At 53.6% G+C, this 55,839-nt stretch carries 52 protein-coding genes, 1 tRNA gene, 1 pseudogene and 1 other annotated feature (1 of these 55 cut by a window edge); of the genes and pseudogenes, 29 read left to right on the top strand and 25 right to left on the bottom strand.

Annotation, left to right across the window (positions count from 1 at the left end):
• Both CUN67_RS30345 and CUN67_RS30340 read left to right on the top strand, forming a co-directional pair.
• A pseudogene (locus tag CUN67_RS30345) lies at positions 1-804 on the top strand (primase-helicase zinc-binding domain-containing protein); the annotation flags it as partial.
• An 81-nt stretch (positions 805-885) separates the two neighbouring features.
• Positions 886-1,953, top strand: coding sequence for a helicase RepA family protein (locus tag CUN67_RS30340; RefSeq protein WP_439332279.1), 1,068 nt, complete (start codon positions 886-888; stop codon positions 1,951-1,953).
• 333 nt (positions 1,954-2,286) lie between these two features.
• On the opposite strand, the gene CUN67_RS04960 is transcribed toward CUN67_RS30340, so the two are convergent.
• From CUN67_RS04960 to CUN67_RS04935, 6 genes are all read right to left on the bottom strand, one after another.
• On the bottom strand, positions 2,287-2,781 hold the full coding sequence (locus CUN67_RS04960) for a hypothetical protein (protein WP_208714256.1): 495 nt from the start codon (positions 2,779-2,781) through the stop codon (positions 2,287-2,289).
• A gap of 1,527 nt (positions 2,782-4,308) precedes the next feature.
• A complete protein-coding gene (locus CUN67_RS04955) occupies positions 4,309-6,042 on the bottom strand; it encodes a hypothetical protein (protein ID WP_208714255.1) in 1,734 nt (577 codons plus the stop codon).
• 59 nt (positions 6,043-6,101) lie between these two features.
• On the bottom strand, positions 6,102-7,187 hold the full coding sequence (locus CUN67_RS04950) for a DUF4297 domain-containing protein (protein ID WP_208714254.1): 1,086 nt from the start codon (positions 7,185-7,187) through the stop codon (positions 6,102-6,104).
• A gap of 529 nt (positions 7,188-7,716) precedes the next feature.
• The gene (locus CUN67_RS04945; RefSeq protein WP_208714253.1) at positions 7,717-7,941 is read right to left on the bottom strand and encodes a DUF2442 domain-containing protein; all 225 of its coding nucleotides are present in this window, start codon (positions 7,939-7,941) and stop codon (positions 7,717-7,719) included.
• 17 nt (positions 7,942-7,958) lie between these two features.
• On the bottom strand, positions 7,959-9,140 hold the full coding sequence (locus tag CUN67_RS04940) for a tyrosine-type recombinase/integrase (protein WP_208714252.1): 1,182 nt from the start codon (positions 9,138-9,140) through the stop codon (positions 7,959-7,961).
• Positions 9,141-9,305: 165 nt separating this feature from the next.
• Positions 9,306-9,382 (bottom strand) — tRNA-Arg (locus tag CUN67_RS04935).
• Positions 9,383-9,896: 514 nt separating this feature from the next.
• On the opposite strand from CUN67_RS04935, the gene CUN67_RS04930 reads away from it, so the two are divergent.
• Together CUN67_RS04930 and CUN67_RS04925 are read left to right on the top strand one after the other, a co-directional pair.
• Entirely contained in the window at positions 9,897-11,180 is a 1,284-nt protein-coding gene (locus tag CUN67_RS04930; RefSeq protein WP_208714251.1) for an ATP-grasp domain-containing protein, read from the top strand.
• A 2-nt stretch (positions 11,181-11,182) separates the two neighbouring features.
• Entirely contained in the window at positions 11,183-12,283 is a 1,101-nt protein-coding gene (locus tag CUN67_RS04925; RefSeq protein WP_208714250.1) for a phosphoserine transaminase, read from the top strand.
• A 79-nt stretch (positions 12,284-12,362) separates the two neighbouring features.
• Here the strand turns inward: CUN67_RS04925 and CUN67_RS04920 are convergent, their stop codons facing one another.
• On the bottom strand, positions 12,363-12,863 hold the full coding sequence (locus tag CUN67_RS04920) for a DUF1198 family protein (RefSeq protein ID WP_208714249.1): 501 nt from the start codon (positions 12,861-12,863) through the stop codon (positions 12,363-12,365).
• A 165-nt stretch (positions 12,864-13,028) separates the two neighbouring features.
• Between CUN67_RS04920 and folD the strand changes: the two genes are divergently transcribed.
• Together folD and ybcJ are read left to right on the top strand one after the other, a co-directional pair.
• The gene (gene folD, locus CUN67_RS04915; RefSeq protein WP_208714248.1) at positions 13,029-13,895 is read left to right on the top strand and encodes a bifunctional methylenetetrahydrofolate dehydrogenase/methenyltetrahydrofolate cyclohydrolase FolD; all 867 of its coding nucleotides are present in this window, start codon (positions 13,029-13,031) and stop codon (positions 13,893-13,895) included.
• Entirely contained in the window at positions 13,895-14,107 is a 213-nt protein-coding gene (gene ybcJ / locus CUN67_RS04910) for a ribosome-associated protein YbcJ (RefSeq protein WP_208714247.1), read from the top strand. The genes folD and ybcJ overlap by 1 nt, the downstream gene beginning before the upstream one ends.
• A gap of 34 nt (positions 14,108-14,141) precedes the next feature.
• Here ybcJ and cysS read toward each other — a convergent pair whose 3' ends face one another.
• Positions 14,142-15,527, bottom strand: coding sequence for a cysteine--tRNA ligase (gene cysS, locus CUN67_RS04905; protein ID WP_208714246.1), 1,386 nt, complete (start codon positions 15,525-15,527; stop codon positions 14,142-14,144).
• Between the two features lie 201 nt (positions 15,528-15,728).
• On the opposite strand from cysS, the gene ppiB reads away from it, so the two are divergent.
• From ppiB to purK, 4 genes are all read left to right on the top strand, one after another.
• Positions 15,729-16,223, top strand: a complete 495-nt coding sequence (gene ppiB / locus CUN67_RS04900) for a peptidylprolyl isomerase B (RefSeq protein ID WP_084873276.1) — start codon at positions 15,729-15,731, stop codon at positions 16,221-16,223.
• Positions 16,223-16,939 (top strand): UDP-2,3-diacylglucosamine diphosphatase, encoded by a 717-nt coding sequence (gene lpxH / locus CUN67_RS04895; RefSeq protein WP_208714245.1) that lies wholly within the window; start codon positions 16,223-16,225, stop codon positions 16,937-16,939. Before ppiB ends, lpxH begins: the two co-directional genes overlap by 1 nt.
• Before the next feature lie 131 nt (positions 16,940-17,070).
• On the top strand, positions 17,071-17,580 hold the full coding sequence (gene purE / locus CUN67_RS04890) for a 5-(carboxyamino)imidazole ribonucleotide mutase (RefSeq protein ID WP_208714244.1): 510 nt from the start codon (positions 17,071-17,073) through the stop codon (positions 17,578-17,580).
• Positions 17,577-18,641, top strand: a complete 1,065-nt coding sequence (purK, locus tag CUN67_RS04885) for a 5-(carboxyamino)imidazole ribonucleotide synthase (protein ID WP_208714243.1) — start codon at positions 17,577-17,579, stop codon at positions 18,639-18,641. The genes purE and purK overlap by 4 nt, the downstream gene beginning before the upstream one ends.
• 104 nt (positions 18,642-18,745) lie before the next feature.
• Here the strand turns inward: purK and ybbP are convergent, their stop codons facing one another.
• Together ybbP and ybbA are read right to left on the bottom strand one after the other, a co-directional pair.
• Positions 18,746-21,163, bottom strand: coding sequence for a putative ABC transporter permease subunit YbbP (gene ybbP / locus CUN67_RS04880; protein ID WP_208714242.1), 2,418 nt, complete (start codon positions 21,161-21,163; stop codon positions 18,746-18,748).
• Positions 21,160-21,846, bottom strand: a complete 687-nt coding sequence (gene ybbA / locus CUN67_RS04875) for a putative ABC transporter ATP-binding protein YbbA (protein WP_208714241.1) — start codon at positions 21,844-21,846, stop codon at positions 21,160-21,162. The genes ybbP and ybbA overlap by 4 nt, the downstream gene beginning before the upstream one ends.
• Between ybbA and tesA the strand changes: the two genes are divergently transcribed.
• The 5 genes from tesA (at position 21,814) to CUN67_RS04850 (ending at position 25,616) form a co-directional block, all read left to right on the top strand.
• Positions 21,814-22,440, top strand: coding sequence for a multifunctional acyl-CoA thioesterase I/protease I/lysophospholipase L1 (tesA, locus tag CUN67_RS04870; RefSeq protein ID WP_208714240.1), 627 nt, complete (start codon positions 21,814-21,816; stop codon positions 22,438-22,440). The two genes, ybbA and tesA, sit on opposite strands and share 33 nt — an antisense overlap.
• A 31-nt stretch (positions 22,441-22,471) precedes the next feature.
• On the top strand, positions 22,472-23,245 hold the full coding sequence (locus tag CUN67_RS04865; RefSeq protein WP_084873265.1) for an SDR family oxidoreductase: 774 nt from the start codon (positions 22,472-22,474) through the stop codon (positions 23,243-23,245).
• A gap of 79 nt (positions 23,246-23,324) precedes the next feature.
• Positions 23,325-24,179 (top strand): thioredoxin family protein, encoded by an 855-nt coding sequence (locus CUN67_RS04860; RefSeq protein ID WP_208714239.1) that lies wholly within the window; start codon positions 23,325-23,327, stop codon positions 24,177-24,179.
• A gap of 64 nt (positions 24,180-24,243) precedes the next feature.
• On the top strand, positions 24,244-25,158 hold the full coding sequence (locus tag CUN67_RS04855; protein ID WP_084873260.1) for an SPFH domain-containing protein: 915 nt from the start codon (positions 24,244-24,246) through the stop codon (positions 25,156-25,158).
• Entirely contained in the window at positions 25,158-25,616 is a 459-nt protein-coding gene (locus CUN67_RS04850; RefSeq protein WP_208717065.1) for an NfeD family protein, read from the top strand. Before CUN67_RS04855 ends, CUN67_RS04850 begins: the two co-directional genes overlap by 1 nt.
• Here CUN67_RS04850 and cueR read toward each other — a convergent pair.
• A complete protein-coding gene (gene cueR, locus CUN67_RS04845; RefSeq protein WP_208714238.1) occupies positions 25,592-26,008 on the bottom strand; it encodes a Cu(I)-responsive transcriptional regulator in 417 nt (138 codons plus the stop codon). The genes CUN67_RS04850 and cueR overlap by 25 nt on opposite strands.
• 96 nt (positions 26,009-26,104) lie before the next feature.
• Between cueR and copA the strand changes: the two genes are divergently transcribed.
• From copA to ybaK, 3 genes are all read left to right on the top strand, one after another.
• Positions 26,105-28,612 (top strand): copper-exporting P-type ATPase CopA, encoded by a 2,508-nt coding sequence (gene copA, locus CUN67_RS04840; RefSeq protein WP_208714237.1) that lies wholly within the window; start codon positions 26,105-26,107, stop codon positions 28,610-28,612.
• Positions 28,613-28,682: 70 nt separating this feature from the next.
• Entirely contained in the window at positions 28,683-29,486 is an 804-nt protein-coding gene (locus CUN67_RS04835; protein WP_208714236.1) for a TraB/GumN family protein, read from the top strand.
• A gap of 172 nt (positions 29,487-29,658) precedes the next feature.
• Complete coding sequence (gene ybaK / locus CUN67_RS04830; protein ID WP_208714235.1) at positions 29,659-30,138, top strand: Cys-tRNA(Pro)/Cys-tRNA(Cys) deacylase YbaK; 480 nt, start codon at positions 29,659-29,661, stop codon at positions 30,136-30,138.
• Here the strand turns inward: ybaK and CUN67_RS04825 are convergent.
• On the bottom strand, positions 30,135-31,004 hold the full coding sequence (locus CUN67_RS04825; protein ID WP_208714234.1) for a LysR family transcriptional regulator: 870 nt from the start codon (positions 31,002-31,004) through the stop codon (positions 30,135-30,137). The genes ybaK and CUN67_RS04825 overlap by 4 nt on opposite strands.
• A gap of 90 nt (positions 31,005-31,094) precedes the next feature.
• Between CUN67_RS04825 and CUN67_RS04820 the strand changes: the two genes are divergently transcribed.
• A complete protein-coding gene (locus tag CUN67_RS04820) occupies positions 31,095-31,529 on the top strand; it encodes a multidrug/biocide efflux PACE transporter (RefSeq protein WP_208714233.1) in 435 nt (144 codons plus the stop codon).
• Positions 31,530-31,651: 122 nt separating this feature from the next.
• Here CUN67_RS04820 and ushA read toward each other — a convergent pair whose 3' ends face one another.
• Positions 31,652-33,418 carry a bifunctional UDP-sugar hydrolase/5'-nucleotidase UshA gene (ushA, locus tag CUN67_RS04815; protein WP_208714232.1) on the bottom strand — a complete coding sequence of 589 codons (1,767 nt, stop codon included), beginning with the start codon at positions 33,416-33,418 and terminating at the stop codon, positions 31,652-31,654.
• A 164-nt stretch (positions 33,419-33,582) separates the two neighbouring features.
• Here ushA and CUN67_RS04810 point away from each other — a divergent pair, with 164 nt between their 5' ends.
• Both CUN67_RS04810 and ybaL read left to right on the top strand, forming a co-directional pair.
• The gene (locus tag CUN67_RS04810; protein ID WP_208714231.1) at positions 33,583-34,785 is read left to right on the top strand and encodes an MFS transporter; all 1,203 of its coding nucleotides are present in this window, start codon (positions 33,583-33,585) and stop codon (positions 34,783-34,785) included.
• A 207-nt stretch (positions 34,786-34,992) separates the two neighbouring features.
• On the top strand, positions 34,993-36,681 hold the full coding sequence (ybaL, locus tag CUN67_RS04805) for a YbaL family putative K(+) efflux transporter (RefSeq protein WP_208714230.1): 1,689 nt from the start codon (positions 34,993-34,995) through the stop codon (positions 36,679-36,681).
• Between the two features lie 86 nt (positions 36,682-36,767).
• Here ybaL and CUN67_RS04800 read toward each other — a convergent pair whose 3' ends face one another.
• The 4 genes from CUN67_RS04800 to CUN67_RS04785 form a co-directional block, all read right to left on the bottom strand.
• On the bottom strand, positions 36,768-38,069 hold the full coding sequence (locus tag CUN67_RS04800; RefSeq protein WP_208714229.1) for an inosine/guanosine kinase: 1,302 nt from the start codon (positions 38,067-38,069) through the stop codon (positions 36,768-36,770).
• A 57-nt stretch (positions 38,070-38,126) separates the two neighbouring features.
• The gene (gene hemH / locus CUN67_RS04795; protein ID WP_208714228.1) at positions 38,127-39,086 is read right to left on the bottom strand and encodes a ferrochelatase; all 960 of its coding nucleotides are present in this window, start codon (positions 39,084-39,086) and stop codon (positions 38,127-38,129) included.
• A 114-nt stretch (positions 39,087-39,200) separates the two neighbouring features.
• A complete protein-coding gene (gene adk / locus CUN67_RS04790) occupies positions 39,201-39,845 on the bottom strand; it encodes an adenylate kinase (RefSeq protein ID WP_208714227.1) in 645 nt (214 codons plus the stop codon).
• Between the two features lie 98 nt (positions 39,846-39,943).
• Positions 39,944-40,834, bottom strand: coding sequence for a DUF6024 family protein (locus CUN67_RS04785; RefSeq protein WP_208714226.1), 891 nt, complete (start codon positions 40,832-40,834; stop codon positions 39,944-39,946).
• Between the two features lie 198 nt (positions 40,835-41,032).
• Between CUN67_RS04785 and CUN67_RS04780 the strand changes: the two genes are divergently transcribed.
• Positions 41,033-41,902, top strand: a complete 870-nt coding sequence (locus CUN67_RS04780) for a LysR substrate-binding domain-containing protein (protein WP_084873227.1) — start codon at positions 41,033-41,035, stop codon at positions 41,900-41,902.
• Between the two features lie 79 nt (positions 41,903-41,981).
• On the opposite strand, the gene htpG is transcribed toward CUN67_RS04780, so the two are convergent.
• The 6 genes from htpG to CUN67_RS04750 form a co-directional block, all read right to left on the bottom strand.
• On the bottom strand, positions 41,982-43,856 hold the full coding sequence (gene htpG, locus CUN67_RS04775; RefSeq protein WP_208714225.1) for a molecular chaperone HtpG: 1,875 nt from the start codon (positions 43,854-43,856) through the stop codon (positions 41,982-41,984).
• Between the two features lie 98 nt (positions 43,857-43,954).
• Positions 43,955-44,560: a recombination mediator RecR gene (recR, locus tag CUN67_RS04770; RefSeq protein WP_208714224.1), complete on the bottom strand. Its 606-nt coding sequence runs from the start codon at positions 44,558-44,560 to the stop codon at positions 43,955-43,957.
• A complete protein-coding gene (locus CUN67_RS04765; protein ID WP_021182290.1) occupies positions 44,560-44,889 on the bottom strand; it encodes a YbaB/EbfC family nucleoid-associated protein in 330 nt (109 codons plus the stop codon). Before CUN67_RS04765 ends, recR begins: the two co-directional genes overlap by 1 nt.
• A gap of 53 nt (positions 44,890-44,942) precedes the next feature.
• A complete protein-coding gene (gene dnaX, locus CUN67_RS04760; RefSeq protein WP_208714223.1) occupies positions 44,943-46,904 on the bottom strand; it encodes a DNA polymerase III subunit gamma/tau in 1,962 nt (653 codons plus the stop codon).
• Positions 45,537-45,598 (bottom strand) — a sequence feature (DnaX frameshifting element). (Overlaps the previous gene by 62 nt.)
• A 194-nt stretch (positions 46,905-47,098) precedes the next feature.
• Positions 47,099-47,650 (bottom strand): adenine phosphoribosyltransferase, encoded by a 552-nt coding sequence (gene apt, locus CUN67_RS04755; RefSeq protein WP_208714222.1) that lies wholly within the window; start codon positions 47,648-47,650, stop codon positions 47,099-47,101.
• A 146-nt stretch (positions 47,651-47,796) separates the two neighbouring features.
• On the bottom strand, positions 47,797-48,183 hold the full coding sequence (locus CUN67_RS04750) for a DUF454 family protein (protein WP_084873217.1): 387 nt from the start codon (positions 48,181-48,183) through the stop codon (positions 47,797-47,799).
• Positions 48,184-48,240: 57 nt separating this feature from the next.
• On the opposite strand from CUN67_RS04750, the gene priC reads away from it, so the two are divergent.
• Genes priC through rsmS form a run of 3 tightly spaced genes read left to right on the top strand, consistent with a single transcriptional unit; the run spans position 48,241 to position 49,226 of the window.
• On the top strand, positions 48,241-48,753 hold the full coding sequence (gene priC, locus CUN67_RS04745; protein WP_208714221.1) for a primosomal replication protein PriC: 513 nt from the start codon (positions 48,241-48,243) through the stop codon (positions 48,751-48,753).
• A 51-nt stretch (positions 48,754-48,804) separates the two neighbouring features.
• On the top strand, positions 48,805-49,050 hold the full coding sequence (locus CUN67_RS04740; RefSeq protein ID WP_208714220.1) for a GlsB/YeaQ/YmgE family stress response membrane protein: 246 nt from the start codon (positions 48,805-48,807) through the stop codon (positions 49,048-49,050).
• An 8-nt stretch (positions 49,051-49,058) separates the two neighbouring features.
• Complete coding sequence (gene rsmS, locus CUN67_RS04735) at positions 49,059-49,226, top strand: pleiotropic regulatory protein RsmS (RefSeq protein WP_208714219.1); 168 nt, start codon at positions 49,059-49,061, stop codon at positions 49,224-49,226.
• Between the two features lie 20 nt (positions 49,227-49,246).
• On the opposite strand, the gene acrR is transcribed toward rsmS, so the two are convergent.
• Positions 49,247-49,888: a multidrug efflux transporter transcriptional repressor AcrR gene (acrR, locus tag CUN67_RS04730; RefSeq protein WP_208714218.1), complete on the bottom strand. Its 642-nt coding sequence runs from the start codon at positions 49,886-49,888 to the stop codon at positions 49,247-49,249.
• Positions 49,889-50,030: 142 nt separating this feature from the next.
• On the opposite strand from acrR, the gene CUN67_RS04725 reads away from it, so the two are divergent.
• The 4 genes from CUN67_RS04725 (at position 50,031) to ykgO (ending at position 54,956) form a co-directional block, all read left to right on the top strand.
• Positions 50,031-51,227, top strand: a complete 1,197-nt coding sequence (locus CUN67_RS04725) for an efflux RND transporter periplasmic adaptor subunit (RefSeq protein WP_208714217.1) — start codon at positions 50,031-50,033, stop codon at positions 51,225-51,227.
• 17 nt (positions 51,228-51,244) lie between these two features.
• Positions 51,245-54,388: an efflux RND transporter permease subunit gene (locus tag CUN67_RS04720; RefSeq protein WP_208714216.1), complete on the top strand. Its 3,144-nt coding sequence runs from the start codon at positions 51,245-51,247 to the stop codon at positions 54,386-54,388.
• Positions 54,389-54,543: 155 nt separating this feature from the next.
• Entirely contained in the window at positions 54,544-54,804 is a 261-nt protein-coding gene (locus CUN67_RS04715) for a type B 50S ribosomal protein L31 (RefSeq protein WP_208714215.1), read from the top strand.
• 11 nt (positions 54,805-54,815) lie between these two features.
• Positions 54,816-54,956: a type B 50S ribosomal protein L36 gene (gene ykgO / locus CUN67_RS04710; protein WP_008103894.1), complete on the top strand. Its 141-nt coding sequence runs from the start codon at positions 54,816-54,818 to the stop codon at positions 54,954-54,956.
• Positions 54,957-55,000: 44 nt separating this feature from the next.
• On the opposite strand, the gene CUN67_RS04705 is transcribed toward ykgO, so the two are convergent.
• On the bottom strand, positions 55,001-55,839 hold the 3' portion of the coding sequence (locus CUN67_RS04705; RefSeq protein ID WP_208714214.1) for a metal ABC transporter substrate-binding protein. 40 nt of this gene lie beyond the right edge of the window; the window shows 839 of its 879 coding nt (coding positions 41-879); its start codon lies beyond the right edge, outside the window; its stop codon occupies positions 55,001-55,003.

The raw sequence follows: 55,839 nt of genomic DNA, 5'->3' as shown, positions 1-55,839 counted from the left end.
CCTGAGAACAATAAGCATGGCCCCTGTCCCATCTGCGGCGGTAAAGATCGTTTCCGCTTCGATGACAAACAGGGTCGTGGCACCTGGATTTGTAATCAGTGCCGTCACGGTGATGGACTCGATCTGGTTGCAAAGGCCAATGCTTGTGATTTGTTATCTGCTGCCAGGTTAGTTGCCGGATTGACCTTAGCCCCATCAACTACGCCCGCCAGGGAAAAAGCGCCGCTTCGCCCGATTGGGGAGCGAGCGCAACGATTACTCTCGGCAGCCCGCGAGGGTAAAAGTCCTTACCTGGCAGGCAAAGGACACCTCCACAATGCCACGATGCTTAACGCCCAAAGCCCCCTGACCGTGGGGGGAGCTACGTTTGGCCATGACGCATTGATTCTGCCTGTTCAAAACATCACTGGCGAACTTGTGGGTGCACAGCTGATCAATGCAGGAGGAGAAAAACGGTTGTTGCCAGGTACGCAGATGAAAGGTGCGTTTATCGCACTCAACACATCCCATGAAACCACAACCATCGTCATTACCGAGGGTTACGCCACGGCATTAACCCTCAGCCTGGTGGCGAACAATATGGTGGTTGCTGCGATGTCGGCCAATAACCTGCGTAATGTCGCTCTGGCCCTGAAAAAACGTTATCCCGATAGCTGCATTATCCTAGCTGGCGATCATGACCTGAATTCAGATGGCTCGGCAAATACCGGTATGGAGCAGGCAGTGCTGGCAGCTCAGGCGGTGAATGGCTGGGTGTCTTTTCCTCCCGGTGATATTGCCTGCGATTGGGATGATTATCGCCAACAGTATGGAATTGATGCCGTCAAAACTGCCTTTCAGGAACAGATGTATCAACCTGATTGTACTGAAATCCCACTCACCCGCATGGAGCAAACATACATGGAGTTAAGTACCGTGTTGCCACTGCGCAAGGGTTCTGATGGCTTTGATACCCGTCAGGATTATTTGATTAAAGGCTACCTGCCAAGCTCATCTGTCACCAGCGCCTATGGTGCCAGCGGGTCTTATAAATCGTTCCTCGCTGTATCCTGGGGATGCCATATCGCCACCGGGAAACCCTGGGCAGGCAAACCGGTGACGCAAGGCGCGGTGATTTACGTAGTAGGCGAAGGCGGTATCGGTGTTCCCCGCCGTATCCGGGCATGGGAAGAAACGCTGAATGGTGGAAGCCCTATCGATTCGCTGTATCGTGTCGATTGCCCTATCTTCCCGGCCAGCCCGGAGAGCGTGCAGCAGGTGATCAAAGCGGCCAATGACGTGAAAGCAGCGACCGGCATGCCAGTGCGGTTGATTATCCTCGACACCCTCGCCCGCTGCTTTGGTGGTTCTGATGAAAACGCGGCCAAAGATATGGGCGCATTTATTCAGGGCTGTGATTACATCAAGGCAGCAACTCAGGCCACCGTACTGATTATTCATCATTCCGGGAAAGATCAGGAGAGAGGCGCGCGTGGTTCCAGTGCGTTCCGGGCTGCATTAGATGTTGAATTCAATGTGCGTCGGGAGGGTGAAGGCGGTGCGCTGATCCTCAGCTGCACCAAGATGAAGGATGCAGAGGAGCCGCCCCGCCAGGCTTACGATCTTTTCCCTGTAGATCTCTATATCGACAACGATGGCGACCAGGTCAGTTCTCTGGTCCTGAAAGATGAAGGAAGGCCAGTTAGTGAGGCAGATGATGACAGCAATCCAGAATTGGCCGGAATTTCACGTCTGACTGAAAATCATCTGGCGCTCTGGCAAGCGATCCGTAAACGCACGGCCAACGGTGAACCATGCACTCGTGCTTTGCTTCGTGATGATATGAGGAAAATGGGATTCGATGTTTCCAAAAAATTTAACCGCTGGCTGGAAAAACTGGTAAGAGAAGGTCTGGTAATTTGCGACGGTGAACATGTCAGACCACTTCGTCAGGATCTTAAAGTGGGGGATTAAATGGGAGGTAAGTGGGGGAATCAGTATCAGTAACCGCTTTTGGGGCTGATTTCCCCCACACCCCATTTGTATATATACGCCAAGTGGTGGAAGTCTTGAAAAGTTCTTATAAACAACAAGTTATGGAAATATGGAAAAATGAAGTGGGGGAAAGGTGGAGCGCCTACAAAGCGGGTTCAAAATGGGGGAAATACTGGCCTTGCCCCAAAGAGCGGGATTCGCTCTTACTGTCACTATAAAAAGCTTTCCGAGCACCTCAGGGCGGAGAAGTGGGCGCTCGCGTCACCTACATAGGTGCAAGGAGCTGTCCATTTTATTACCTAATTGATTTAGTCAGAATGAGAGGGACAAACTTTCATTACTTACGATCATTCTTCTGTGGTTGATGACCAGCAATGAAGTAGTACCTACACCTGTAAAAATTGCATCTCCCTTAAAATAAGTCTGATTCTGATTCCCTGTTAAGTATCTGGCCATTTCCAAATCTTTTCCCTGTAAAATTACAGTTATGTTGGATTTTCGTACTCCAATGAAACTCATTCCTGCATCACTGAGCAGAGGAGGCATACCGGAGAGAATAAAAAATAAAAATATAATAAAGGCACTAATTGATAATGCGTACTTTTTTTTGTTCTCTTTCCTAACCTTTCTATCGAAATAAATATTTGGAATTAATGTAATTAAAAACGCCGTCATAAACACTGACAAAAAAACAGACTGAGCCTCAACCTTTCCAGACTTAATTGCTGAAAAAATGACAAACCCTCCAATGAGTGAGACTAAAAGATGACCCAATAGAGGGTCATAAATGCTCAACTTTCTTGCCATTCTATATGTTCCTTTCATGCTGTAAAATAACCTCCCACTTTTAGTCTTTTTGCTGCTGAGAATCAGTAAAATACTCCTCATAAAAAGATTGGAAGCGACAACCGACATGGAATACCAGAGCAACAGAAAAAATCCCAAGAACAGTGAAAATGAAGTTATTACCATAAGGAAGAAAATCACGTCTGACAGAGATAACCCGGTAGGGAAAAAGTCTATTCGCATACAATAGAACATAAAAACAACTACCCCTGATCCTGTCAGGAAAAGATAGATATTCTTTGCCATACTCATGGTTAAAATGTGTTTTAATGAAACCAATTTACGTCCTCTTTTATATGTTGTCATAATGTGATAACTTGACTGCCCTCCTCTGGCAGAGCGCCTATACTATATACTCTAGGAAATTTTTCCGTCATAGGCACACTATATTTTTTACGAGTTCGAGGACAACCCGGTCAAGCATAGATGATATCTATGCCTTTGGTGTCTGATACTTCACACAATGGGTAGTTATTCGCCTTTCTTGTGATAATGTTCTTTTAGATGGGAGGTTGAGATTTTTTTCAAGTATGACACGTTGTCGTTTATCTTCTTTTCCTATTGATTTAGCAATCGGATTCGGACTTGGTTTAATACCTATAAAATTCCCCTTGAAGTTTCCGATAAATTTAAACCTGTATACTGTGATAGTGGCACTAAGGATGTAATAGAGGCATAAGAAATAAAATCCAAAGCCTAGAATGCAGAAACCTGCTGTTCATCATATTATCAGCCTATAAATTTTTCTGTAGATGTTCAGGGAGAGTGAGCTGCCTCTTAGCTAATTAATGTACCGTGATGCCAGCATCACCAAGTTTTGAGGAAAATCACTCACAGCAAGATCTTGGGCTATCTTTGAGCGATAATCTGACATTGATACTTTACGGCTGATAATAAAGTTGTCTGATTACCCGATTATATTTATCCATATTATCTGAGTACTGGCCTCGCAAAAACCATCTGATGTATGTTGTGTCAGTCAAAAAAGATGAGAACAATGACCGCCCCCCCTACCGGAACTGAACCCGTATACCCTGTTAGCTGAAGACGATTTCTAAGGAGTAAAGAACTATGAAGCGATACAAAGTGAAGTCCAAGAAGGACACCAAAAAAAGCAGCAAGGAAAAAATATCACCCAGTTTAACATCACATCGATAGTGAGTTAAAGATCCTCAAGCATAGTCCTGTGCTGACCAAACGAGCCAAATCTATTGGGATAGACCGTAGATGATTATGCAGAAATCATTGGAACGTTGCAGCACTATATGGCAACACAGATTACAGAGTACGATATAAAGGTATTTATAGTTCTAAGTTCTAAGTTCTAAGTTCTAAGTTCTAAGTTAATTAAATATTTCCGTGAATCGACAGGACGATTAGTGAATATTTACTTAGCGCCACCTTATTATTTTCGGACAACGCTAAGCATATTACATATAGTTGACAGCATATCACAAGCTAAAATGAAGATTAAGTGAGCAACTTGATTTACTCCTCCTCATTTTGGTCCGCAACTCTCGCTTGAATGGATTTATATTCAGCTCTCAAAGAATCATATTGTGAAGCATTTAAAATCCTATTTGAATTTAACTCAATAACATTAGCATCATGTTTGAATTCATTTAATGCATCATTCTCCATTGCACACAGTATTATCTGATAATCCTGAGGGACACTACGCATTAGTTCTTTAATGACGGTTTCATAACGGTGTCCCGCCTGCTCTTGCTGGTTAGGCGTATCAATGACGAAAGGAGGCACTATGCAAGTTTTAGCACCATGTATTTGTTGCAGCACAGAGAGTTGATAAGCAAGTAATCCTCTGGCGGCCTCAGCAGCACCACCACCAAGCAACTTTTTGTAATCAGTGGGCGATTTTACTTTGCTAAGATCTATTCCTGTTGAACCTAGCGCTTCAATGTTTCCCAGCAGTTTTGACATAAAGGAAGAGTTCAGTTCTTCCTTTTCTTTAGTTGTAAGAAGTTTTCTCTGGTCTTTTTTTAATTCCGTGATGGAGATGTTGGCTTTGCTGATTTTGAGATCTTCACTATCAATTTTAACTTGAATGTTTCTTGAGACGTTTTCAGTGGATATAGTATCTATTACTTGCGCAATGAGACCTTTTTCACTCGAATTGTCATCGGTAATGTACTTCTTATTTATTCTTTCAATTTCATTACTAGCAAACTGAGCACCCTCATTTAATTTAGCTAATGATGATTTAAGTTCAGATATTTTATATGCTATTGAGTGTGCCTCATCAAGTAGCGAATCCTTTTCTGATAGAAGCAAAGCTCTGTTAGGCAGTGAGTTATCATGAAGAGTACCACACAATGGGCACTCTAAATTATCCGTAGGAATGGACTCTACCGCAAATTTATAATCCTCTTCAAGTTCGCTTGCAGAACTGGTAGCTAACTCATACTGCCTTTCGAGATCATAAATATTTGAAGTGATCGTAGCCTGAGCATCATAAAGCTTAGTTTGGTAGTCGATCAATTCGTGAAGCTCGGTGTTTATCTCTTCCTGAATTCTACTGAATTCCTCATTATCTAGGGCTATGGGAGCATCGGCTGAATTATCAACTATAACTTCAACTGCGCTTTGGAGTTTCTCTATTTTTTCTGCTGATTCCTTTTTGACCTCACTGTATTCATGAATATTTTCTTCAATGTCAAAATGCTCTGGCTTAAGATAACCAGTAAAGTATTTTATTAACGAATTTTTCCAGTTGGCGTACTGACCTAGTTTTTCGAATGAATCCCAAGGTGAACTCCAGCTTTTTATCTGATCGATATAGAATGGTAAAAAGTAATAGGCTGGTGGAGGCGTTTCTAAGTTTCCATCACTACGATTTGGAAGTTTCATTTTAAAGCTAACAAGACCTGATAGGTCTTTTGAAAAATCACCAGTTACATGCATATATCTTCTCGCTTCACCACCGATCGCACCCAAAATTATTGAGTGGCCTCCTCGGCAAGAAAAGTATTCTTTTTTATTTATAGTGAAATATAAGATAGATTTAATATCATTTGATTTCCATTCTTCATCGATAACAGGGTCGCATCCTAGAGACCACAGTAAGCTCTTGGCTAGGGTGGACTTACCAATACTGTTATCTTTTCCGGTAATTAGATTCAATCTCTTCGGGAACGTGAACTGATTCGCAAGTCTTTTCGAATCTGATATCAGAACCAATCGTTGAAATGTCAAGCTTCTCATTTTTCTTGTTCCTTAAGTTTCGAATTAATAATTTATAGTGATCTTTTGTGTTTCTTATATTATTCATGTATCACCTTTAAAAAACAGTAAATTATCTCGCAAAGTATATCGTCATATTCTGGAATTTGAGCTTCAATATTCAGTTCTTTAGCTTTCACGATAACTGACTCTATGTAATCCCTAGTTTCTGTAAAGCCTTGCTCTGGAACACTACTGAGCGCCCGCTGAGCTATTCTCATTATATTCATATCAAAAGCTGAAGCATGCCCGACTCGGCGTAAGAAGAGTTTTTTTATTCTTTTATTAATTTTTAGATAGGTTAAGGTGTTCCATTTCATGTCATTTTTAGCCAAATACTCAAAGTCTTTCTCAAAGTCTTCAAATTTTGGGCTTGTTGTGTTAACTGCTATGACATCCTTTACCTTATGAGATGTGAGAGACTTATCCTCTACCATTTTTTCCCATACAGTAAAGTCATAAGTATTCTGCCCTTTGCGATGAATCTCATCGATGATTGCCCTATAAATATTGACGGCATTACAATGACTATTTGGGAATATTTCATTTACTAATTCAGCAAACCTGCCAATAACAAATTCTTCTTGATTCTCGAGCTTTATTTTTGGGACGATGAATTTCAGATGTTCTGGCAGGATGTCTATCCCAAGCTCAGCTTTTAATTTCTTAGTCAATCCCGATAGACAATCTACGCTAAGGTCACCTGAAGTTATAATATCTAGCTTTAACTTATTATCTTTTTGATCTAACGAGAAACCACTTGAGGATACAAGACCTATTTCCGTAATTCGTGTTTCATAATCAGTACCTATGCATGAGCTTAATAGCTTGCCTAAAATGGAACTCTTAGGCCCATTAGCACCTTTTTCTCGTTTAGTTAGGGCGTCAGAAGTATAGGGATTCCCAGTGTTCTTTACTTGAAATAATTCAAATCTTGCCAAATTCCCATACAATGAATCTGCTATAACAACATCCTCATGATGTTCAATTAATAATGCATAGTCAGAATTGGACTTATGCTTTTCAATTATTCTGCATAAAGCCCAATGATATTGGAAATTATATTTCCCAAATGTAGTTGCCCCTGAAGTTTCTCTTTGAGCATGACCTAAAATATTACTTCCCATTGATAAGCCCATCCTTCTAGTGGAGATGACTCGAATCACTATTAATTTTTCTTACCAATTTAATTTAGGACGGACCCAAAGTCTATGAAATCGTTCGCTCAACCACCCCGAAGCAGGTACATGGCGCGAGCGTACCGAAGCTCAGAAAGTCCAACCGTGTTGCCCCCAATGACCAGCTCACATAGAAGTAATGACCGTAAGGGATTTCTCTGCCTCCCTGCACTCCCTATTCTGATGCACTTGGCTTTAGCATAATGCTAAGAAGTAGCAATCCAGATATTGCATATATCTGTCTCGGCAAGGCGCAACTAATACTTGAGCAGTAACATGAGGAAGAATGGAGTACGGCAAAACTCGTCAGACCGCTGGGTTGCAGTGTTAACCTCCACATAGAAGTAGAAAATATTAATAATATAATTTAACCATATATATTCAGTGAAAATTCATGGAAAATGTCGTCCATAACACCAGAAAAAATCATATATACAATATTAGTTACTGCAAATAAAACCATCCATTTTTATAAGTCTCATCCTCGCTTCTTCCCCTCATACAGCCCCGGAACATAAACATCCTCATCCAGCTCAGGCCAGTGAATCCCCTGTCCTGCTCCCGCTATTTGCCATTTATCCCTCTGCTCAGGCGTTCCAGCCGCCAAACGAGGAAAGTTCTCCAGCGGAATCGCCAACCTTTCTTTCCCCTCAGCCTGCACATACATAAAACCCCATGAAAAATAAACAGTTACCCCAGCCATAACCCTATTCCTTTTAATTAAACCCCATCCCTCAACCCATCCAAATAATCCGCATACCACTGAAGCATCACCCTCCTCCCATCCAGATACTTCGCATGGTTGTACGTCCCGCGGATCGTATTCTTATCCGCGTGCGCCAGTTGGGTTTCAATCCACGCCGAGTTATACCCCTGCTCATGCAAAATCGTGCTCATGGTATGCCGGAACCCATGCCCGGTAGCCCTGCCATCATAGCCAACCCGTTTGATCACCTGATTAATCGTGGCCTCGCTCATCGGCTTACCGGCGTCATTGCGCCCTGCAAACACATACTTACCTCGCCCGGTCAGCGGATGAATCTCTTCCAGCAACTCAATAGCCTGCCGGGATAGCGGCACAACATGCTTGCGACGCATCTTCATGCGCTCCTCGGGGATCTGCCAGATGCCTTTATGTAAATCGAACTCGACCCACTCGGCGGCGCGTAGCTCAATGGTACGCGTCCCTGTCAGCATCAGCAGCCGCGTGGCGTATTGGGTAACCATGCTGCCACCATAACCACACAGCGCCCTTAAAAATTCACCAAGCTCATTGTGCAGCAGATAAGGGAAATGCTTTTGCTTCGGGGATTTCAGCGCACCGGCCAGATCAGACACCGGGTTGTACTCTGCCCTGCCAGTTATGATGGCGTAGGCATAAATCTGCTTACACGCCTGACGGGTTTTCTTCAGCTTATCCAGCACGCCGCGCCGCTCCATTTTCTGCAGCACTTCGAGCATTCGGGTCGGTTTGATTTCAGTGACCGGCATCTTGCCAACATGGGGAAAGATATCTTTGCGCAGGTATTCAAGAATGTCGTTTGCATAGCCCTTTGACCAGCCCACGCGCTTGTACTCATGCCACTCCCGTGCCAGCGCTTCAAAGTTATTACAGGCCGCGAGGATTTTCGCCTGCTTCTCTTCCTGCTTCCGCGCGCCGGGGTCGCCACCGGCTGCCAGTATCCTTTTCGCATCTTCGCGTTTGCCCCTCGCCTGAGCGAGCGACACCGCAGGATAGAGGCCGAAGACCACGCGCTTCTCTTTTCCTGCATAACGGTATTTAAGCCGCCAGCTTTTGCCACCGCTGGGGAAGATTTCCAGGTACAGACCGCCGCCGTCAGCCAGTTTCCAGGCTTTCTCTTTCGGTTTGGCGGCCTCGATTTGACGGACGTTGAGCTTCATGTGGGGGCATCTCACTCCATTGAACAGGCCAGTGCCCCCAATGATGCCCCCTTAAAAGTAAAGTTTTTAACGGTACTGAATAGAAATTAAAAGACCGGGGATGCAGCAATGACAAGGGTTGCCAGGGGATTCACAGACTAAAAAGGAGATAAGAAGAAGAGGAGATGGCACGCCCTACAGGATTCGAACCTGTGACCTACGGCTTAGAAGGCCGGTGCTCTATCCAGCTGAGCTAAGGGCGCATATGCGGTTGCGTCGAATTATACGTTGGCACGTTGTCGCGTCAACGTTTTTGCACCCGCTAAGTGCAGAGTGATGATCATATAACCAATCGCCCCTTAGTGACTATTGCGATATTCGCTCAGCGACATCAGATTACTCTCCCCTGTCGTCTCATCTTCCAGTTCGATTCCACATGGATTGAAAACAGTTGCAACCGTTTGCTGGGCATCTGTGCCGCATCGCGATAACAATGCCAGATGTGATGATGACGGGCAGAAAAGAAAGTAATGTCTGAACGCGGGCTGCCACTGAGGCTGCCTTTTTCTTTTTTATCAGCCAGAAGCATACCAACATTAATTTTTTCGTTCAGATATATCCAACCTGTTTAAGACAGGTAAAAAAACCTTAATCAGTATTAGTCGACGAATAATTTAGCGATTTTCTGGCGATTGGAGCCCTCTCTGATTCGTTATCCTACGGACAGAAACCGATGCAGTATTCGATGCACCCTACGGCCAAAAGAGACGACTTCATTTGCAAACACTATCCCCCCTCTCTCCGGACCACAACTCAACGCCCAGGGCTTTTGACGCGACACAGTTCCTTGGGCTGGCACCGTTTTTACGCATGAGTATTGCGGGCGATGAATGTACTCAGATCGCACAGGAACTGGTCAAGCGCGCTGAGAAAAGTCCTGATGACGCGGTATTGTGGATGAATCTTTCCACCGTCATGCAGTGCCTGCAATGCACTGACCTGGGACTGACGATTCAGAATCAGGCCCTGGCGATGCAACAGGTTTACACCCTCAGGGCTGCGCAACAACCAGCCAGGCTGCGTTTACTGATGCTGATGGTTCCCGGCACGCTTTCCGTCAATGTCCCCCTCGACTGCCTGCTGGAAAACAGCGATATCGAGCTGATTTATTACTACATTACGCCAGAAGCCCCGTTTGAATCCCCGATCCCTGAACACGATCTACTGATGATTGGCATCAGTGCCACCACCGAAAATCTGTTCCTGCTGCAACAGCTTGAAAGCATCGCAAATCAGTGGCCGGTACCGGTGATCAATGCACCGCAACACATTCCGAGTTCTGAGCGCCATACAGCCAGCAGGATGTTGCAGAACAAACCAGGTTTAACCATCGCGCAGGCACATCCGGTGACATTTTCAACACTGGCCGCAGTTGCTGCCGGAAAAATGACACTGCGCGATGCCCTGCCCGACAGTGACTTCCCGGTGATCCTGCGCCCGGCAGGGTCACATGGCGGTCATGGTCTGGAGAAAATAACCAGCCAGGACGAACTGGCCGGATATCTGACGCGCGTTAAGGTTGAAGACTATTTCCTGTCTCGTTTTATTGATTACAGCAATGAAGATGGTCAGTTCCGCAAGTACCGTATTTCGCTGATCGACGGTGTGCCTTATGCCTGCCACATGGCGATTTCATCACACTGGATGGTGCATTACGTCAATGCGTCCATGTACGAAGATCCGCAAAAACGTGAAGAAGAAGCGGCTTTTCTCGATCACTTCCAGGATTTTGCAGACCGTCACCAGCAGGCGCTGAAAGCGATTTACGACACCACGCAGCTCGATTATCTGGGAATTGATTGCAGTGAAACACCGGAAGGCACACTGCTGGTGTTTGAAATTGACCCGGCAATGGTCGTCCATGCAATGGATCTGGAAGAGATGTTCCCGCATAAACAAATCCACATGAACAAAGTTAAAACAGCATGCCGCGATTTGCTGTTATCCCGTGCCTTTGCGCACACCGACACATCTGATGATGCGTTAAAAGGACAAAAATAAACATGATTTCACGTAACGCCCTGAATTTCTCCGGTGGCCCTGGGGCATTACCGGAAACGGTTCTCGCACAGGTTGAAGCTGCAATAAAAGAAGTGCCAGAAGTTGGCCTGTCCATCCTCGGTATCAGCCATCGTTCTGACTGGTTTGCTGCAGTTGTTGAAGAAACTGAAAACAACATTCGCACCCTGCTGGGACTGTCGAAAGATTTCCACATCTTGTTCCTGCAAGGCGGTGCCACGCAGCAGTTCTCTATGGTGCCGATGACACTACTGCGTGGTCAGAAACACGCCGCTGAATATCTTGATACCGGTTACTGGAGCAGTAAGGTTGTCACTGAAGCTCGCCGCGAAGGCCCGGTTAAAGTGCTCTGGAGCGGTGAATCTTGCGGATTTAACCGCCTGCCCGCTGATGATGAACTCGATTTTTCACCGGACGCACCTTATCTGCATTATGTGTCGAACGAGACGGTTGAAGGGCTGCAATTCCAGCGCATACTGGGCCGCGATGATGTTCCGCGTGTTTGCGATATGTCCTCTGATTTCCTGTCAAAACCTTGCGATGCCAATAAATTCTCGGTGATTTACGCCCATGCCCAGAAAAACATCGGTCCGGCAGGCGTCACCATCGTGCTGGTACATGACACCGTGGTAAAAGCCTCTTCTGAGGAGCTGCCCTCGTTCCTCAACTACCGCCGTCAGGTGGAATCACATTCCAATCTCAACACCCCCCCGGTGTTTGCAATTTACGTTGTACTGCTGGTCACCCGCTGGTTACTTAATGATGTTGGTGGTCTGGAAAATATGGCGCGAACCAACCGCCATAAAGCTGAGTTGCTGTACGCCATGCTGGATAACAGTGATGGTTTCTACAATGGCTGGAGCAGCGTCGAAGACCGCTCACAAATGAATGTCGCGTTTAAACTGCCTGATGAAACGCTGGTGAAAAAATTCCTGGCTGAAAGCCATGAAGCAGGCTTCTCAGGCCTGGCAGGCCATCGCGCCATCGGAGGTATCCGTGCATCTATCTATAATGCACTGTCACTGCCTGCGGCTGAAAAACTGACCAACTTTATGGATGATTTCATGCGTAAAAACCGCAAATAATCATCGGTGTCAGCAATAAAAATGCCCCCGTCTGTTACCAGCCGGGGGCATTTTTTTGCGTCCGCTAACCCATCGCCCCTCAATGACGATTGCGATATTCGCTCAGTGAGATTAGATTTGTTTCTTCTTTTGCCTCACCTTCCAGTTCAATCCCCTGGGCAAAACCGCCATTAAATCGTTCACGCAGGGCATTCATCTCCTGCCTGTCCGGTTCCAGCTCGCGCAGAAAACCCATCGCCAGCAACAGTTGCTGCTGCGTGATCACCGGAGAAAAATGTGCACGCAGCAAAATCTGGTGCCAGCGCTGCATATTCGCGTCCCCGCTATCGACGATAAACACCTGCCAGATCAGCAGCACCGCTGCGGCATTTTGCAGATGGCTTTCGTTGTCACCGGTGATGTAGTCAGTAAATTCCTTTGCCGCCTCTTTACCCATCAGCGACAGCATCGATTCCACATGGACCGGGGGCAGTTGCAGCCGTTTACTGAGCGCCTGTGCAGCATGGCGTGAACCGGCAGTCAGCAGGCGGAAACCCACCACAAACACCACCACTAAAGTCGCAAGGATTAACCAGATCATATGCATTCCACTAAATTCATTGCCGGGCATGATAAGGGTTAACGCTGACGATCTGAAGTGACAAAAGCAGACCTCAGGATCAATCTGTGCCTGACAGCGCGGCGCGCTTCTGACAGAATAGGCGCCTTTCCCCGATTCAACATTACACAGTGGATTTCCTCTCTGATGGCAGCAAAAATTATTGACGGTAAAACGATTGCGCAGCAGGTGCGCCTTGAGGTTGCGGAAAAAGTGCAGCAGCGTCTGGCCGCTGGAAAACGCGCGCCGGGCCTGGCAGTCGTTCTGGTGGGTGAAAACCCCGCTTCACAGATCTATGTCGCCAGCAAACGTCGCGCCTGTGAAGAAGTGGGCTTCATATCCCGTTCATATGATTTGCCTGCCACCACCAGCGAAGCCGATCTGCTGGATTTAATCGATGCCCTGAATAACGATCATGAGATCGATGGCATTCTGGTGCAGCTGCCGCTACCGGCGGGTATTGATAACGTCAAAGTGCTGGAACGTATCGTGCCGGACAAAGACGTCGATGGCTTCCATCCGTATAACGTCGGTCGCCTGTGCCAGCGCGCACCGAAACTGCGTCCCTGCACCCCGCGCGGTATCGTGACGCTGCTGGAACGCTACAACATCGATACTTACGGCCTGAACGCCGTTGTGGTCGGCGCATCCAATATCGTCGGCCGTCCAATGAGCATGGAGTTGCTGCTGGCGGGTTGCACCACCACCGTCACCCATCGCTTCACCAAAGATCTGCGTCACCACATTGAGCACGCTGACCTGCTGATCGTTGCCGTCGGTAAACCAAACTTTATTCCGGGTGACTGGATCAAACCGGGCGCGATTGTGATCGATGTGGGCATCAACCGTCTGGAAAGCGGTAAAGTTGTCGGTGATGTGGATTACGCTGCCGCTGCAGAACGCGCTTCCTACATCACGCCAGTGCCAGGTGGTGTTGGCCCGATGACGGTCGCCACCCTGATTCAGAACACGCTGCAGGCGTGCGAAGAGTACCATGATGAGGAGAACGCATAATGGCAAGTTTTTCTCTGGGTAAACACCCCCATGTTGATCTGTGCGATCTGCTGAAACTTGAAGGCTGGGTGGAGAGTGGCGCTCAGGCCAAAGCGGTAATCGACGAAGGTGAAGTGCGCGTTGATGGCGCAGTGGAAACACGTAAACGCTGTAAGATTTTCGCGGGTCAGACAGTGGAATTTGCCGGTCAACGCATTACCGTTGTGGCATAAACAATAAGGGCGAACCGAAGTTCGCCCTTGTTAATTACTTACGACGCCATGTCGTGCCCTGCGGACCATCTTCCAGCACGATCCCCAACGCATTCAGCTTGTCGCGCGCGACATCAGCCTGCGCCCAGTCTTTCGCTTTACGCGCATCGTTGCGCATCTTGATCAGCGCTTCAATCTCCGCCACTTCATCATCGTTGGCCTGAGCACCGCTTTGCAGGAACTGCTCCGGGTCCTGCTGCAGAATGCCCAGCACATTCGCCAGCTGACGCAGTTTCGCCGCCAGTGCATCGGCAGCCGCTTTTTCTTCCGTTTTCAGACGGTTCACTTCACGCGCCATATCAAACAGCACCGAGTAAGCTTCCGGCGTGTTGAAGTCATCATCCATTGCGGTACGGAAACGCGTTTCGAACTCTTCACCACCCGCCGCCACAGCAGCGGCATCGGTGTGGCGCAGCGCAGTATAGAGACGCTCCAGCGCCGCACGTGCCTGATTAAGGTTATCTTCGCCATAGTTCAGCTGGCTGCGATAGTGGCCCGACATCAGGAAATAACGCACGGTTTCCGCATCGTAATGTTGCAGTACATCACGCACGGTAAAGAAGTTGCCGAGGGATTTTGACATCTTCTCGCGATCAACCATCACCATGCCGGAGTGCATCCAGTAGTTAACATACGGGCCGTCATGCGCACAGGTAGACTGCGCCACTTCGTTTTCATGATGCGGGAACATCAGATCAGAACCGCCGCCGTGAATATCGAAATGGGTACCCAGTTGTTTGCAGTTCATCGCCGAACATTCAATGTGCCAGCCCGGACGACCATTGCCCCAGGGTGAACTCCATGCCGGTTCATCCGCTTTGGACATTTTCCACAACACGAAATCCATCGGATTGCGCTTCACTTCCGCCACTTCCACGCGCGCACCGGCCTGTAATTGCTCCAGATCCTGGCGTGACAGGGCACCGTAATCTTTGTCGCTGAGAACATCAAACATCACGTCGCCGTTGTCGGCTACATAGGCATGACCACGCTCAATCAGCAGGCCAACCAGTTCGATAATCTCGTCGATATGACGCGTGGCGCGCGGTTCCAGATTCGGCGGCAGGATACCCAGCGCGGCGAAATCTTTGTGCATTTCACCGATCATACGATTGGTCAGGGTTTCAATGCTTTCGCCATTTTCGTTGGCACGTTTGATAATTTTGTCGTCAATATCGGTGATGTTACGCACATACTTCAGCGTATAACCGACATAACGCAGGTAGCGCGCCACCACATCAAACGCAACGAAGGTACGTCCGTGGCCGATATGACAGAGGTCGTACACCGTGATGCCGCACACGTACATGCCGATTTCGCCAGCATGGATGGGTTTGAATTCCTCTTTCTGTCGACTCAGGGTGTTATAAATCTTTAACATTGAAAGGTTCCGTATAAACGTGTGCGAAGAAGGCCATTTCCGGCTAGCTGCATATTGTGCCGTATTTTTCCAGCTTAGCAACAGCCGCCACCTTGCTGACGCGTCATCACAATTTGTGATATAAGGAGCGTCTACAAAAAGGCCCGCTGCTTTGTATGCGCGGCTATCGACACCGACGACAACCTTTACAGGACGAGAATGATGGTCACTTTCCAGACGAACCATGGCGATATCGTAATTAAAACTTTCGATGATAAAGCGCCGGCAACCGTAAAGAACTTCCTGGATTACTGCCGTGATGGTTTCTACGACAACACCATTTTCCACCGTGTCATCAATGGCTTTATGATCCAGGGCGGCGGTTTTGAGCCTGGCATGAAACAGAAAGCCACCAAAGAAGAAATCCGTAACGAAGCCAACAACGGTCTGAAAAACACCCGTGGCACCCTGGCGATGGCGCGTACTCAGGCCCCGCACTCGGCCACTGCGCAGTTCTTCATCAACGTAGCCGACAACGACTTCCTGAACTTCCGTGACGAAAGCCTGCAGGGCTGGGGTTACTGCGTGTTTGCTGAAGTGGTTGAAGGTATGGACGTGGTCGAAAAAATCAAAGCGGTAGCCACTGGCCGCAGCGGCATGCACCAGGATGTGCCGAAAGATGACGTGATCATCCAGAAAGTGACCGTTAGCGAGTAATGTCGCGCACGCTGTTTATCGCAGATCTTCATCTGTGTCAGGACGAACCGGCAATCACTGCCGGTTTTCTGCATTTTTTGCAGCGTGAAGCGCATCTGTGCGATGCGCTTTACATCCTCGGCGACCTGTTTGAAGCCTGGATCGGTGATGACGATCCCAATCCGCTGCATCAGCAAATCGCCGCCGCGCTCAACGCGTTGCCGGTGCCGAAATACTTTATTCACGGTAACCGCGATTTCCTGCTCGGCCAGCGCTTTGCCCGCGCCAGCGGCATGACGCTGCTGCCGGAAGAACAGGTGTTAACCTTGTACGGTCAGCGTCTGCTGATTATGCACGGCGACACCCTCTGCACCGACGATGAAGGCTATCAGCGTTTCCGCGCCAAAGTGCATCAGCGCTGGCTGCAAAAGCTGTTTCTCGCCTTACCGCTGCGTCTGCGCATGCGGATTGCCGCCAGAATGCGCGCCAACAGTAAACAGGCCAATCAGCATAAATCGCTGAGCATTATGGATGTCAATCAACAGGCGGTGATCGAGGCCATGACGCGCCAGCAGGTCCGGCTATTGATTCACGGCCATACCCATCGCCCGGCTATCCATGAGATTGTTTTGCAGGGTGAAAACGCACAACGCGTGGTGCTCGGTGCCTGGCATCAACAGGGATCGATGGTTCAGGTCGATGCCGATGGCGTCAGGCTGATCGAATTTCCGTTCTGACTCACGGGCAATCTTGCCCGTTTTCCGGCCACGCAACCGTTTTCCTTGCTGCCATCTCATGCTATTCTCTGTGCCCTTCTTCACCTGCCCGCCCGGCCAGGTTCGTTTGTATATTCACAGGAGTTGACCGCATGTCATCCAACGCCGCCCCGGCTCGTATCGCCATCGTCATGGGTTCCAAAAGTGACTGGGCTACCATGCAGTTCGCCGAGGAAATTCTTAACAGCCTGGATGTCCCCTTCCACGTTGAAGTGGTCTCTGCTCACCGCACGCCGGACAAACTGTTCAGCTTTGCCGAAAACGCCGCACAGAATGGTTTTCAGGTGATTATCGCCGGTGCTGGCGGTGCCGCACATCTGCCGGGCATGCTGGCAGCCAAAACCCTGGTGCCGGTACTGGGTGTACCGGTACAAAGCGCCGCGTTGAGCGGGGTTGATAGCCTTTACTCCATCGTGCAAATGCCGCGTGGTATCCCGGTTGGTACGCTGGCAATCGGCAAAGCCGGTGCCGCTAACGCCGCACTGCTGGCCGCACAGATTCTGGCGATTCACGACAGCGCGCTGGCCACTCGCCTGGCAACCTGGCGTCAGGCCCAGACCGATGAAGTGCTGAACAACCCGGACCCGCGGGGGGATGCATGAAGCCGGTTTGCGTACTGGGAAATGGTCAGCTAGGCCGGATGCTGCGTCAGGCGGGTGAACCGCTGGGGATTGCTGTTTACCCGGTGGGACTGGACGCCGAACCGTCTGCACTGCCGATCGCGCAGAGCGTTATCACCGCCGAAATTGAACGCTGGCCGGAAACCGCGCTGACGCGCGAACTGGCAAGCCATCCGGCGTTTGTGAATCGCGATATATTCCCACGTCTGGCCGATCGCCTGACGCAAAAACAGCTGCTCGATCAGCTCAACCTCGCCACCGCGCCGTGGCAGTTGCTGGCGGATAAAGGCGAGTGGCCGCAGGTGTTCAGTGCGCTGGGCGAACTTGCCATCGTCAAACGCCGCACCGGTGGTTATGACGGACGTGGTCAGTGGCGTCTGCGCGCCAATGAAACCGACAGCCTGCCGGATGAATGCTACGGTGAATGCATCGTTGAACAGGGCATCAACTTCAGCGGCGAAGTTTCACTGGTGGGTGCACGTGGGCAGGACGGCAGCACCGTTTTCTATCCCCTCACCCATAACCTGCATCAGGACGGCATTCTGCGTACCAGCGTAGCCTTCCCGCAGGCGGATGTCGCCCAGCAGCAACAGGCCGAAGCGATGCTCAGCGCCATCATGCATGAGCTGAACTACGTGGGCGTAATGGCGATGGAGTGTTTCGTTACGCCGCAGGGCCTGCTGATCAACGAGCTGGCTCCGCGCGTACACAATAGCGGGCACTGGACACAGAATGGTGCGTCCATCAGCCAGTTCGAGCTGCATTTACGCGCCGTACTGGGTTTGCCGCTGCCACAGCCGGTGGTATACGCACCTTCCGTCATGGTCAATCTGATCGGTACTGATGTGAATCTGGCGTGGCTGCATCAGCCGCTGGTGCATCTGCACTGGTACGAAAAAGAAGTGCGTCCGGGACGTAAAGTGGGCCACCTGAATCTCACCGACAGCGACCAGGCCCGACTGGCTGACGCGCTGAACGCGCTGGTGCCCTTGCTGCCGCCTGAGTACGCCAGTGGTATCGCCTGGGCGGTAGAGAAGCTGTAACCGGATCGGTTATCCCGTAGCGGCGCGATTTATCGCGCGTTTTTTCCGATAAAATACACGGAATTGCGCAATAAATTGCGCCGCTACGGTCAGGTGCCTTCAAATCACGCCGCTTCAAACTTTCTGAACAACGCCTTCCCTTTCAGCAAACGTACCCCCAGCCAGCCGCCGCACAACGACAGCAAAACCGCGCCGGTGATCGGTAACGCCAGCCATAAGCTCCAGTCCGGTTCCCACGGGAAATCAAAGATCTTACGTTGTAATCCCCACAGCGCTGCTTCCGCCCCCAGCGCCGCCGCCACGCCCGATACCAGGCCAAGCAGCGCGAACTCGCACCATAACGTCCCACGCAGCAGGCGCTTACTCGCCCCCAGCGTGCGATAAACCACCAGTTCCTGGCGGCGCTGGCGCATACCGACCTGGATTTGTGCCAGCAACAGCAACACACCGCAAATCGTCACCAGCACCACCATGATTTCCAGCGCCTGGCTGACCTGCGCCAGCACCTGACCAATCTGGCGCAGTATGCTGCCAATATCCAGCAGACTCAGGGTGGGGAAGCTGCGATTCAGTTGCGCCAGTAATGCCGGATTGCTTGCCATCCGGAAGCTGGTCAGCCACGTCTGCGGCTGCTCATCCAGTGCGCCCGGCGGGAAGATAAAGAAGAAGTTCGGTCGCATGCTTTCCCAGTCAACTTTACGCAGGCTGGTAATTTTGGCACTGAACTGCTGGGTATCGCCGCTAAAAGTCAGGGTATCGCCCAGCTTCACGCCCAGACGAGCCGCCAGTTCAGTTTCGACTGAAACCTCTCCGGCATGCGGTGGCCAGGTGCCCGCCACCAGCGGGTTGTGATCCGGTCGATCCGCCTGCCACGTCAGATTCAGCTCACGATTCAGAGCATTATCCATATTGGGATCGGCATCCTTGCCGTTCAGCTGCGTCAGACGGGCGCGGATAATGGGGTAGAAAGTTTCTGCTTTGATGTGATGCGAACTGAGGAAATCACGCACCTGTGGCACCTGTTCCTGCGTCATATTCAGCAGGAAATAGTTGGGGCTATCCGGTGGCAATTGTTGTTGCCAGCGATCCAGCAGATCACCGCGCATCACCAGCAATAACGCCAGCAGCATAAAGGAGAGCGAAAAGGCCGCCAGCTGGCTTAATGTCATGGCAGGCTGGCGTAGCAGGCGATTAATTGCCAGCCGCATCGCCAGATTGCGCACCACCAGACGCCGCAACAGCAGCAGCGCGCCCCAGCCAAGTAAGGCCAGTAATAACGCCAGCATCACTACGCCCGCCAGCAGCGCCCATAACATTTTGCTGCCGCCCATCAGCAGCGCCAGCAGACCAATCACCACCAGCGCCATCACCGGCAGATAGATGCGCAGCGGCCAGACATCCGCCACCGCATCCCGCCGTAAAACCCGTAGCGGCTGGGTTGCCAGTAATAAACGGTAAGGTCGCAGCCCCACCAGCAGCGAAATGACAAACATCGCCCCCAGTGCCCACAACCAGGGCCACAAACTGGCGGCGGGTAGCGCGGCAGGCAGGACCGGTTTCAGCATCACCATCAGGATGACTTCAATCCCCTGCCCCAGCACACTACCCGCCAGCGCCGCCAGCAATAGCACTGCCAGCCACTGGCCGATGATTAACCGTTGCAGCACCCGCCGCGTCGCACCGAGGGTTTTCAGCACCGCCACCAAATCATAGCGGCTGCGGCAATAGTGGCTCATCGCCACGGCAACTGCGGCGATCGCCAGCAGCAGCGTCAGCAACGCTGAAAGCAGCAAAAATTGCTGCGCGCGCTGCATCGATCGCCCTAAGGCATCTTCTGAGTTTTCGACGCTGATCCAGCGCTGATCGGCCTTCAGCTGTGGTTGAATCCAGCTGTCGTAACGTGCCAGAGGGGCCGGATCGCCCGAGAATTTGTAACGCCAGCTGAGACGGCTGCCTGGCTGAATGGCCCCGGTTTTTTCCACATCGGCCAGGTTCATCAGCAGGCGCGGTGCGGTCTGGAACGGATTGAAACCCGCATCCGGCTCCTGAATCACCTCCCCGGCAATACGCAGCGTGGTGTCACCCACATCAATCTGGTCGCCGGTTTTCAGGTTGAGCAACGCCAGCAAACGCGGGGCCACCAGCACCGTACCGGCAGCCGGACGCAGACCGGGGGGATCCGTTTGCAAGGTACCGAACATCGGGTACGCATCATCAACCGCCTTCACATCCGCCAGTTGCGGCGTTTCCTGCGCAAAGGTCATGGTCATAAAACTGAGCTGGCGACTGACTGACAAGCCCTCCTCGCGCGCCTTTGCCAGCCAGGCTTCCGGTGCCGGCGAACTGCTGCGCAACGTGCGATCGCCCGCCATAAAATCACGGCTTTGCTGGCTCAATCCTTTTTCCATGCGGTCGCTGATCGATCCCAACGCCAGCACACAGGCCACCGCCAGCGTCAGCGCCAGCCAGACGATCAACAGCGAGGGCGAACGCCACTCGCGCCAGAACCAGCGCCAGATCATGACTCCTCCCACAATTTGCCGTCACGCAGCCGCAGACGACGATCGCAGCGCGCCGCCAGTTGTTCATCGTGCGTGACCAGGATCAGGGTGGTGGCGAAATCCCGGTTCAGGGAAAACAGCAGATCGGCGATACGGTCACCGGTGTGACGATCGAGATTGCCGGTCGGCTCATCAGCAAACAGCAGACCCGGGCGTCCATTAAAAGCACGGGCCAGTGCCACCCGCTGTTGTTCTCCACCGGAAAGTTGCGCGGGAAGATGATGCAAACGCGCTTTCAATCCCAGCTGCGTCAGCAAATCCACCGCCTGAGCGCGGCTTTCCCGATCACTCACGCCGCGCAACAGCGCAGGCAATTGCACGTTTTCCAGCGCATTTAACGTTGGCACCAGCATAAAGGATTGAAAAACAAAGCCGACCTCACGGGCACGCAGCGCAGCGCGCTGCTCCTCATTCATGGTATGCAGGGGTTCACCGAGCAGATGGACTTCGCCACTGCTGCCATCATCCAATCCAGCGAGGATACCCAGCAGGGTCGATTTACCCGAGCCCGACTCACCAATCAGCGCGATGGTCTCGGCTGGTTTGACAACCAGCTCAACTCCGGTAAGGATGGTCAGCTGATGCTCTCCCTGACCGACGGACTTAGTAAGATGATGAACTTCAACAATGTTTTCCGCTGGCATTATCCCTTCCTGTTGTTATTGCTTCTGCTGGTGTCACGTCTTGCCGCGGCTGATACCCTGCTGGTGCTGGGCGATAGCCTTAGCGCCGGTTACCGGATGTCCGCCACCGTCGCCTGGCCGAGCCTGCTGGATAAACAATGGCAGCAGCAGCCCAGAATTATCAACGCCAGTATCAGCGGCGATACCACCGAACAAGGACTGGCGCGTTTACCGGCGTTATTAAAACAGCATCAACCGCGCTGGGTGTTAATCGAATTGGGCGGTAACGATGGTCTGCGCGGCTTCCCACCGCAGAATATCGCGCAGGATCTGAGCAAAATCATCAACGACGTAAAAGCGGCAAATGCCCAGCCGCTGCTGATGCAGATTCGTTTACCGGCAAATTATGGACGTCGTTATACGGAGGCGTTTAGCGCGATTTATCCGCAGCTGGCACAACAGTACGACATTCCTCTGGTGCCCTTCTTTATGGAGCAGGTCTACCTGAAACCGGAATGGATGCAGCAGGATGGTATTCATCCGAATCCGGATGCGCAGCCCTTTATCGCTGGAGTGATGGCGAAAGAACTGGCCCCGCTAGTAAAGCATGATTAACGCAGGCGCGTGATTTTTAACAGGTAAAGTTATGCAAAAATCGATTCTTATTACCGGCTGTTCCAGTGGGATTGGCCTGGTGGCGGCAAATGATCTGCTGTCACGCGGGTATCGTGTCATTGCTGCCTGCCGTCGGGCAGAAGACGTAGAACGTATGCATGCGCTGGGTTTTATCGGGATAGCGCTGGATCTTGACGATCCGGCCAGCGTCGATGCCGCCGCTGACCAGGTGATTGCGCTGACGGAAAATCGCCTGCACGGTTTGTTCAACAACGGTGGCTTTGGCATTTACGGACCGCTCGAAAGCCTGTCGCGTCAGCAACTGGAACAGCAATTCTCCACCAACTTTTTTGGCACGCATCAGTTGACGATGCGTCTGCTGCCCGCGCTGAAAGCCAGCGGCAATGGTCGTATCATCAACACCAGCTCAGTGCTGGGGCTGATTTCCACCCCCGGACGCGGCGCTTACGCCGCCAGTAAATATGCGCTGGAAGCCTGGAGTGATGCGCTGCGGATGGAGTTGCGTCAGTCCGGCGTCCGTGTCAGCCTGATTGAACCTGGGCCGATTCGTACCCGCTTCACCGATAACGTTCATCAGGGCGAGAGCGATAAACCGGTGCGCAATCCCGGTATTGCCGCGCGCTTCACCCTGCCGCCCGAGGCGATTTTACCGAAGCTCCGTCATGCGCTGGAAAGTCAGCACCCGCGCCTGCGCTATCCGGTGACGCTGGTGGCCTGGAGTATGAGCCTGTTAAAACGCATCTTGCCGGGCTGGATGCTGGATCGCATTTTGCGCAGCAAATAGCCTGCAACTCTGATTTGAACTTGAAGCCGGGTAGCTTGCCCCCATATTCTCAACACACTTTCAGCAAAGAGACGCATTCATGTCACACGCTTTAATTATCGACATCAACGAATCCAACCTGCATCAGACGCTGGAACAATCCACGCAGCTGCCGGTGCTATTTTATTTCTGGTCCGACCGTAGCCAGCACTGTCAGCAACTGACGCCGGTGCTGGAGCATCTGGCTCAGGAGTATGCCGGGCAGTTTATTCTGGCGAAACTGGATTGCGATAAAGAGCAGATGGTGGCTTCCCAGTTTGGTCTGCGCTCTCTGCCAACGGTTTATCTGTTCCAGAATGGTCAGCCTGTCGATGGTTTCCAGGGCCCCCAGCCCGAAGAAGCCATTCGCGCCCTGCTGCAAAAAGTCCTGCCGCGTGAAGAAGAGTTGAAGGCACAGCAGGCGATGGCCCTGCTGGATGAAGGCAAACCACTGGAAGCGCTGCCGCTGCTGAAAGACGCCTGGCAGTTAAGCAATCAGGCCAGTGAAATTGGTTTTCTGCTGGCAGAAGTGCTGATCACCCTGAACCGCAGCGACGAAGCGGAAGCGGTGCTCAACGTGGTGCCGTTGCAGGATCAGGATACCCGTTATCAGAGCCTGGTAGCACAAATCGAATTGCTGAAACAGGCCGCCGACACGCCTGAAATCCAGCATTTGCAGGAACAGCTGGCAAAGGACCCCGCGAACGCCGACCTGGCTGCTAAACTGTCGTTACAGCTGCATCAGGTGGGCCGTAATGAAGAAGCGCTTGAGCTGCTGTTTGGCTTCCTGAAAAGCGATCTCAACGCCGGTGACGGCCAGGTGCGTAAGATGTTGCAGGAAATTCTGGCAGCGCTGGGAACGGGTGATGCCCTGGCGGCTCGCTATCGCCGCCAGTTGTATTCGCTGCTGTACTGACCAGCACGGAGTACTCGGGGGCCGAAGCGACTCGGCCCTGTATATCTGACAACCAGGAGGTTATATGTTGACTGTGATGCCAGTAATCATCGTACTCGCGCTGGTTACTGTATGGGCCGGAGTAAAAATTGTGCCACAGGGGTATCAGTGGACGGTGGAACGCTTTGGGCGTTATACCCGCACCCTGCAACCCGGTCTGAGTTTAGTTGTTCCCTTTATGGACCGCATTGGCCGCAAGGTCAACATGATGGAACGGGTCCTTGATATTCCTTCTCAGGAAATCATTTCCAAAGACAACGCCAACGTGACTATCGACGCCGTGTGCTTTATTCAGGCGGTCGATCCGGCACGGGCGGCGTATGAAGTCAGCAACCTTGAGCTGGCGATCATCAATCTCACCATGACTAACATCCGTACCGTTCTCGGCGGCATGGAGCTGGATGAGATGCTGTCGCAGCGCGATAACATCAATACCCGTCTGCTGCACATTGTCGATGAAGCGACCAACCCCTGGGGCGTGAAAATCACCCGTATCGAAATTCGTGATGTGCGTCCGCCGCAGGAACTGATTGCCGCCATGAACGCGCAGATGAAAGCCGAACGAACCAAGCGTGCCGATATTCTGACCGCCGAAGGAGTACGCCAGGCCGCCATTTTACGCGCCGAGGGTGAAAAACAATCCCAGATTCTGAAAGCAGAAGGTGAACGGACGTCAGCCTTCCTGCACGCCGAAGCACGAGAACGTCAGGCGCAGGCCGAAGCCAATGCAACCCGTATGGTATCCGAGGCGATTGCTGCCGGGGATATCCAGGCGGTGAACTACTTTGTGGCACAAAAATATACCGATGCGCTGCAAAAAATTGGTGAGGCGAATAACAGCAAAGTGGTGATGATGCCGCTGGATGCCAGCAGCCTGCTCGGTTCAGTGGCCGGGATTAGCGAATTGCTGAAAGACAGCGGTCGGGAGCGCAAACCGTGATCCTGATGGAGCTGATTGCGCATCCACACTGGTTCTGGCTCACAGTTGGCGGCCTGCTGCTGGCTGCTGAGATGCTTGGCACCAGTGGCTATCTGCTGTGGAGCGGACTGGCGGCGGTGCTGGTCGGCATCATTGAGTGGTTTTTTCCCTTCACCTGGACCAGCCAGGGCGTGTTGTTTGCGGTATTAACGCTGCTGTGCGTGTTTTTCTGGTATCGCTGGATGCGCTACCGCGAAGCCTCTCAGCAGCCTAACGTTCTCAATCAGCGCGGTACGCAACTGATCGGGCAACACTTCACGCTGGAGAGCGCCCTGAAAGATGGCACCGGCCATATACGCATTGGCGACAGCAGCTGGCGTGTGCAGGCAGAAAACGATCTGCCTGCCGGTACTCAGGTGGTGGTCACGGGTGTGGTCGGCATTACGCTACGGATTCAGCCGCGTTTCCCGGCATCCTGATGGCAGCACCCCGCCAGGTGATTGATGATGGGGCATTCTGCGCCATCATCACCCGGGCAAGCTTCGGCCAGCGCCAGCAAACGTGCACGCATTGCATGTAATTCCTCGATATGGGCCGCAATCTCATCCGCTTTTTGCAACGTTCGCGCCTTCACATCAGCACTATGACGCGCAGGATCATTGAACAGCGTCACCAGTTCGCGGCACTCTTCAAGGGTGAAACCCACCTGCCGCGCCTGGCGTAGCAGGTTGAGTTCATCAATATGGTGTGGATTGTAACTGCGATAACCATTTTCGCTACGTAGCGGCGGTGTCACAACGCCCTTCTCTTCGTAGAAACGAATCGCTTTGCTGGTCAGCCCGGTTTTTTTGGCAACATCGCTAATGTTCATATGCTCCCCTTGACCTTCCCCTGAATGGAAGGTTTAGGCTTTATAACTAATGCAAAGTCTGCATGCAGTCAAACCTGAACGCATAAGGAGTTAAACATGTCACATACACAGTTACTGGCGCTGGATGGCTTATCCTGTGGCCACTGCGTCAAACGGGTCAAAGAGGCGCTGGAACAGCGCAGCGATGTTGAACAGGCTGAGGTGACTCAGCAGGAAGCGCGTGTCACGGGTGCCGCCAGCGCCAGCGATCTGATCGCCACCGTAGAACAGGCAGGGTATCACGCGGCGTTGAAAGACAGCCCAAAGTCTGAACCGTTGGCAGCATCAGAGCCGCAGCCGGAGGCGCTGGCAACGGAGTCCTATTCGCCCCCGGCAGATGAAACTCAGCCCGTCCATCACCTGATAATTGGTGGAATGAGCTGTGCCAGTTGTGTCAGCCGTGTTGAGCGGGCACTGCAAAAGGTGCCTGGCGTGAGTCAGGCACGCGTGAATCTGGGTGAGCGCAGCGCGCTGGTGCTCGGTGATGCACAACCTGCGGCTTTGATTGGAGCGGTCGATCAGGCTGGTTATTCCGCAGAAATTATCGAAGATGAACAAACCCGCCGTGAACGTCAGCAGGTCAGCGCCCGCCAGGCAATGCGCCGATTTGGCTGGCAATCGGCACTGGCGTTGTTGCTCGGCGTACCGATGATGATCTGGGGCATGCTGGGTGACAATATGATGCTCAGCGCCAGCAACATCACGTTATGGCGCACGCTGGGGGTCATAACGTTACTGGTGATGGTGATAGCAGGCGGCCACTTCTACCGCAGCGCCTGGCGCAGCCTGCGTCACGGCACCGCAACCATGGATACGCTAGTTGCCCTCGGCACCGGTGCTGCCTGGCTCTATTCCATGAGCGTGGCGCTGTGGCCCGAATTTTTCCCGGTGCAGGCGCGTCATCTCTATTTTGAAGCCAGCGTGATGATCATTGGTTTGATCAATCTGGGCCATGCGCTTGAACAACGGGCACGGCAACGGGCTTCCCAGGCACTGGAACGTTTGCTGGATTTAACCCCGGCCCAGGCCCGTGTCATCAGCGATCAGGGGGAAACTCTGCTGCCGCTGAGTGAAGTGCAGCCCGGTATGCTGATCAAACTGGTCACCGGTGACCGCGTACCGGTCGATGGCGAAGTCGACAGCGGCGAAGCCTGGTGCGATGAAGCCATGCTGACGGGCGAAGCCGTACCGCAAAGCAAACAATCTGGAGACAAAGTCTACGCCGGTACGCTGGTACAGGACGGTACGCTGCGATTTATTGCTCGCGCCACCGGCAGCCATACCACTCTGGCGCGCATCATCAATCTGGTCCGTCAGGCACAGAGCAGCAAACCCGATATCGGACGCCTTGCTGACCGTATCTCCGCAATATTTGTGCCCGTGGTCGTGGCGATTGCCCTGCTCAGCGGGTTGATCTGGTATCTGGCTGGCCCACAACCGCAGCTGGCTTACACGCTGGTCATTGTCACCACGGTATTGATTATCGCCTGTCCCTGCGCCCTTGGACTGGCAACGCCCATGTCAGTGATTGCCGGTGTGGGGCGTGCCGCAGAGCTGGGTGTGCTGGTACGGGATGCTGATGCGCTACAACGCGCCAGCGAAGTGGACACGCTGGTATTCGATAAAACCGGCACCCTGACGCAGGGATCGCCACAGGTGAATGATGTGCTGTTGTATGCCAACTGGGATCGTCAGCAGGTGCTGCAGGCGGCGGCACAGCTGGAGCAAGACTCCAGCCATCCACTGGCAAAAGCGATCGTTGAGGCGACCCCAGAGCTGCCTGCCGCTGAAATTGAGCAATTTCGTACAATACGCGGCAAGGGTGTCAGCGCTAAAGTCGCGGGCAGAACGTTGTTGCTGGGCAACCTTGCGTTGATGGAAGCACAGCAGGTGGATTGTGCGGTCGCGCGTGACGACATTGAGCGGCTGGCAGCGCAGGGAGCCACGCCGGTGCTACTGGCGGATGAGCACCAACTGCTCGGGTTGATCGCCTTACGTGACAGCTTGCGTCCGGAGAGCCGCGACGCGCTGCAACGCCTGCATCAACAGGGATATCAGTTGATCATGCTGACCGGCGATCATGAAAAAACCGCGCGGGCCATCGCTGCCGAAGCCGGAATTGATCAGGTTATTGCGGGCGTACTGCCTGAAGGAAAAGCGCAGGCCATTGCGCAGTTACAACAGCAGGGGCGCAAAGTGGTGATGGTGGGCGATGGTATTAACGACGCACCGGCACTGGCACAGGCGGATGTGGGAATTGCCATGGGCGGTGGCAGCGATGTCGCCGTTGAAACCGCCGCCATGGCGCTGATGCGCAACGACCTGCACTGCGTCGCCGATGCGCTGGCCATTTCCCGCGCCACGTTACGAAATATGCGGCAAAACCTGCTGGGGGCATTTGTTTACAATAGTTTAGGCATTCCGATTGCAGCAGGTGTACTTTATCCGTTTACCGGGATGCTGCTTAGCCCGATCGTGGCTGGGGCAGCGATGGCACTCTCTTCCATCACCGTGGTGAGTAATGCGAATCGTCTGCTGCGCTTTAAGCCGCCGGTACGCCAATAGCAAGCCCTGCGCTGTTTTTTGCGCGCCGAAATCGCTAGCATGGATTTTTGTGAATTAAAAAGGACAGGGAATGAGACGCAGCCTGTGGCAATGCGTAACACAGCTGATATCGCGACTTTTTCCGGCCAGCTACCCCTGGCCTGCGATGGATATTCAGTTGGGCGATCGCCGGTTACATCTGGTCGGCAGCATTCATATGGGTTCACGCGATATGCAGCCGCTACCTGCCCGTCTGCTGCGCCTGTTAGCGAAAGCCGATGCACTGATCGTCGAAGCCGACATTACCCAGGGTGGCTCACCGTTCGCCGACGGTGACGAGCTGCCGCCGCTGGCAGATCGCCTTGCCAGTGCCACCTTCAGCAGGCTCAGCACCCTGTGTGATGAGCTGACATTATCGATAACGATGTTTGATCATCTGCCCATGTGGCAGATTGCCCTGATGTTGCAGGCGCAACAGGCGCAGCGCCTCGGGCTGCGACCACAATACGGCATCGATTATCAGTTGTTGCAGGCGGCCAAAAACGTTAACAAGCCGGTGATTGAGCTGGAAGGCCCTGATACGCAAATCGCCCTGCTGAAATCGCTGCCAGACGATGGCCTGCCGCTGCTGCTGGATACGCTGGAGCACTGGCACACCAACGCCCGTTTGCTGCAAACCATGATCAGCTGGTGGCTTGATGCCCCGCCGAAACAGCAACCGGTCGCGTTACCCACCACGTTTAGCAATGAACTGAATGACACCTTGATGCGTAACCGCAACCAGCACTGGCGTGAATTGATGCTGGCACTGCCGCCGGGGCGTTATGTGGTGGCGGTGGGTGCGCTCCATCTTTACGGAGATGATAATTTACCGGGCCTGTTAAAGACGCGCTAAAAAAAGAAGGCCGATATTGTTATCGGCCCGTCAAAGAAGAATTTGTTTATGATTTTGGTTATCACACAGCCATTACTGGCTGGCGCGGGCCAATTCTCGCGCAAAGTTCAGAATTTCGCCAGCATTATTCGCCACAATATGTTTAAGATTTTTCTTAGCAAGGATTAAACCAATGACTCCCGCCGTAAAACTGCTGGAAAAACAAAAAGTCAGCTTTACCCTGCATCCTTACGAACATGACAGCCATGAAACCAATTTTGGTGACGAGGCGGTACGTAAGCTGAATCTGGATGCACGTCAGGTGTTCAAAACGCTGCTGGTCGCGTTGAATGGTGATGCAAAGCAGCTGGCAGTGGCCGTCACCCCGGTCTCCACTCAGCTCGATTTAAAGAAAGTTGCCAAAGCACTGGGGGCGAAAAAAGCCGATATGGCTGATCCGCTGCTGGCGCAGCGCGTAACCGGTTATCTGGTGGGCGGAATCAGCCCACTGGGGCAGAAAAAACGTCTGCCTACCGTGATTGATCAGCAGGCGGCGGAATTCGCCACCATTTTTATTTCCGGTGGGAAACGTGGGCTGGATATTGAGCTGGCGGCGCAGGATCTGTCACGTCTGCTGGATGCGCCGCTGGCTGATGTCGCCCGACGCGATTAAGCAGGTTGCTGAGCGCAGAGTTGATCGATCATCCAACGCCCGGCAGGTCCGGGCGGATTGCGCCGCGACCAGACCGCTTCCACCGCAATATGCTGCGGCCATCCCGGCACTGGCAACTCCTGCAATACCTGATGACCAAACTGCTGCACCAGCCAGCGCGGCAGCACACTCCAGCCAAACCCCTGTTCTGCCATCTCCAGCAATAACAGATAGGAAGGCGCTGACCACACCCGGCCAGCGGGCATCGGTTCGCGCGTTTCCACCCAGGTGTTGAGCCGCAACTGACGCAGATCGCCCAGTTGCCCCTCGCTGACCTGTGCCTGTTGCGCCAGCGGGTGATCCTGATGCAGATAAATCGCCATCTGCGCCCCGACCTGCAAACGCGTTACCGCAATATCCGCTGGCAGCGCAGGCTGAGCGCGCACCACGCCCAGATGCACTCGCCCGGCCTGGAGCAGATCCAGCACATCAGCGTCTTCCGCGATCATGCATTCAAATTCGATATCCGGATAACGTGCCTCAAAACGGGTCAGCAGATTTTCATGATGATCCGCCTGCCAGAAATCAGAAATCGCCAGGCTGAGGCGTGGCTCCACGCCCTGCGCCAGCCGCACCGCCAGTTCATCCAGTCGCTGGCTGGCCGCCAGAATTTGCTGCACCTGCGCCAGGGCGCGTTGGCCCTGCTCGGTTAATACCGGCTGACGTCCCTGACGATCAAACAGCATAAACCCTAAATCATCTTCCAGATTCGCCACCGCGCTGCTGATGGTGGACTGGCTTTTGCCCAGCGCACGCGCAGCAGCAGAAAAGGAGCCGCTGGACACAGTCTGAACAAAAGCCTCAAGGGATTCCGGGGAGTATTTCATAGTTATCCATCGCTTTTATCGATAGGTGTTCATTTTATCTTAGCATTAGCAAGTGAGAAAATGTGCCGCGTAACAAATCAGGAGGTTTTTATGCGTACCCGTTCATTAAAAGAACGTTTTTATCACGCCGCATGCTTTGAAGTTCTGGCGATTTTAACTGTGGCACCGCTGGCAGCCTGGGCGATGGAAAAGCCACTGTTTCAGATGGGATCGCTGGCGATTATGCTGTCGACCGTCGCCATGCTGTGGAACATGATTTACAACACCGGTTTTGATCGGCTGTGCCCGCCAGGCAAAGTCCATCGTGGCCCGCTGCTACGTATTCTGCACGCGCTGGGATTTGAAGGTGGCTTTATCGTGATTGGCTTGCCGATCGCTGCCTGGATGCTCAGTATTTCCCTGCTGGAAGCCTTTATGCTGGAAGTGGCGTTTTTCCTGTTCTTCCTGCCCTATACCGTGGCGTATAACTGGTTATGGGATAAGTTGCGCCAGCGCTGGCTGACGCGTAAGTCATGTCAGGCCTGAGCATCGGACCACACCAAACCCGCGTGATAAATCACCCCGCGACAAACCGGTGTGCGATTCAGGCACGGCGTACATTCGCGCACCTGGCGTAGCGGCGCGATTTATCGCGCAATGGCGTGGAATTATTTCTCCACCGCATGGGGCAGAATCCACGCCAGCACCGTTTGCGGATAGCTGCGCTTCTTTGGTTTTTCCTGCGGTGGCTCCTGCACTTTGTCCCGCTGCTGCTTCTGTGCTTCCGTCAGATGAACGATGCCATCGCCTGGCGCATAATCACTCACTTTCAGTGGTGAATGCTGACTTACCCAGTCACGCAAAACATCAGCATCACGTAACCCGGTATTGGTATAACCCGCATGGCTGTCGATGCGCGGATAACCATCCCCGCCAGTGGCGTTAAAACTGTTGGTCGCCATGCGATAGGTTTTATCCCTATCCAGCGGGACACCATTGATTTTCACCTCACTGACGCTGCTGCCATCGGCCACCAGGCTGATATGGGCAAACTGCGCAAAGCCACCCGCATCGGTTTTGATGTTGGCGACCGTGGCCAGATAAGCCAGCAATTCCCGGCCAGTCAGCGTCACGGATACCACCTGGTTGCTGAAGGGCTGTACCTGCAATAAATCGCGCCAGCTGATCTCTCCCTGCGCCAGCGACGTGCGAATGCCACCGCCGCTCATCACCGCAAAGTCCGCTTTGGTCGCTGCCATCTGAGCACGCAAAATCAGCTGCCCCAGATTAGTTTGTACAAAACGTACCTGATCACGATCGCCGACAAAAACACCGTCGCTGCTGCCCACCTTCACATCCAGTTTTGCTTCAGCCCGTTTCTGGAAAGGGGTCAGCAGTTTCATCATCGCCGGGTTCTGCGGAATTTCTTCCTGCCAGGTCAGCCATGACTCGCTGCCGTCGAAATTCTTCACCTTGTGCTTCAGGTTAACCGGGATCAGCTGGTAATTTTCCAACGTCAGCTCCCCGTTGCGGAAAGTAAAATCGCCGCGCCCGACATATTTACCCCACTCTTTCGCCTGCACGATCCACACACCATTCTGGCGATCTGGCTGGCAGGGCTGGCCCGGCTGATAATTTTTGACGCTGACATTCTCTTTTTCCATACAGACCGCATCATGCGAGTGACCACCGACAATCAGGTTAATGGTGCCGGGTGGCAGGCTGCGTGCCAGCTCGACATCGCCCGGTGCATTGCTGCCGTGCCTGCCATCGTCATAATGGCCCATATGGGTCAGCGCAATGATCACATCCGGTTTTACGCTGGCACGTAATTCCGCAACCGCTTTTTCGGTCTCCGTGACCGGATCGCGAATCTCCAGGGTAGCGACGCTGGCGGGATTGGCAATGCGCAGCGTATCGGTGGTGGTCAGGCCGATCACCGCAACTTTCAGCCCCATGCGATTGAAGATGGCCCAGGGTTTGAACAGCCGCTTACCGGTGCTTTTGTCGTAAATATTGGCAGAAAGAAAGGGAAATTTGGCCCATTTTTGCTGTTTCTGTAACACGCTGAGCGGCTTATCAAACTCATGATTCCCCAGCGCCATCGCATCATAGCCCACCAGGTTCATGCCACGGATATCGGGTTCGGCATCCAGCAAATCAGACTCCGGCACCCCGGTATTCACGTCACCACCCGACAGAATCAATACACCGTTCCCTTTGGACTGGGCATCATAGCGCTGGAAATCCATCAGGGTTTTCTGCGCCGCGAGGCCATACTCGCCCTGCGCGTTGGGCCAGTAATGGCCGTGCTGATCGTTGGTATGCAGGATAGTCAGACGGTAGGTGCGATCGGTTTGCCATGCCTGTGCCAGCATCGGCAACAGTAAGATGATCAACGCCAGCCAATGCGTTCTGCGGGGTAGTAACAACAAAGCCGATCTCCTTATTCTGCGTTTTCCCACTAACCAGTGGACTTTATGTGCTTTATCGCCCTTCTGTGTCGCACAGATCGCACTTTAACTCAAGATGAAAGGCTTATAGAGTCATGTGAGAAGTAACAACTTGATAACGAAAATTGACACATTTCAGGAATTTTATGGCAAGCGATCATACCCTCACCTCCCCGACACGCGCACCGGCGCGTACTGCATTTGGCATTTTAGGGGCTATCAGCCTCGCTCATCTGCTGAATGATATGTTGCAGTCACTGCTGCTGGCGATTTACCCGCTGTTGCAAAAAGATTTTAGCCTTAACTTTGTGCAGATTGGCCTGATCACCCTGACTTTTCAGGTCACCGCCTCTCTGCTGCAACCGCTGGTGGGTTATTACACCGACAAATATCCAAAACCCTGGTCACTCCCGGTGGGAATGGGTTTTACGCTCTGTGGCCTGGTGCTGCTGACCTTTGCCAGTGATTATGTCCAGGTTCTGCTGGCGGCTGCACTGGTAGGGAGCGGATCATCGGTCTTTCATCCGGAATCATCACGCGTGGCGCGTATGGCGTCGGGTGGACGTCATGGTCTGGCGCAATCGCTGTTCCAGGTGGGCGGTAACTTTGGCAGCGCCCTCGGCCCGCTGCTGGCAGCGATGATTGTCGCCCCTTATGGCAAAGGCCACCTCGGCTGGTTTGTGCTGGCAGCGCTGCTGGGGATTATCGTGTTGTTGCAGGTCAGCCGCTGGTATAGCCACCAGCAGCGCGCCGCCAAAGCCAAAACCACGGCGACACCAGCAAACCCGCTGCCACGCAAAAAAGTGGTGCTGGCGATCAGCATTTTGTTGCTGCTGATTTTCTCCAAGTATTTCTATCTCACCAGCCTGAGTAGTTACTACACCTTCTATTTAATGCAGAAATTCGGCCTCTCGGTGCAGGCATCACAGTTTCATCTGTTTGCCTTTTTGGGCGCAGTGGCGGCTGGCACCATTATTGGCGGGCCGATTGGCGATAAGATTGGCCGTAAATATGTTATCTGGGGTTCAATACTGGGCGTGGCCCCCTTCACGCTACTTTTGCCGCATGCCTCATTAATGTGGACCAGCGTATTGAGCGTGATTATTGGTCTGATTCTCGCCTCAGCGTTTTCCGCCATTCTGGTCTATGCGCAGGAGCTGCTGCCGGGACGTATCGGTATGGTTTCCGGGCTATTTTTCGGTTTTGCCTTCGGTATGGGGGGATTGGGTGCCGCCGTACTCGGCGTAGTAGCAGACCACACCAGCATCGAATGGGTTTATCAAATCTGTGCCTGGCTGCCACTTATCGGCCTTTTGACCGCTTTCCTGCCTGATAATCGCCACGCCTGAGCCACTTTGCGGGGGGAATTATTTTTCTCTTCCCCCGCAGTTCAGCATAAATCCTGCCGATAGAGGGAGATAACTGATGAAAATGACGCTTCGGCAGCATTTTTGTCAGTTTTCCACATATTCTTCGCAAATGTATAAACGCCGTTAGCAATTGTGCAGTAAACTTGGTTGTTACAAGCGGATACATTTGCACACAAGGAGACAGGCATGCATCACACCACACCGTTGATCACCACCATTGTCGGGGCGCTGGTCCTCGCCTTTCTCCTTGGTATGCTGGCCAATCGCCTGCGCATCTCGCCGCTGGTCGGTTATTTACTGGCTGGGGTGATGGCGGGTCCCTTTACCCCCGGCTTCGTCGCGGATACCAATCTGGCACCTGAACTGGCTGAGTTAGGCGTCATTCTGCTGATGTTTGGTGTGGGGTTGCACTTTTCGCTGAAGGATTTGATGTCGGTAAAGTCCGTCGCCATTCCTGGCGCTGTCGCGCAAATCGCCGTGGCAACGCTGCTGGGAATGGGGCTGTCGTGGGCGCTGGGCTGGTCAGTGATGACCGGACTGGTGTTTGGTCTGTGTCTCTCCACTGCCAGCACCGTGGTGTTGCTGCGTGCACTGGAGGAGCGTCAGCTGATTGATAGCCAGCGCGGGCAAATCGCCATTGGCTGGCTGATTGTGGAAGACCTGGTGATGGTCCTGACGCTGGTACTGCTGCCCGCCATCGCGGGTATGCTGGAACAGGGCAACGCCAGCCCGACGCTGCTGGCGTGGGATCTGTTAATGACCATCGGTAAAGTGGTCGCCTTTATGGTGCTGATGATGGTCGTGGGCCGTCGTGCGGTGCCGTGGATTCTGGCGAAAAGCGCGGCCACCGGCTCCCGCGAGCTGTTCACGCTTGCGGTACTGGCGCTGGCGCTGGGTATCGCTTTCGGCGCGGTGGAGTTTTTTGATGTCTCCTTTGCCCTCGGCGCATTCTTCGCCGGTATGGTGCTGAATGAATCGGAACTGAGCCACCGCGCCGCACACGATACATTGCCGCTGCGCGATGCGTTTGCCGTGTTGTTTTTCGTCTCGGTTGGCATGCTGTTCGACCCGATGATCCTGATCGAGCAGCCGCTGGCGGTGCTGGGTGCGCTGGTGATCATCGTGGTGGGTAAATCCGTGGCCGCCTGGCTGCTGGTAACGCTGCTGGGTCACTCGCGCCGTACCGCCCTGACGATTTCCGTCAGCCTGGCGCAGATTGGCGAATTTGCCTTTATTCTGGCTGGTCTGGGCATCTCGCTGGGCCTGCTAAGCCATGAAGGGCGCAATCTGGTGCTGGCCGCCGCCATTCTCTCGATTATGCTCAACCCGATTCTGTTCACCCTGCTGGAACGCTATCTCGATAAAACCGAGACCATGGAAGAACAAACGCTGGAGGAAGCCATTGAGGAAGAAAAGCAGATTCCGGTGGATATCTGCGATCACGCGGTGATTGTGGGTTATGGGCGCGTCGGCAGCCTGCTGGGGCAAAAACTGATAGAAGCTGATGTTCCGCTGGTGGTGGTGGAGAACTCACGGCCACGCGTCGAAGCCCTGCGCGAACAAGGCATCAAAGCGGTGCTGGGCAATGCCGCCCGTAGCGATATCATGGAACTGGCGCGACTTGACTGCGCACGCTGGCTGCTGCTGACCATCCCCAATGGTTATGAAGCGGGCGAGATTGTCACTGCCGCCCGTGAAAAGCGCGACAATATTGAGATCATAGCCCGCGCCCATTATGACGACGAGGTGGAATACATTCTTGAGCGTGGTGCTAATCGGGTGGTGATGGGTGAACGCGAAATCGCCAACAGCATGCTGCATATGCTGCAAGAAGAAATCGCGCAAAACCCGATTGTGCGTGAGTGCCCGATTTGATTTGAAGGTTTAATGCCGTAGCGGCGCGATTTATCGCGCTGGTTTTAAAAGACGCGCGATAAATCGCGCCGCTACGGGTTATAGGCTTACCTGTCCCAGTACGACTCTTCCAGGCTATCCTCGCGCTCCGGCAGGCCACGCATCAGGCGTGGTGAGTGTTGATTCAGCACCTGATAACTGACGCGGTTAGCATATTTACACACCTGCGCCAGTGACGAATAGGTCAGATATTCCCGTGCATGCTTACTGGAGTTCGGCACTTTCTGGCGATGGAAGCTATTGGCTGTGATGTCATGCAGCAGTGCCGCAAGAGCCGCATCGCCCGCGCCATTGGTGTTCATGATCTTTTCGGGCCCGCCCATATACGGGGCGATATGCGAGAAAATACGCAGCGGTTGCTGGCAATCCCGCTGGCGCATCGCACGGCTGAACTCAAACTGGTTAAATTCCGCAATCGCTCCCGGCAGCAACGGATGGTTGGTTTTACGTTTATATTCCTCTTCGGTAAAGCCCGCCATATAGAGCCCGCTTGGCCCAGCCGTGCACAACACCAGATCGACCCAGTCCAGTGCCATATTGGCTGCCAGCAGTGGGTCTGCTTCACCGGTCAGCGCCAGGGCTTCTTCCTCATTCATCGCCACAATGGAGACATGGTCGCGCAGAAAATCACGCCAGAACTGCGGATCATCCTGAATGACGTATTTGGTGCCCAGCGTCAGTACCACCGGCACATTATGTTGTCTGGCATACTCAATCGCGCGCAGCGTCGCGGCTGGCATTGGTTCGCCCGGCTGGCAACGCACCAGATAGGAGGTGAGCACCAGCGCGGAAGCCCCCGCAATCACCTCTTCCGGGATGCTGGCAACCTGTAACTGGTTCATCAGCCCCGGGCTGATGGCAAACGTTCGCTCGCCCTGCTCCCCAATCAGGGTAAAGCAGCGGCCAATCGCGCCATCAACGCCCTGCAAATAGTTGAGGTCCATACGGCTGGAGGTGTTGCACAGGTAGCGATAGGCATAGCTGCCAATCTGGATGTTGCTGCACATCACCCCCAGCAGCACCGAACGGTCATCGGCCAGCACCGAGTAGTTATGCAGCGTATTGCCAATGGTGCCACCGGCAAACTGGTGGCTAATCAACTGATCACGCAACAACTCGTTGTAGAGCGCTTCGGCAGTTGCGTCATCAATGACCAGCGAATGGCCGGCGCTGAGGCCGTAGCGTTGCAGAAAATCCTCATCGACTTTCGCTTCGATATCCACCAGCGTCTGGTCAATACCGACCACCCAGCTCCCCTCCTCCTGAATCTGTTGTGAAACCTGGAGCAGCGGATCACGCGCGCTAACGGGGAAATAGTGTTTGGATTTACGTTTGCCGGGAAATTTCATGGAGGATGCCGTGTGGAAAATCAGGCAGAGAATGATAGCACATTCTCTGCCGCTCCCTTAACGGCGTGCGTTGACCAGCTGAACCATCATTGCGATGTGTTCATCGTCCGCGTTGAGCGCAGGGATGTACTCAAACTTTTCACCGCCCGCGTGCAGGAAAAATTCACGATTCTGCTCGCTAATCTCCTCAAGCGTTTCGAGACAGTCGGCGGCAAAGCCCGGACTCATCACCTGTACATGTTTGATTCCTTTCGCAGGCAAACCCTGCATGGTTTCATCGGTGTAAGGCGTCAGCCACGGCTCGCGGCCAAAGCGTGACTGGAAGGTCATCATAATTTTGTGCGGGGCAATCCCCAGCGCAGCCGCCAGCGCATCGGTGGTGTCTTTACAGCGCAGAGGATAATCATCACCTTCGTCAGCGAAACGCTGCGGGATGCCATGATAAGAAAGAACCAGCAAATCCGGCTCGCCATGCTGGGCAAACGAGCGCTCAACGGATGCTTTCAGGGCGGCGATGTAGGCCGGATGCTCGGCATAATCACGGATAAATGCCACTTCTGGCAGTGAACGCAGCGGTTTGAAGCTGGACGCCAGGCCATCCCACACGGCAGCCACCGTTGAGCAGGAGAATTGCGGATAGAGCGGCAGCACAATCAATTTGGTCACGCCCTGTGCCAGCAGGCTTTTGAGTGCGCCATCAAGGCTCGGCTGGCCGTAGCTCATCCCCAGCTCTACCGGCATATCCAGCTGCTGCGCCAGTGCAGCACGTTGCCGCTGGCTGAACACCATCAGCGGGGAACCTTCCTCCATCCATACCGATCCATACAATTTGGACACGCGCGGCGATCGGAACGGCAAAATGATGAAGTTAAGAATCGGCCACCACAGCCAGCGCGGCGTATCAACCACGCGCGGGTCACCAAGGAATTGTTTCAGATAACGTTTAACCGCTGGCGTAGTAGGTGCCTCTGGTGTGCCTAAATTAACCAGTAAAACCCCGGGCTTTTCTTGCCTCATTGTATTTCCTTGCTGTTAAAACGAATGGGTCAAAATCGGGAGAAATTGTAGCGGAAAAAGCAGGAGGGGAAAGCAATTGCTGCAAAAGGGCCGGTAAACCGGCCCTGAGATGGCTTAACCGAGGATGGTCGCCAGCTGTGCACTCACTTCAGCAACCTGGCGGGTGCCGTCGATTTTGTGGTACTGCGTGTTACCGGCTTCTGCTTCTTTGCTGTAGTAAGCAATCAGCGGCGCGGTCAACTGATGGTATTCCACCAGACGTTTACGCACGGTTTCTTCCTGGTCGTCTTTACGCGTGGTCAGCTCTTCGCCGGTCGCATCATCTTTACCTTCCACTTTCGGCGGATTGTATTTGATGTGATAAACGCGGCCAGACGGCGCATGCACACGACGGCCAACAATGCGATCCACAATCAGTTCATCCGGCACGGCAAACTCCAGCACGAAATCGACGCTGATACCCGCCTCTTTCATCGCATCAGCCTGCGGAATGGTGCGCGGGAAGCCATCAAGCAGGAAGCCGTTTTTGCAGTCTTCCTGGGTAATACGCTCTTTAACCAGCGCAATAACCAGCTCGTCGGTCACCAGTTTACCGGCATCCATAATGGCTTTCGCCTGCTGGCCCAGTTCGGTGCCTGCTTTCACTGCCGCACGCAGCATGTCGCCAGTGGAGATTTGCGGAATACCGTATTTCTCCATGATGAATTGAGCCTGAGTGCCCTTACCTGCGCCCGGTGCCCCGAGCAGAATAATACGCATTGCGTAATTCCCCTTGCGAATCGCATTGATCAATCTGAGAAGGCGAAGACCATACCATTATGACCCGCGCACCACAAGGAAAGGGGGCGCGGTTACGCCTAATGTCCTACTTTACTGCCTTTTGTTGCTGATACCAGTCCGATGCGGGATTTTTCCACTTTTTCAGAATCGCGACCGTTATTCAGCAGCTCGCGCAGACGTTTCGCCAGGGTACTGGTCATATTCTGACTTTTGGTTGCGCTACCCCGCACATTGGCACGTAACAACATGCGCCTTTGTACTGGCCATAGCTGCAAATCGGGATGCGGCTCCTGTTGCGACGGGCCTGGCACCGTCGGCAGAAGCGCGAATGGCAGACCAGGCTGCTGGAGAGATTGCAGTGAAAATGGCGCTTCCAGCGTGATGGTGTCGACACTGGCGATATTGTAAGGTCGCCATCCCGCTGCGGCCATCTGCGCCAGCGCCTGCTCCGGCGTATCGCCGAGAGCCAGGCCCTGTTCGAACAACCGCAACTCGCTGCGCACCAGCGTACTGAAGTCCTGGGTACGCAGGGCGATCAACACCAGATCTGCGCTTAATTCTGCGTGGCGATCCAGACGTGCCACAAACAACCGGGCATCGCTGATCAGACGACGGTGCAATTGCGAGGCAAAAGACTCAGACGCATCCGTTACGCCCTGGCTTTGGCACTCATCCAGCGGACGCACGCGGCCATAGAACAGATCAACATGTTCAATCAGCGCGATATTCCCCGCCATAACGGGAACCGCCGGTAATACGCTTAATTCACTGGCGCGATATTGCGAGGCAAAACGAGACTGATTGCGCGCCTGCTCCTGACGTAAGAACAGCTGCGAGAGCAACACCCGCGCAATATGTAATGAAGGTGCAAAGAACAGGTCATACTGTTCCAGCCGGTAGTGACGGGAAAGCAAGCCGCGAAGCCGATCGCGCGCCGCCGCCCTGGCAGAAGCATTCTGTCGAGCCATCACGTGATTATTCTCTTATTTTTTGCTGCGTGGGATGGCGGGTGATGCTGAGGTCCATGGCGAAAATCACCGGCGTAAACACAGAGACGCCTGCCAGTCAACCCGCCATAATCAGGGGGAAAGGTTAGGCCAATGCGGCTGGACTTTGAAATGATATAAACTGACAATCCCTGTTAGGTTTTTACACAGGGGATGAGTATGACCGGGCTACCTTCGTTACGTGCACTGCATTATTTTCACCAGGCGGCCCTGCACAGCAGCTTTAGCGTAGCCGCTGAACGTTTGCATGTGACTCACAGCGCCATCAGCCATCAGGTTCGTCAGCTGGAAAGCTGGATGGGCAAGCCTCTGTTTGTTCGCACCAATGGACGCGTCAAATTAACCTCACATGGTGAGCGCTTGCTGGTTAGTTGCCAGAAAGCCTTTAGCGAACTTTCCACCACCTGCGAAAGTATTCGTACCGGGATGCGCCACCATCTCAGCGTCTCCTGCGCACCCAGTTTTCTTTCCCAATGGCTGATTCCCCGTATCAGCAGCTTTTATCTGCGTTATCCCGACATTGAGATCCAGTTCCAGCAGTTGGTGGAGATCGATCTGCTGCGCAGCGAACACACTGACGTGCTGATTCTCAGCTATGAACAGTCACCTGACGACGATATTGATGCCACGCTGATCAGCGATGATTACATTGGCCCGCTCTGCGCCCCGCAATTTGCGGCGCGTTTCCAGAATGAACAGGACCTGGCAACGTTACCGCTGCTGCATGCCGACACGCGGCTGCATGCCTGGGCTGAATGGTCGAAAACCAGCGGCACCCGGGGTAATTTTTGGGTAGGTAAACATTTCGACAATCTCACCCTGGGTATCCAGGCGGCAAGAAATGGGTTGGGCGTGATCATGGCACCGCGTCTGCTGGTGCGTCAGGAGTTAAACGACGGTACGTTAATCGCCCCACTCGGCTTTGTGCGTGTGGACCGTGCCACCTGGATGATGACCAAAGCCTCACGCCAGCATGATGCGGAGATTACCTTGTTTCGCGATTGGTTACGGGACGAGGCGCTGCATTGATGGGTAGCGGCGCAATTTATTGCGCTGTTTTTAACAGAGCGCGATAAATCGCGCCGCTACGGGTCAGATGTAATTAGCGTTATGCCGTCAGCAGCTGGTTCATACGACGGATAAACTGGTTCGGATCGTCCAGCGTACCGCGTTCGGCCAGCAACGCCTGATCCAGCAACAACTCCACCCATTCGCCAAAGCGGCTTTCATCCTGGGTATCTGCCACGCGTTTCACCAGCGTGTGATCCGGGTTCAGTTCGAAGATGTACTTCACATCCGGCACGTCCTGGCCCGCCGCGGCAAAAAGTTTTGCCATCTGGGTGCTCATTTCATTGGCATCAGTGGTGACAATTGCCGGGGTATCCGTCAGACGATGAGTTAAACGCACCTCTTTGACACGCTCACCCAGCAGGGTTTTCACGCGATCAACAAACGGTTCCAGCGCCTTTTCCGCTTCCTTCTGTTCTTCGGTTTCTTCGTCGGCCAGCTTGCTCAGCGATTCATCCGCTTTGCTCACTGACTGGAAGGATTTGCCGTCAAACTCGGTGAGATAGCTCATCATCCATTCGTCGATGCGGTCGGACAGCAGCAGCACCTCGATACCTTTCTTACGGAACAGCTCCAGATGTGGGCTGCTTTTCGCCGCGGCGTAGCTGTCGGCGGTGATGTAGTAAATCTTATCCTGGCCTTCCACCATACGGCTCAGGTAGTCATCCAGCGAGATAGTTTGTTCCGCGCCTTCGCTTTGCGTGGTGGCAAAACGCAGCAACTTCGCGATCTGCTGCTGGTTGGCATTATCTTCCGCCGGACCTTCTTTCAGTACCAGACCGAACTCTTTCCAGAACTGCTGATATTTTTCCGTGTCATCTTTCGCCAGCTTTTCCAGCATTTGCAGGCTGCGTTTGGTCAGCGCACCACGCAGGCTTTGCGTTACGCGGCTGTCTTGCAGGATCTCGCGCGACACGTTGAGCGGCAGGTCATTGGAGTCGATCAGACCACGCACGAAACGCAGATAGTTCGGCATAAACTGTTCAGCATCATCCATGATAAACACGCGCTGAACATAAAGTTTCAAGCCGTGTTTATGGTCGCGGTTCCACATGTCGAACGGGGCACGCGCCGGGATATACAGCAGGCTGGTGTACTCCTGCTTACCTTCCACACGATTGTGGCTCCAGATCGCCGGATCGCTGAAGTCATGGGCGATATGTTTGTAGAATTCGTTGTACTCTTCGTCGCTGATCTCAGCTTTGTTACGCGTCCACAGCGCCTGGGCTTTGTTGATCTTTTCCCAGCTGGTAGCGTCGCTTTCTTCATCTTTGCTTTCGATTTCTACCGGCAGCGCGATGTGATCGGAATATTTACTGATGATGCTGCGCACGCGCCAGGCATCGAGGAACTCATCCTCGCCTTCACGCATATGCAGGGTGATTTCAGTGCCGCGATCGGCTTTTTCGATTTCTGCGAGGGTATATTCACCTTCGCCGGCAGATTCCCAGAACACGCCTTCATCAGCGCTGGCACCGGCGGCGCGCGTGCGCACCGTGACTTTATCGGCCACGATAAATGCGGAGTAGAAACCGACACCAAACTGGCCGATCAGCTGGCTGTCTTTTGCCGAGTCAGAACCCATCGATTCCAGGAACGCTTTGGTGCCTGATTTTGCGATGGTGCCGAGGTTCTCAATCACCTCATCACGACGCATGCCGATGCCGTTGTCGCTCAGCGTCAGCGTACGATTTTCCTTGTCGACCGAGATCCGCACACGCAGCTCGCCGTCGCCTTCATACAGATCCGCTGCCGACAGCGCGCGGAAGCGCAGTTTGTCAGCCGCATCAGAGGCGTTGGAGATCAGTTCACGCAGGAAAATCTCTTTATTTGAATAGAGGGAATGGATCATCAGGTGCAGAAGTTGTTTTACCTCTGACTGGAAGCCACGCGTCTCTTGTCCTTTCATGGTCATTGCTACCTCAACTGAATCGGGTTGATCGAACGTTGAGGAAGAGATGGGGATGGTACGGAGAATTTCAAGCCGGTGTCAGTGATGACACCGGCAAGTGCTCAGAATTTAATCTTGTGACGTCCGGCCAGCGAGTGCGACAGGGTGGTACCATCGACCATTTCCAGCTCACCACCCACCGGTACACCGTGCGCAATGCGGCTGGCATCGACGCCATACTGGTTGCACAGCTCGGCGATATAGTTTGCCGTCGCGTCCCCTTCCACCGTTGGATTGGTGGCGAGGATCACTTCCTGCAACGTTTCCTGCTCCAGGCGCTGCTCAAGGCGATCCAGACCGATATCCTGCGGGCCAATGCCATCCAGCGGCGACAGATGCCCCATCAACACAAAGTAGCGCCCGGCAAACTGGCCGGTCTGCTCAATGGCGTGGATATCCGCCGGACTTTCCACCACGCAAATCTGGCCGTTTTGCTGACGACGCGGATTGGCGCAGATGGTACAGATTTCCTGCTCGGTGAAGGTGCGGCAATCGGCACAGTGGCCGATCTCCGACATGGCACGGGTTAACGCCTGCGCCAGACGCATGCCACCGCTGCGATCACGCTGCAACAAATGAAACGCCATACGCTGCGCCGACTTCGGACCCACGCCCGGCAGGCAACGCAGCGACTCCATCAAAGATTCAAGCAGTGGACTGGTTTGCATCAGAACGGCATCTTGAAGCCTGGCGGCAGCTGCATACCGGCAGACACGGAAGCCATTTTCTCTTTCTGCGTTTCATCGATGCGGCGCGCGGCATCATTGAAGGCCGCAGCGATCAGATCTTCCAGCATATCTTTGTCATCTTCCAGCAGGCTGGGATCGACTTCCACGCGACGGCAGTTATGCGCGCCGTTGATGGTGACTTTGACCAGGCCAGCACCTGATTCGCCGGTCACTTCCAGCGCGGCGATCTCTTCCTGAACTTTGGCCATTTTATCCTGCATCTGCTGGGCCTGTTTCATCAGGTTGCCCAATCCGCCTTTTCCAAACATAGTTTTCTCTCTCTGCTGGGGCTGCGTCGCGCGCTCATCGCGCGGCAGCGTGTTCATACGGGTCGAATACTCTCTTCATCCAGGTCGGCATCAAAAAAGCGACGCAACGTCTGAATGTGGGTATCGCTAATGATCGACTGACGCGCCTGCGCCAGTTTCTCTTCATAAATGGCCTGACGCCATTCCAGTGGCGTCATCACCGTGGAATTATCGTCTTCAACAATGGTCAGTTCAACTGTCTGACCGGCCGCCGTGCTGAGCGCTTCCGCTAACACCTGACGCGCAGAACCTGAATTCAGATGACGCTGGCTGCTGCGCAGATGCAGGCAGACGCTGTTGTCACCCTGCTCTTTCCACGCGTTCAGCGCCAGTTGCTGCACCAGCTTCGGCAGCGTCAGGGCCGCGATTTCCGCCGCCCAGGCATCGCGCTGCTGCGCTTCTTCCGCCAGACGCAGCGCCAGCTCAGGCGTTTTCTCATGCTCCAGTGCTGAACGCAAGGCTTTTGGCGTCGCCACCGGGGTGGCGACAACTTCCGTCGGCGTTTGCGCTTTCCAGCGATACGCTTCCGGCTTCGCCACCGCTTTTACCGCTGGCTCGCTGCGTTGCTGAACCCGTTCCGTGACGTTAGCCAGACGTTCCAGCGCCGCATTAGCCGGCCGCGCGGAACGCGCTGCCGGCTCACTCTTTTTTGCTTTGCTGGCTCCCTGACGCATCAGCTGAGTACGCGCCTGCAACAGCTGGCTGGTCGCATCTGGCAGGTTTTCCGGCGCAGGAGCCATATCAGGATAATCGGCAGGAATCGGCGGCGCTTCAGTCTGTGGTGGTGCCATTTGTGGTTGTGCCGCCACAACCGGGGTCGGGGCCGGGGTCTGAGCCGGAACCGCCTGGGGGGTTAATACCGGACGCGCCACCGGTTCGGCAATCGCGGCCTGCGGGTGGAACGCCAGTGCACGCAGCAACGTCATTTCCACGCCCAGACGCCGATCCGGTGCCAACGGCAGATCTTTACGCCCCATCAGCAGCATCTGGTAATACAGCTGCACATCCGCAGGTGGCAGCACGCGCGCCAGTTCGCGCAGGCGCTGTGCCTGGCTGAACTCATCATCGCTGAGGGAACTGGGGAGCAGCTGCACCATCGCAATGCGATGCAACAGGCGTAACATCTCCACCAGCAGCGCTTCCCATTCGACACCGCGGGACGCCGCCTGATTCAGCAGCGCCATCACCTGTTCGCCGTTGCCATCACTCAGCGCTTCGATTAACGCCAGCGGCTGCTCATCATCCAGCGTACCGAGCATCTGCGCCACGCTATCGCGTGTTACGCTGCCCTGCCCCATCGCAATCGCCTGGTCGGTCAGACTGAGGGCATCACGCATGCTCCCCTCGGCCGCACGCGCCAGCAGTTGCAGTGCACGCGGCTCCGTGGCGATCTGTTCCTGTTGCAGAATATGCTCAAGCTGCTGGCGAATCTGTTCCACATCCAGCGCCTTGAGATGGAACTGCAAACAACGCGACAAAATGGTGACCGGCAGTTTTTGTGGGTCGGTGGTGGCTAGCAGGAATTTAACGTGTGCCGGTGGCTCCTCCAGCGTTTTTAACAACGCGTTGAAGCTGTGGCGCGACAGCATGTGCACTTCATCAATCAGATAAACTTTGAAGCGACCGCGCGCCGGTGCGTACTGCACGTTATCGAGCAGATCACGCGTATCTTCGACTTTGGTCCGCGAGGCGGCATCGATCTCAATCAGATCGACAAAACGTCCCTGCTCAATTTCCCGGCAGTTATCACACACGCCACAGGGCGTAGAGGTGATACCGGTTTCGCAGTTGAGGCCCTTTGCCAGCAAACGCGCAATCGAGGTTTTGCCCACGCCGCGGGTGCCGGAAAAGAGATAAGCATGATGGATTCGTCCCAGTGACAGCCCGTTGGCCAGCGCAGTCAGCACATGTTCCTGACCGACTACGTCAGCAAAAGCCTGGGGACGCCATTTTCGCGCAAGTACCTGATAGCTCATGTGGATTCGATCACTGGATTTGGTTGAGTTGGCACAGCGGCACGGCTGAAGAACCGCAGTCCGCCGTATGTCAAAAGGGGAAAAATGCTGCTTTGCAAACCCTGTTTATTTTGGCAGTAGTCTAACAGCCACAACAGGATATGCCTATTACTTTGCGGAAGTCGCGCCCCGCGCGAAAGCGGAGCGCGCTGACTTTAGTGGCCGGGGAAATTGACCAGGCTGAAGCAGTCGAGGCCCATCGCTTTCAAACGCGCTTCGCCGCTCAGATCAAACAGATTAATAATGAAGGCCGCATCTTTGACTTCACCGCCTGCACGACGAATCAGCTTCACGGTGGCTTCGATGGTGCCGCCGGTTGCCAGCAGATCATCCACCACCAGCACCACGTCACCCGGCTGGATAGCATCCTGATGCAGCTCCAGCGTATCGGTGCCGTACTCCAGTTCATAGCTTTCGCTGTAAGTGGCTCGCGGCAATTTGCCCGGCTTACGTACCGGCACAAAACCCACACCCAAACCCAGCGCGACTGGCGCACCAAACAGGAAACCACGCGCTTCCGTCCCCACCACCCTGGTGATGCCTTTGCCGCGATAACGCTCAACCAGAATGGCGATCGACGCGGCATACGCCTGCGGATCTTCCATTAAACTGGTGACGTCACGGAACAGAATGCCCGGCTTAGGGTAGTCAGGAATGCTTTTGATGCTGTTTTTGATGAGTTCAAGCTGCTGGGCAGTTGCGGTCATAGTGTTACGCCTGATGAAATCTCTATTTCGCGCAGCTCCCATAGCGCCATCACCCGGAGACCGGGTTAAGCGAAGTCAGTTCACAGAGGGAAGCCACGCACGAAGAGGCCCAAATCTAAGCAAATGGCCGCCTAAATGCAACCCTGTCAATCTGTTTCGCGTTCGTCTGTACTTTCTGCCACCACCGGAATGCGCCACATAAACAGCAGTAAAATGCACAGCATCACGCCCAGCATGATACGCACCCACAGCAGATGAACCAGCCAGATGGACACTGCAAAGGTAAGGATAATCAGCAACATGGCCCGCCCTTTTGCACCGGGAGGCATGGCGCGATGCTGCTGCCAGTGACGCAAATAACGGCCAAAAGGTGAGCGCCACAATAGCCAGTGATGAAAACGCGGTGACGAACGAGCAAAGCACCAGGCCGCCAGCAACACAAATGGCGTTGTCGGTAATAAAGGTAATACAATCCCCAGCGTACCCAGCACGATCGCCAGCCAGCCAAGTGTCAGTAATAATATGCGTTGCATGCCCGGTGCCTGATAAAATCGCTACCGCGCTACGTTAACACAGTCGGGAAAAGAGTGATGCCCTATCCGCAACCCCAGCAACGCCTGCAAACAACCCTTGATCTGCTACGTCAGCAGATTGCCCAACAGCCGGATGGCAGCTGCCGTCAACCGCGCTTCGATGCTCAGCTATTCCACTGCAAAGGAACGCGGCTGGCGGATTATTTGCAGGAGCTGGAACACAACATCGCGCAGCTAACCGCAGCGGATACCGATGTGGCACGTCGCCAGTGGCTGGCCGATAAGGTGCTGGATCAGATTGCGGCCCTGCAACGTGAATGCCAGAGCCAACAGCTGCGCGTGGCGCGCGAACGCCCGCGTGGTGATACCAAACAGCAGAAGCGCGAAGAGTATCGCGGCTATGAAACCCGCTTACTGGCAATGATTGCGGAGCGCGAGCAGCATCTGCAACGCGCCGAAACCCTGAGCATCCAACAACAATTGATTCGCGAAGTGGAGCAGCTAAAAATACGCCTTGGCCGCTGCCGCCAGGCGATACACAAGCTGGAACTGCAATTTTCCGCACGGTAAGCCCATCGCCGTTTCTTCTATACTCTTCTCTTCTGACAGAAGGAGTTACGCATGGCCTTTATCACCTGGATTCTGACAGGTATTGCTGTCGGCTGGTTAAAGCGGGTGATTTTTCCCGGACGGCCCGGCGGATTTTTCGTTACGCTGGTACTGACGGTGATCGGTGCGCTGATCGGCGGTTATATCGCGAGTTATTTTAACGCCGGTGATATGGTGACCCTGAGCCTGGCCACCGCCGGAATGGCGCTGGCGGGTGCCTTGCTGATGTTGCTGGTGGTGGCGAAATTACGTATTTAGGAGCAAAGATGTCCCTGGAAACTGCATCAGACGAGATCAAACTGGCGGTGGATTTAATTCAGCTGCTGGAGGAGAACCGCATCCCTGCCGCCACGGTGCTGGCGGCGCTGGCGATTGTTCAGCGCGATTATGAACAGAAAAACGCGGCGGAAAAAACCGGCCAGCATCCTTCATAACCGCGCGATAAATCGCGCCGCTACGACCTGGCACCGGCCAGCGTGGGGCTGAACCGCAACATATCAAGCAATGCATCCACCAGACCCGGCGCTTCCGCCGCCAGGTCGAAGCTTTCCGGGTTGAACAACCAGCTTTCCATCAGGCCATTAATATTGGCGCGCATAATTAATGCCGCCTGGCGTGTATTAAGGCTGGCGGGTAGCTGACCCGCATCAATGCATAAACGCAGCACATCTTCTATTCTGTCGTAACATTCCAACAATAAGCTTTGCTGCATCTTCTGCAGGGTCGCCATTTCGCCCACGAATTCACATTTATGAAAAATGATCTCCATCAATGCGCGCCTTTGGGGATCCTTTGCAGTGGCGTCAAGGATATAGATCAACATCGAACGCACAACAGAGAGTGGATCGCCGGGGTATTTTGTTTGATACTCAAGTTCCACATCATCAAGCCCAGCGTCACACTGTAGCCAGATTTCATGTAAAAGATCGGCTTTATTCTTGAAATGCCAGTAGATGGCTCCCCGCGTGACGCCGGCAGCCGTTGCGATATCCGCCAGTGAAGTGGCAGCAACACCGTGTTCAGAGAAGTGTGCTAACGCAGCATCAAGAATTTGATTACGTGTTTCAAGCGCTTGCGCTTTGGTTTTTCGTGCCATAGAGGACTTTTTTTACAAACTGGCAAGTTTACATACATTTGTGAATGTATGTACCATAGCACGACCCGTGTTTTAACGCAGCAATGGGTTTATCGGTTTGTGATCCATTGATCATTTGATATCGGACATTCGAGGTTTATTTATGAATAAAAACAGAGGATTAGCCCCTCTGGCGGCCGTCCTGATGCTTTCAGGCAGCTTTGTGTTAACAGGATGTGATGATAATAAATCCCAACAAGCCGCCCAGCAGCAGCCCCCAGAAGTGGGTGTTGTGACGTTAAAAAACGAGCCACTGACTATCTCTACAGAACTGCCAGGCCGCACTTCAGCTTTCCGGGTAGCGGAAGTTCGTCCTCAGGTCTCGGGAATCATTCTGAAGCGTAATTTTGTCGAAGGCAGCGACGTGAAGGCCGGGGTTTCCCTGTACCAGATCGATCCGGCGACGTATCAGGCCGCCTACGATAACGCCAAAGGTGCGCTGGCAGAGGCACAAGCCAATGCCCGCATCGCCGATTTGACGGTAAAACGTTACAAACCGCTGCTGGGAACTAAGTACATCAGCCAGCAGGATTATGACACCGCCGTCGCCACCGCCGCACAGAATGCCGCTGCCGTACAAGCCGCACAGGCAAATGTGGAAAGCGCGCGTATTAACCTTGCCTATACCAAAGTGACCTCGCCTATCAGCGGTCGTATTGGTAAATCTTCCGTAACGGAAGGGGCATTGGTTTCCAATGCGCAAACCACCGCACTCGCCACCGTGCAGCAGCTCGATCCGATGTATGTCGATGTGACTCAATCCAGTGAAGATTTCCTGCGCTTGCGCGCGGAGCTGGAATCCGGTCAGCTGAAACAGAACGATGGTAAAGCCAATGTCGCCCTGTTGATGCAAAACGGCAGCACCTACGCGCAAAGCGGCACTCTGGAATTCTCTGATGTAACGGTGGATGAAACCACTGGCTCCATCACCCTGCGTGCTGTCTTCCCGAACCCGGACCATCGCCTGCTGCCAGGCATGTTTGTCCGTGCGCGTCTGGATGAAGGTACCAACCCGTCAGCGCTGCTGGTGCCACAGCAAGCGGTAACGCGTACACCAACCGGTCAGGCCACAGCCATGGTGGTCGGTGCCGACAATAAAGTTGAAATGCGTAACCTGACAGCCAGCCAGGCCATTGGCGATAAGTGGCTGGTCACCGAAGGGCTGAAAGCGGGCGATCGCGTGATCACCGTCGGCCTGCAACGTGCTAAACCGGGTGCGCAGGTAACACCACAAGAAGTGTCAGACGATACCAAAGCAGCACCCGAATCTCAGGCGCAGTCTCAGAAATCGTCTTCATAAACAGGAGCCGTTAATACATGGCTAAGTTTTTTATCGATCGCCCCATTTTTGCGTGGGTAATCGCCATCATCATCATGCTGGCGGGTGCGCTATCGATTATCAGCCTGCCGATCGAGCAATATCCCAATGTTGCTCCACCGGCGGTTGAAATCCAGGCTACCTACCCGGGTGCAGATGCGAAAACGCTGCAGGACTCGGTGACCCAGGTCATCGAACAAAATATGAACGGTATCGACGGGCTGATGTATATGTCCTCGAACAGTGACTCGTCCGGTACCCTCACCCTGACCATTACTTTCCAGTCCGGTACGGATGCGGATATCGCACAGGTTCAGGTGCAGAACAAATTGCAGCTGGCCATGCCGCTGCTGCCGCAGGAAGTCCAGCAACAGGGGATTCAGGTTAAAAAATCCTCCAGCAGCTTCCTGATGGTGGCCGGTTTCGTCAGTGACGACCCGAACATGACGCAGAACGATATCTCGGACTACGTTGCCTCGAATATCAAAGACCCGATCAGTCGTACCCCAGGGGTGGGTGATACTCAGGTGTTTGGTGCGCAGTATGCAATGCGTATCTGGCTGGACCCACACAAACTCAACAACTTCCAGCTGACGCCAGTGGATGTGATCAGCGCGCTTGGCACGCAGAACACCCAGGTTGCAGCGGGTCAGTTAGGTGGTACGCCACCGGTTCCTGGCCAGCAGTTGAACGCCTCGATCATTGCGCAGACCCGTCTGACCTCGACCGAAGAGTTTGGCAATATCCTGCTGAAAGTGAACACCGATGGTTCTCAGGTACGCCTGCGTGACGTCGCGAGGATTGAGTTGGGTGGTGAAAACTACGACATCATTGCCCGTTATAACGGCAAACCGGCCTCCGGTATCGGTATCAAGCTGGCAACCGGTGCGAACGCCCTGGATACCGCCGATGCGGTTAAAAGTGAGCTGGCAAAACTGCAGCCCTTCTTCCCGGCGGGCATGAAAGTGGTGTATCCGTATGACACCACGCCGTTCGTTAAAATCTCCATCTTCGAAGTGGTGAAAACCCTGTTCGAAGCGATCGTGCTGGTGTTCCTGGTGATGTATCTGTTCCTGCAGAACTTCCGCGCCACACTGATCCCGACCATTGCTGTTCCGGTGGTGCTGCTGGGGACCTTTGCGATCATTGCCGCCTGCGGCTACTCGATAAACACGCTCACCATGTTCGGGATGGTGCTCGCCATCGGCCTGTTGGTGGATGACGCCATCGTGGTGGTGGAGAACGTTGAGCGTGTGATGGCAGAAGAAGGTCTGCCGCCGAAGGAAGCCACCAAACGCTCGATGGAGCAGATTCAGGGCGCGCTGGTCGGTATCGCGCTGGTGCTCTCGGCGGTATTTATTCCGATGGCCTTCTTCGGTGGGTCCACCGGGGTTATCTATCGCCAGTTCTCCATTACCATCGTTTCGGCCATGGCGCTGTCGGTGCTGGTGGCGTTGATCCTGACGCCTGCACTGTGTTCCACCATGCTGAAACCGGTGGAGAAAGGCAGCCACGGTAAAACCACCGGCTTCTTTGGCTGGTTTAACCGCCTGTTTGATAAGAGTACCCATCATTACGTTGATAGCGTCGGTCATATCGTGCGCAGCACCGGCCGTTACCTGGTGCTTTACCTGCTTATCGTGATTGGCATGGCCTACCTGTTCCTGCGCTTACCTACCTCGTTCCTGCCGGAAGAGGACCAGGGTCTGCTGCTGGCTCAGGCGCAATTGCCCGCCGGTGCGACGCAGGAACGTACTCAGAAAGTGCTGGATCAGGTGTCGGATTACTTCCTGACCAAAGAGAAAGACAGCGTGAATTCGGTGTTTACCGTTAACGGCTTCGGCTTTGCCGGACGTGGACAGAACACCGGTATCGCCTTCGTCAGCCTCAAACCCTGGGATGAACGTGGCAGTTCCGACATGAAAGTGCCGGCAATTGCAGCCCGTGCCATGCGTGCGCTGGGTGCGATCAAAGATGCGATGGTCATCCCGTTTAACCTGCCCGCAATTATCGAACTGGGTAACGCCACCGGCTTTGACTTCCAGCTGATTGACCAGGGGAACCTGGGGCACGAGAAGCTGACCGAAGCACGTAACCAGTTGTTCGGCATGGTGGCACAGCACCCGGATACCCTGGTGGGTGTGCGTCCAAACGGTATGGAAGATACGCCGCAGTACAAACTGATTATCGATCAGGAAAAAGCCTCGGCGCTGGGTGTGTCGCTGTCTGACATCAACACCACGCTGGGTGCTGCCTGGGGCGGTTCTTACGTCAACGACTTCATCGACCGTGGTCGTGTGAAGAAGGTGTACGTGATGGGCCAGGCGAATGCCCGTATGCTGCCGGATGACGTCAGCAAATGGTATGTGCGCAACAGCGCCGGTGAGATGGTGTCGTTCGGGGCCTTCTCCAGTGCGAAGTGGCAATATGGTTCGCCGCGCCTGGAGCGTTACAACGGTCTGCCATCGATGGAAATCCTCGGCCAGGCAGCACCGGGCAAAAGCTCGGGTGATGCGATGAACCTGATGGAGCAGCTGGCGTCAAAACTGCCAGCCGGTATTGGCTACGACTGGACCGGTATGTCCTACCAGGAACGTCTATCCGGTAACCAGGCTCCGGCACTCTACGCTATCTCGCTGATCGTGGTGTTCCTGTGTCTGGCAGCGTTGTATGAAAGCTGGTCGATTCCGTTCTCCGTTATGCTGGTGGTTCCGCTTGGTGTGGTTGGCGCATTGCTGTTCACTACCCTGCGCGGTCTGAGTAACGACGTCTACTTCGTGGTAGGTCTGCTTACCACCATAGGCCTGTCGGCGAAGAACGCCATCCTGATCGTTGAGTTCGCCAAGGACCTGATGGAGAAAGAAGGTAAAGGGTTGGTGGAATCAACGCTGGAGGCATCCCGTATGCGTCTGCGTCCGATTCTGATGACCTCACTGGCCTTCATCCTCGGCGTACTGCCACTGGCAATCAGTACCGGTGCCGGTTCGGGTGCACAGAACGCAGTAGGTACTGGCGTAATGGGCGGGATGGTCACCGCTACCGCGCTGGCGATCTTCTTCGTACCGGTGTTCTTCGTCGTGGTGCGCCGTCGTTTCAGCAAGAATAAGAGCGAGCTGGAACAGGGCCATCCGGTCAACCACTAAGATTTTCTCTTCTTCAAAAGGCCGCTGATGCGGCCTTTTTTTATATCCCCCGCCTGACCCCGTTACGACAAAGCCCTGCTGCGCATAGGGTTGCAATGTGATGTCACCAGGTTCATACTATTGTTATATTATAACATTACACAAGGCGAGAAATCATGAAACCTGATATCCATCCCCATTACCGTCCGGTGGTGTTCCACGACACCACGGCGAACGAATATTTCAAAGTCGGCTCCACCATCAAAACCGAACGCACCATCGAGTTCGAAGGTGAAGTGCTGCCCTACGTTACGCTGGATGTCTCTTCGAAATCACATGTGTTTTATACCGGTAAGCAAAAAGATTTTGCTAAAGAAGGCAACGTCGCGCGCTTCAATCAGCGCTTTGGCCGTTTCACTGGCCGCAGCAAGGGATAACGGAGAACAAAATGCAGGTATTGAGTTCATTACGGTCAGCCAAGACTCGTCACAAAGATTGCAAAGTCGTACGTCGTAAAGGTCGCATCTATGTGATCTGCAAAACCAATCCGCGCTTTAAAGCGGTACAGGGAAGGAAGAAGAAACGTTAGGACGTGTCGTGATAATTGGCCGGGTTAATCCCCGGCCTTTTTTATTACTTCATACTTTTCAGCATAACATCGACGTTATGTTTGAACGCCGCTTCATAGCTGGCTGCCGGGCCATTCGCTTCCGACAGGGCTTCCGGATACAGCTCGCCCCCCGGTTTCGCGCCGGTAGCGCTGGCAATCTGTTTCACCAGACGTGGGTCTGTCTGGTTCTCCATAAAGTAGGTATTGATATGCTCGGTCTTGAGCTGTTTGATGATCGATGCCACATCACTCGCACTGGCTTCCGCTTCGGTTGAGAAACCCACTGGCGCAAGGAAAGACACGCCATAGCGCTGACCAAAATAACCAAACGCATCATGGCTGGTCAGCACCTTACGTTTGCTCTGCGGAACGGCAGCAAAAGACGTCTTCGCCCAGCTATCCAGTTTTTGTAATTGCTGGATGTAGTTCTCTCCCTGCTTACGAATCGCTGCCGCATCTTCCGGGTCTGCTTTGATCAAGGCATTCATGACGTTGGTGGCATAAATCACGCCGTTTGCCATGCTGTTCCACGCATGGGGATCGGTGATGGTTTTACCGTCATCCACCATCTCACGCGTATTAATGCCTTGTGAAGCCACCACCAGCGAGCCTTTATAACCCGAGGCGCTAACCAGACGATCCATCCAACCTTCCAGTCCCAGTCCGCTGACAAATACCACATCCGCCTGCGCCAGTGCCTGGCTGTCCTGCGGGGTGGGTTCGAAGGTGTGTGGGTCACCATTCGGCCCCACCAGCGATTTCACGTTGACGTGCTCGCCACCAACCTGTTTAACGATGTCCGCCAGCACGGTAAAACTTGCCACCGCATCCACTGTTTTCGCCAGCGCCAGTGGGCTGATCA

Source organism: Pantoea cypripedii, assembly GCF_011395035.1.
Lineage (GTDB): Bacteria > Pseudomonadota > Gammaproteobacteria > Enterobacterales > Enterobacteriaceae > Pantoea > Pantoea cypripedii_A.
This window is presented reverse-complemented; position numbering and strand designations above follow the sequence as displayed.

Excerpts from the sequence above, each read along its gene's own strand:
- CUN67_RS04810 (WP_208714231.1), top strand. The coding sequence starts at position 33,583 with ATGGCAAGCGATCATACCCTCACCTCCCCGACACGCGCACCGGCGCGT.
- cysS (WP_208714246.1), bottom strand. The coding sequence starts at position 15,527 with ATGTTAAAGATTTATAACACCCTGAGTCGACAGAAAGAGGAATTCAAA.
- hemH (WP_208714228.1), bottom strand. The coding sequence starts at position 39,086 with ATGAGGCAAGAAAAGCCCGGGGTTTTACTGGTTAATTTAGGCACACCA.
- CUN67_RS04720 (WP_208714216.1), top strand. The coding sequence starts at position 51,245 with ATGGCTAAGTTTTTTATCGATCGCCCCATTTTTGCGTGGGTAATCGCC.
- recR (WP_208714224.1), bottom strand. The coding sequence starts at position 44,560 with ATGCAAACCAGTCCACTGCTTGAATCTTTGATGGAGTCGCTGCGTTGC.
- copA (WP_208714237.1), top strand. The coding sequence starts at position 26,105 with ATGTCACATACACAGTTACTGGCGCTGGATGGCTTATCCTGTGGCCAC.
- priC (WP_208714221.1), top strand. The coding sequence starts at position 48,241 with ATGCCCTATCCGCAACCCCAGCAACGCCTGCAAACAACCCTTGATCTG.
- CUN67_RS04835 (WP_208714236.1), top strand. The coding sequence starts at position 28,683 with ATGAGACGCAGCCTGTGGCAATGCGTAACACAGCTGATATCGCGACTT.
- purK (WP_208714243.1), top strand. The coding sequence starts at position 17,577 with ATGAAGCCGGTTTGCGTACTGGGAAATGGTCAGCTAGGCCGGATGCTG.
- ybcJ (WP_208714247.1), top strand. The coding sequence starts at position 13,895 with ATGGCAAGTTTTTCTCTGGGTAAACACCCCCATGTTGATCTGTGCGAT.
- apt (WP_208714222.1), bottom strand. The coding sequence starts at position 47,650 with ATGACCGCAACTGCCCAGCAGCTTGAACTCATCAAAAACAGCATCAAA.
- CUN67_RS04780 (WP_084873227.1), top strand. The coding sequence starts at position 41,033 with ATGACCGGGCTACCTTCGTTACGTGCACTGCATTATTTTCACCAGGCG.
- CUN67_RS04715 (WP_208714215.1), top strand. The coding sequence starts at position 54,544 with ATGAAACCTGATATCCATCCCCATTACCGTCCGGTGGTGTTCCACGAC.
- purE (WP_208714244.1), top strand. The coding sequence starts at position 17,071 with ATGTCATCCAACGCCGCCCCGGCTCGTATCGCCATCGTCATGGGTTCC.
- ybaL (WP_208714230.1), top strand. The coding sequence starts at position 34,993 with ATGCATCACACCACACCGTTGATCACCACCATTGTCGGGGCGCTGGTC.
- CUN67_RS04800 (WP_208714229.1), bottom strand. The coding sequence starts at position 38,069 with ATGAAATTTCCCGGCAAACGTAAATCCAAACACTATTTCCCCGTTAGC.
- ppiB (WP_084873276.1), top strand. The coding sequence starts at position 15,729 with ATGGTCACTTTCCAGACGAACCATGGCGATATCGTAATTAAAACTTTC.
- CUN67_RS04950 (WP_208714254.1), bottom strand. The coding sequence starts at position 7,187 with ATGGGAAGTAATATTTTAGGTCATGCTCAAAGAGAAACTTCAGGGGCA.
- CUN67_RS04925 (WP_208714250.1), top strand. The coding sequence starts at position 11,183 with ATGATTTCACGTAACGCCCTGAATTTCTCCGGTGGCCCTGGGGCATTA.
- CUN67_RS30340 (WP_439332279.1), top strand. The coding sequence starts at position 886 with ATGGAGCAAACATACATGGAGTTAAGTACCGTGTTGCCACTGCGCAAG.
- ybbA (WP_208714241.1), bottom strand. The coding sequence starts at position 21,846 with ATGCCAGCGGAAAACATTGTTGAAGTTCATCATCTTACTAAGTCCGTC.
- htpG (WP_208714225.1), bottom strand. The coding sequence starts at position 43,856 with ATGACCATGAAAGGACAAGAGACGCGTGGCTTCCAGTCAGAGGTAAAA.
- CUN67_RS04920 (WP_208714249.1), bottom strand. The coding sequence starts at position 12,863 with ATGATCTGGTTAATCCTTGCGACTTTAGTGGTGGTGTTTGTGGTGGGT.
- CUN67_RS04940 (WP_208714252.1), bottom strand. The coding sequence starts at position 9,140 with ATGAAGCTCAACGTCCGTCAAATCGAGGCCGCCAAACCGAAAGAGAAA.
- CUN67_RS04725 (WP_208714217.1), top strand. The coding sequence starts at position 50,031 with ATGAATAAAAACAGAGGATTAGCCCCTCTGGCGGCCGTCCTGATGCTT.
- acrR (WP_208714218.1), bottom strand. The coding sequence starts at position 49,888 with ATGGCACGAAAAACCAAAGCGCAAGCGCTTGAAACACGTAATCAAATT.
- CUN67_RS04960 (WP_208714256.1), bottom strand. The coding sequence starts at position 2,781 with ATGGCAAGAAAGTTGAGCATTTATGACCCTCTATTGGGTCATCTTTTA.
- adk (WP_208714227.1), bottom strand. The coding sequence starts at position 39,845 with ATGCGTATTATTCTGCTCGGGGCACCGGGCGCAGGTAAGGGCACTCAG.
- CUN67_RS04750 (WP_084873217.1), bottom strand. The coding sequence starts at position 48,183 with ATGCAACGCATATTATTACTGACACTTGGCTGGCTGGCGATCGTGCTG.
- dnaX (WP_208714223.1), bottom strand. The coding sequence starts at position 46,904 with ATGAGCTATCAGGTACTTGCGCGAAAATGGCGTCCCCAGGCTTTTGCT.
- CUN67_RS04955 (WP_208714255.1), bottom strand. The coding sequence starts at position 6,042 with ATGAGAAGCTTGACATTTCAACGATTGGTTCTGATATCAGATTCGAAA.
- CUN67_RS04855 (WP_084873260.1), top strand. The coding sequence starts at position 24,244 with ATGTTGACTGTGATGCCAGTAATCATCGTACTCGCGCTGGTTACTGTA.
- CUN67_RS04860 (WP_208714239.1), top strand. The coding sequence starts at position 23,325 with ATGTCACACGCTTTAATTATCGACATCAACGAATCCAACCTGCATCAG.
- CUN67_RS04820 (WP_208714233.1), top strand. The coding sequence starts at position 31,095 with ATGCGTACCCGTTCATTAAAAGAACGTTTTTATCACGCCGCATGCTTT.
- CUN67_RS04785 (WP_208714226.1), bottom strand. The coding sequence starts at position 40,834 with ATGGCTCGACAGAATGCTTCTGCCAGGGCGGCGGCGCGCGATCGGCTT.
- CUN67_RS04865 (WP_084873265.1), top strand. The coding sequence starts at position 22,472 with ATGCAAAAATCGATTCTTATTACCGGCTGTTCCAGTGGGATTGGCCTG.
- rsmS (WP_208714219.1), top strand. The coding sequence starts at position 49,059 with ATGTCCCTGGAAACTGCATCAGACGAGATCAAACTGGCGGTGGATTTA.
- lpxH (WP_208714245.1), top strand. The coding sequence starts at position 16,223 with ATGTCGCGCACGCTGTTTATCGCAGATCTTCATCTGTGTCAGGACGAA.
- folD (WP_208714248.1), top strand. The coding sequence starts at position 13,029 with ATGGCAGCAAAAATTATTGACGGTAAAACGATTGCGCAGCAGGTGCGC.
- ybaK (WP_208714235.1), top strand. The coding sequence starts at position 29,659 with ATGACTCCCGCCGTAAAACTGCTGGAAAAACAAAAAGTCAGCTTTACC.
- CUN67_RS04740 (WP_208714220.1), top strand. The coding sequence starts at position 48,805 with ATGGCCTTTATCACCTGGATTCTGACAGGTATTGCTGTCGGCTGGTTA.
- ybbP (WP_208714242.1), bottom strand. The coding sequence starts at position 21,163 with ATGATCTGGCGCTGGTTCTGGCGCGAGTGGCGTTCGCCCTCGCTGTTG.
- cueR (WP_208714238.1), bottom strand. The coding sequence starts at position 26,008 with ATGAACATTAGCGATGTTGCCAAAAAAACCGGGCTGACCAGCAAAGCG.
- ykgO (WP_008103894.1), top strand. The coding sequence starts at position 54,816 with ATGCAGGTATTGAGTTCATTACGGTCAGCCAAGACTCGTCACAAAGAT.
- CUN67_RS04945 (WP_208714253.1), bottom strand. The coding sequence starts at position 7,941 with ATGGCTGGGGTAACTGTTTATTTTTCATGGGGTTTTATGTATGTGCAG.
- CUN67_RS04825 (WP_208714234.1), bottom strand. The coding sequence starts at position 31,004 with ATGAAATACTCCCCGGAATCCCTTGAGGCTTTTGTTCAGACTGTGTCC.
- tesA (WP_208714240.1), top strand. The coding sequence starts at position 21,814 with ATGATGAACTTCAACAATGTTTTCCGCTGGCATTATCCCTTCCTGTTG.
- CUN67_RS04765 (WP_021182290.1), bottom strand. The coding sequence starts at position 44,889 with ATGTTTGGAAAAGGCGGATTGGGCAACCTGATGAAACAGGCCCAGCAG.